Below are 56,368 nucleotides of genomic sequence, written 5' to 3'. Positions count from 1 at the left end.
CGGTCGCGGGCACGGCGACCGCGGCCGATCCGCCGGTGCTCGGCGGTGGCTCGGGCATCGTCGTCGGCAATCTGGCCGAGTGCACGCTCACCGCCATCGGGCACGACCGCGCCGGACGGCTGGTCGGCCTCACCGCCGGGCACTGCGGTGAGGCGGGTGCGTCGGTGCTGGCCGAATCCGAGCCCAACTACGGCGTCGTCGGCCGGTTCGCCCACTCCGACCCCGTCCTGGACTACGCGATCATCGAGTTCGCCGCCGAGCGCGTCACGCCGGTACGGCAGCTGGGTGATATCGCGATCACCGGTCTCGGTGCGCCCGCTCAGTTCCCGACGGTCGTCTGCAAGAAGGGCCGCACCACCGGAACCACCTGCGGCGTCACATGGGGCGCCCTCGGCGCGGCGACCGACACCTGGACCCAGCTGTGCGTGCTGGAAGGCGACTCCGGCGCACCGGTGCTGGTCGGCTCCACCCTCGTCGGCATGGTGAACGCCTATCTCGGGGTGGGTTGCTTCGGCCCGGAAGTGGGTACCGACATTCGTGCGGTGGTGGCCGACCTGGATGCGCGCGGAGAGGTGGGCGCGGGTTTCCAGCCGATCTGATCGGTCCGGACCGCTGCGGCGAACCGGCGGGTGCTCGACCGTTGCCCGGCGGCGACGCGAGACGATCGGATAGCAACCGGAGCCGCCGGGTTTGGGGTTGGTCACAATGACCAGATCCTCGGCCGGGGGTGTTTGCCGAATTCGCGCCACCGTATCGCTTCCGGTGGTTGCCGGTCGATACCGTGGGGGCACATCGGGAGGAAGCGGAATCCACATGGGCCCCAACGACGCCGAGGACGACGGCACGCCGGCTCCGGTGCGGGATTTCGGCACGGCGATCCGCATGGGCCTGGATCTCGCCCTGGCATTGGTGGAAGACGCCGACACGTCGCTGGACGGCATGCTGCGCACCCTCGAACGCCACACCACCCTGTGGGCGCTGGACGGCGTGCCGATCGACGAGGTCCAGCACGCGGTCCACGAAGGCGTGAAATCCGGGCTCGCGCAGCTGCGCGACGGTGCGGAGCCGGTACTCGACTGCTCGCTCGTCGTCGATCTGCTCGACATCATGACCTCGGCCGTGTCGCGGGCGTACCTGGCGGCCGACCGCACCCTCCGCGGCACCGCGCTCTAGGTCCGGGACGCGCGGCCATTACCCGCGGGGTAATCGTGCGACGCCCGCCGGATTCGTAGGATCGGCGGGGTGAGTACTCCGACGGCGGGCAATCTGCTGCGGCACTGGCGTCTCGAGCGGCGATTGAGCCAGCTCGAGCTCGCCGGTCGCGCCGAAACCTCCGCCCGCCACCTCAGTTTCATCGAGACCGGTCGCGCCACCCCCAGCCGGGCGATGCTCGCGCATCTGTGCGACCACCTCGACATTCCGCTGCGGGAACGCAACCGCCTTCTGCTGGCCGCCGGCTACGCGCCCGCGTACGCCGAACCGACCATGGACACCCCCGAGATGGACGCCGTGCGGCAGGCGATGCGGCAGATCCTCGTCGGCCACGAGCCCTACCCGGCGCTGGCCATCGACCGGAGCTGGAACATGGTCGACGCCAATGCCGGTGTGGCCGTGATGCTCACCGGCATCGACACACGGCTACTGACCGCGCCGGTGAACGTGCTGCGGCTGAGCCTGCACCCCGGTGGCCTCGCGCCGCGGATCGTCAACCTCGCCGAATGGCGCGGGCACCTGTTCGCCCGGTTGTCCCGGCAGATCGAGGTCACCGGCGCACCGGAACTGATCGCGTTGCGCGAGGAGTTGCGCGCCTACCCGGGCGGCGAAACCGAGGTCGCACTTCCGGAACCGGATCAGGCCGCCGTGCCGCTGCGGTTGCGCCACGAAGGCCAGGAACTGTCGTTGCTGTCCGTCACCACGGTTTTCGGCACACCGATGAACGTCACGGTCGCCGAACTGGCCATCGAATCGTTCTTCCCCGCCGACGCCGAGACCCGAAAACACCTGGCGGCGTTGGCTTCCTGAGGCGCGGGCGCTCCCTCACCCCGACAGCGCCGCGCGAGCGGCGGCGAGAGTCTGTGCCCGGTACCCCGCGCCGAACAGCGCGACGTGCACGAGCAGTGGATGCAGCTGGTGCAGCGGGACACGGGACCGCCAGCCCGCCGCCAACGGGCGGGTCTGCTCGTAGGCAGCCAGGACGCGGTCCAGGTGCGGTGCGCCGAAGAGCGCGAGCATGGCCAGATCGGTCTCCCGGTGCCCACCGTGCGCGGCCGGATCGATCAGCATCACGCGCTCGCCGGTCCAGCGCAGGTTGCCCGACCACAGATCACCGTGAATACGGGCGGGCGGCTCGGGCGGGCCCGCCAGCTCCTCGATCGCATCCATCACCCGCTCCAGCAGCCGCACACCCTCCGCACCCAGCACCTCCGCGGTGCGCGACACGAACGGCCGCAGCCTGCGCTCGGCGTACCAGCGCGCCCACGGCCCCTTGCCCGGTGTGTTGTCCAGCGGAAGCTCCGCGATCCAGCCGGGCCACGGCGCACCGAACACATCCGGCGAATCCGCGTGCAGCAGTGCGAGATCCCGCCCGAAGCGGTCCGCCGCGGCAGGGGAGGGCGCGGCATCCGGCAACCACGGCAGCACCAGCATGCCGTCCTCGGCCGCCAGCACCGGCGGAACCAGCGCGGAATTCCCTGCACCCAGCCAGCGCAGACCCGCCGCCTCCGCCGCGAACACCCCAGCCCGGTCCGCCGCGGCCTTGACGAACACGGCGCGACCGTCGGCCAGCTCCGCGCGGTGCAGCGTCCATCCGTGACCCGACCCGAGATCGGTCACCGCACGGACGGCGACACCCAGCGACTCACCCACCCGCTCCGCGACGCTCACCGCACCACGGTATGCCCCTCAGGACGCGGTGCGCGCGACGACGTGTTCGGCGAACCGGGACAGGTTCGCGATCTTCGTGTCCAGGCTCTCGGTGTCCTGGTCACGGGTGTACGGATTGCGGAAACCCACGATGACATCGGTGACGCCCTTGTCCTCCAAGCGCTTCACGCCGTCGACGGTGAAACCGTCCAGCGAGATGACGTGCACCTCGAAGTCCTTGCGCGTCCCGTACTCGGCACGCAGCTTGTCCAGCTTCGCCAGCAGCCGGTCGAGCTCGGCGGGATCGCCGCCCGCGTGCATCCAGCCGTCGCCGCGCTGGGCGGCACGCCGTAGGGCCGGACCGCTGTGCCCGCCGATCAGGATCGGGATCGGCTCGGTGGGCACCGGATTGATCTTGATCGGCGGCAGGTCGTAGAACTCGCCGTGGTACTCGAAATAGCCGCCCGCGGTGAGCCCGCGCACGATGTCGACGCACTCGTCCATGCGCGCGCCGCGCTTCTCGAACGGCACGTCCATGATCTCGAAGTCGTCCGGCCACGGGCTGATCCCGACGCCGAGGCCGAACCGATTGCCGCTCAGCGCCGCCACCGAGGCCGCCTGCTTGGCCACCAGCACCGGCGGGCGGATCGGCAGCTTCAGCACGAACGGGGTGAACCGCAGCGTGGTCGTCACGGCCGCCATCGCCGCCGACAGCACGAACGCCTCGATGAACGGCTTGTCCTCGAGGAACTCCCGGCTGCCGTCCGGGGTGTAGGGGTAGGTGGCGTCGGAGTCGCGCGGATAGGCGACGCTGTCGGCCACCGCCATCGACGTGTACCCGGCCGCCTCGGCGGCTTGCGCCAAAGGCACGTAGTAGGACGGGTCGGTCATCGTCTCCGCGTAGGTGAACCGCATGGGATCAGCCTTCCTGCTCGGTCGTTGCCGGGCAACGGGTCGTCGGTGGACGCGGCGCGCCCACGGCACACATCTCCCAGCCAATTAATCACTCGTGCTTAACAAGGTCAAGACTCGGGTTCAGTACAGTGGGTGTCCATGCAAGCCGAGGACTCGCGCGCCGCCCTCCTCGCCGCGGGGGAGCGGCTCATCGCCGAACGCGGCGTCGACGTCCCGCTGCGCGACATCGCCGCCGCCGCGGGCCAGCGCAACAACTCCGCCGTGCACTACTACTTCGACTCCCGCAACGGACTCGTCGAAGCCATCGTCGAGCGCAGAATGAACCTGCTCGAACAGCGCCGCATGGAAATGCTCGCCGCCCACGAAGCCGACGGCACCGGCACCGATCCGCACGCACTGGTCGGCATGCTGGTCGGCCCCATGCTCGAACTCGTCGGACAAGACCGCGCCAGCCACTACGGACGATTCCTCGAAGTCATCCGCACCCACCCCGTCATCGCCGACGCCCGCCGCCTCGCGGGCGCCGACCGCGCCGCGGTCCGCATCATCGCCACCCGCCTCGACGCCGCCCTCCCGCAACTGCCGCCCCGCCACCGCCGCCAGCGCATGGAAACCATGACCACCGTGCTGTTCGCCCTGATCGCCGACTACGAACGCGCACTCCAGGACGGCAGCCGCACCCCGCACCTCGACACCGACACCGCCGAGATCGCCGACATGCTCGTCGCGATGCTCACCGTGCCCGCGCGCGACCCGGCCTGACCACTCACCGAGCGAACGTCGCTGGTCGGCGTCCTTGCCCGATCGTTCCGCCACCACGCAGGCGCGTATCGCGACTACGGCGACTCGGGCTCAGGGCAGGAAACGACCCACGCAATCATCGAGCCGCGCCGCCTCGGCGAGGGAACATCCCACCGGGGCATCGGCGCCTCCGACGACGAGCCCGGCCGCACGAAGCGATCTCCGCACACTCGCCCCAGAATCCGCGGCCGCATCATGCACCATCCCCGTGGCCGACAACTGAATCCGACACGACCGGCAGACTCGCCGTCCGCCACCACCCCCGATACCGCTCCATGACAGCCAGGATTACCGACCTTGCACACGGCCGGAAGCGTAGGACTACTCAGCCGAACGGCGAACTCAGCCCTCTCGCGCCCTCCGCGTCAATTCCACTGTCGCCGCACGCAATCCGTCGACACCGTCCAACCGCTCCGCATAACCCACCCGGGTCCGCGCCACCCCACGCGGCGTCTCCACCCGCAAATCCAGCCCGTACCGATCCGCCCGCTCACACAGCGCCGCCGTCGCATCCGGATAACCACCGAGCACCCGCGCCATCGACAACAGCGCGTCGGCGTGATCGTCGTTCAAATGCGCGATCGCCCGCCCCGCCACCGGCGCGACCGGATCCGGCTCCGCCGCCAGATACTCCTCGGCCGTCGCCGAATCCATCCGCCCGTACCCGCCGACCCAGCGCACCCGCCGCACCCGCAACACCCACAGCGAGAAATCGCTGTACTCGACATACATCCGCGCCGCGGGCACCGCGGCCACATGCGCCTCCCGCGCCGCCGCCAACTCCGCGTTCACCGGACGCTCCACCACACCCGCCAGCGTGATCCGCGAACCCGCCAACGGATCCGCGGGGCCCTCCGGCGCCACGATCGACAGACTGGCCCGCGGATCGGCCGCCAGATTCCGGCCGTGCTCGGCCATCCGCGACACACACAACACCGGCGCACCGTCCAGCAACCCGTACGTCACGAACGACGCCCACGGTGAGCCGTCCTCGCTCAGGCTCGCCAACGTCGCGATATTCGTCGCCGCCGCAACCGTTCTCGCTTCCTCCGCCGCAGCAGGCCGCGCCGCGTTCACCACCGCACCGAGCGGACCGGGCACCGACGGCGCGTCACCGGGATCACCGTGATCGAGAGTCATGACCCCCAGCGTGCCACGCCGAAACGCCGCGAGCGGCACAACCAAAGCAACCCAATAGCCGCGCCCCGCCACCCGATACGTGAGGATGTGCCACGTGACCCGATACGCATTCGACGCCGACCGCAACGCAATCGTCGCCATCTGGGCGACCGGACGCGGCGATCAGGCAGAGACGGTAGCCCTGCTGCCGCCGACAACACCCGAGCTGGCAACGGATCTGGCGTCGAATCTGACCACGCTGTCGCGCTTCCACTGGCGCACCTACACCCACCCCGCGGCCGCCGCGGGCGACCCCGACATCCCCGACAGCGAGGCTTGGCGTCGCGCCGAAGAACGCCGAAACTTCACCGAAGTCGACAACGGCCTGCGCAACCCCAACCTGCCCACCGAAGCCGGCCTGCTCGTTTCCTACAGCGGCGTCGTCGAATCCGCCCACCGCGTCGGCCGCTGCCTGCACGGCATCGATACCGCCGAACTCACCGAAACCATCGTCGCCGAGATCCGCCGCGAACAAGCCGCCATCGAAGCCGCCGAACTCGGCGACCTCTCCGGCCGCGCCCGTCAAGCCGTCGAACTCTCCCGCCCTGACGTCTCACCCGCCCAAGTCCACGCTGCCGACACACTGCTGCGCACCGACCCGCTCGGCACACCCGAGCTGTTCACCGACCTCGACCCGGCCTCCGCCTCCGTCGCCGCCGTCCACTGGCTGCACGCGGCCGCCGAGATCGCAGGCGACCTCGCCGACCTCGCCATCACCGACGTCATCGCCGAAGCCGACGACATCGAAGCCATCCCCGTCGAAACCCCCACCCTCGTCCTGGAACGACTCGACAGCGGGGAAACGGCCACCGACATCGTCGTCGACCTCATCGCCGAAGCCGTCGCCGTCTCCGAAGGGCACCTGCCCGCCCCCTGGGCCGTCGTCGCCCGCGTCGCCGAACTCGAAGAGCACGCCCGCCGCTACGAGATCGACAACGCCACCCGCGCCGCCATGCTCGCCGAATTCCGCGTCAGCCGCCTCGACCCAGCCCGCCCCGCCCTCGACCTACTCGAAGACCTGCTCGACGGAATCCGCGGCTGCCTGCTGCTCTACGCAGCCCACCACGACGACGACACCGACATCGAAGACCGGTTCGCCGCCGATGTTCGCCGCGCCGCCGACACCAACTCCGACCGGCTCTTCTGAACCAGCCTCACCCCGCCCGGCCCGGACCCAGGGCCGCGGCGGGCACAACAGCCCGTCGGACCTGTCAGCTCGGCACCCGGGCGACGGCAACGGCCGACTCGGTCAAGCTGCCCAGATACAACGTGCCCTGATGCTCGACGACACCGGTGACCATCGAGAAATCCGTGCCCTCGGTCTGCAGATCGTGCACGACCTTCCCCTCGAAATCGACCGCGACCACCCAGACCGTGCGCGGCGGCTTCGGATGCGCCCAGGCGGGCAACGACCACACCACGCGGCGCAGCACACCGGGCAGGGGGAGCAGGCGATCCAGCAAGGGATCTCGCGGGGCGGGCAGCGTGATCCAGACCAGGCCGTCGCTGCCGAGCGCCATATTGTCCGGGAATCCCGGCAGGTTCTCGACGAGCCGATCGGTGGTGCCGGCCCGTGGGCCGGTCAGCCAATGCCGGGTCACTCGATACGCGCCGGTCTCGGCCACCAGTACGCAGGAGCGATCGGGTGCGAGCACCACGCCGTTGGCGAATTGCAGTCCGTCGACGAGTGTTTCGACCTTGCCCGACGGGTCGCGCCGGAACAGGCGGCCGGTACCGGAATGCTCCAGCAGGTCGCCCATCCACTGGTCGAGCGGGTAGCGGCGCGAGGATGCGGAGAAGTAGATGGCGCCGTCGACATCGCGAACCACATTGCTGGCGAAGGCGAGTCGCTCGCCGTCGACCTCCTCGACCAGCACCTCGAGTGCGCCGTTCTGGTCCAAGCGCAGCAGTCCGCGCGCGAAATCGCAGATCAGCAGGGAGCCGTCGGCATCGGCGTGCAGTCCGAGCGGGCGGCCGCCGGTGTTCGTCATTTCGCGCACCGACCCGTCGGCCGGGTCGATGCTCACGATCGTGCCGTCCGCGAGCCCGGCGACCACTTTCCCTTCGGGTGTGCGTACCACGTCTTCGGGCGCTGCGCCGGGAAGTTCGATCCTCGTCACCGGCGGTAGTGGGGGAGTGCTGTGCTTCTCACGCGCCCGATCCGGGGCCTGCGGGGGAGTCCAGCGGTGCGGTTGCATGGTCGAGCCTGCGAACATGGCGGCCAGCGTATCCGGGCGGGGCTGGAATCGGTGGAGAACCAAGCAGAAGCAACATATTGCTATGTAGATATGCGCATCTAGCCATGAATCCCCAATAGGGAGCCCTTCACGCCCGGCAAGCCGGGCGAAGCAAGGAAGCGGGGGAGGGGAGGCGTCCTCTTGGGGAACTTGCGTGCCATCCCGCCACGGGGATCGGGAATACGTTCGACCAGACCGGATTTCGCCGCCGCCCTCAGCGGGTGGGCGCGGCCTGAGTTACTCGCGGACCTGAGCGTTCATTGGGGGATGGGGATCACTGCTGTCCACGCCCAGGCCCGCGAGCAGGCGCAGCCCGTCCGCGGCGGGACTGCCGGGGGCCGCGGACAGCACCAGCAGCTCCATGCCTGATTCGTCCGGTAGCGCGAAGTTCTCATGGTGCAGTTCCAGCAGTCCGACCAGCGGGTGCCGGTACGCCTTGCGCCCATGTGTGCGGGCGCGCACGTCCGCGCGGGCCCAGAGGCGGCGGAAGCGCTCGCTGCCCATCGATAGTTCACCGATGAGCGAGGCCAGGCGGGGGTCGTCGGGGTATTTGCCCGCGGCCAGGCGCAGGTGCCCGACCACGTCGAGGGTGCAGTTCTCCCAGTCGGCGTAAAGCCCGCGCTCGGTTTCCTCGAGGAAGATGTGGCGGGCGGTGTTCAGACCCGGCATCGGCCGGCCGTAGAGGAGCCCGGCGAGGCGGTTCCCGGCGAGCACGTCCAGGCGGTGGTCCATGATCAGCGCGGGTGCGTCGGCGACCAGGTCGAGGACGCGCAGCAGCTCCGGCCGGACCCGCCCGCCCGGCGCCTTCGCGCGGCGGCGGCGCTGCCGGGCGAGCCGGTAGAGGTGCTCACGTTCGGTCTCGTCGAGACCGAGGACGCGGGCGAGCGCGTCGAGAACCTGTTCGGAGGGCTGGGTCGCGCGGCCCTGCTCCAGGCGTACGTAGTAGTCGATGCTGACTCCGGACAGGTGCGCGACCTCTTCGCGGCGCAGCCCTTCGACCCTGCGGTGCCTGTCGGTGGGGATGCCGACGGCCGCAGGGTCGACCCGGGAACGCCGGGTTCGCAGGAAGCCCGCAAGATCGTCCACGCCCCCCAGTATGGCCTCGACGGCGCCCGTGAAGGTGGTCCTGCCGTTACCAGGAAGTCCCGTCCGATGGAAGAAGCGCCCCTGAACGCCGGGCGCCGCGGCGTCCAGGATCGAAGTCACCCGATCCGAAGGAGTTCTGATGAAGACGCTGATCGTCTACGCCCATCCGGAGCCGAAGTCGCTCAACAGCTCGCTGAAGGACCTGGCGGTGTCCACGCTGGAGGCCGCCGGGCACGAGGTACGGGTGAGCGATCTGTACGCGATGAACTGGAAGGCGGTCGTGGACGCCGCGGACTACGGCCCCCACGCCTCGAGTCCGCTGAAGGTCATCCTGGACTCGGGCCGGGCCTTCGACGCCGGGACGCTCACCCCGGACGTCCGCGCCGAGCAGGAGAAACTGCTGTGGGCCGACACGATCATCTTCCAGTTCCCGCTGTGGTGGTACGCGATGCCCGCGATCCTGAAAGGCTGGGTGGACCGGGTGTTCACCTACAACTTCGCCTACGGCGTCGGCGAGCACAGCGACACCAGGTACGGCGAGCGCTTCGGCGAAGGCACCCTCGCGGGCAGGAAGGCTCTGCTGTCGGTGACCGTCGGCGGCCCGGAGTCGCATTACGCCGCGCGTGGGATCAACGGCCCCATCGACGATCTGCTGTTCCCGATCCACCACGGCATCCTCTATTACCCCGGCATCGAGGTGCTGCCCCCGTTCGTGCTCTACGGCACCGACCGGATGACCGGCGAGGACTACACGGACGTCGCCAAGGCATGGGAACAGCGCCTGCTCGCCCTGGAGTCGACCGAGCCGATCGCGTTCCGGCGGCAGAACTTCGGTGACTACGAGATCCCCTCACTACACCTGAAGCCGGGACTGGAGCCCGCGGGCCGCACGGGTTTCGGGCTGCACGTGCGCGGCTGACCGCGGGGAGCTGGTTCACAGGGGGAGTGCGTACGAGCTCGAGACGGGGGATCGGCCTGAGAGAGCGGTCCGCTGCCGACGCGGCGGATTTCTGGAGCGCTACAACGTCGATGTCGAGCGAATCGACCGGAGATCTGGGGCCGTGAGTTCGAAGTATAGATACTGCTATCTAGATATGCATATTGATCTATGTAGCAAACCATCTACTAGCCAACCTCTTTCACGACCTCTCGACCCCAAAGACAGCACTGACGAGGGGAGGGGTGGGCCACCGTGGCGACCCACCCCTCTGTTACGGACTCGTGGTGAAGACGTACCACAGGACGCCGAGCGTGGCGACGGCGAACAGCGGTGTGAGCACCCAGGTTTCGAGTTTGTTCCCGGTTCGTTCGATGATCGGCACGCGGGTGCGCACTTTCAACGGCCAGAAGAGCCGGCAGCCGCGGTCGGTGAGGCAGTCGCCGATGAGGTGGGCGAAAGCGCCGAGGCCCACGCAGAACGGCAACCAGGCGGGTCGGTCGCTGATCCAGTTGTCCATGGCGAAGGTGCCCGCGGTCGCGAGAACGACGATGGTGCCCCATGAGCGGATCCCGTCGCCCGGCGGGTACAGGTGCAGGGCCCGCACCGCGAGGGCGAGCAGGAAGAAGACGAGTGCGAGGGTGAATCCGCGCCCGATCCAATGCATTCCGGCCCAGGTGCCGAACGCGGCCGCGATCACGAACGCGAACGAGTGGGTGGCCTGCCGGTGTCCACCTGCGATGGTCGATATGACCTTGCAGAGGAAGTAGGAGAGGGGGCCGAGCACACGCGCGATCGTTCCCTTGGGGTGGTCGGCATCGGGGAGCAGCGCCGCGCCGGCGGTCAAGAAGACGCCGAGGAGGACGTCGACCGGGCCCAGGCGGGCCTCGCTGTCCTGTAATACCGGGTAGGTCAACGCCGCAAGAGGCAGCGTCGCCGCCGCCACCGACCAGGCGAGCGCGCCGCTGGTCGCATGTGAATGTCCAAGCACTGCTTGGAGATTAGTTGAACCGGGGACAATCCGACATAATCCGCGCGCGGCAGATTATGTCAACCACAGCGTGCGGCGCTCGAATGGCCCTGGGGGAGTTGATGTCTGGAGGGGAGTGCCGTTGGTTACACGTCCTGGTGAAGGCGCTCCGCGAACCGGTTACGGTTCGCGGAGCGCCTTTGTATCAGGCCAGGTCGAACCGGTCGAGGTTCATGACCTTGACCCAGGCGGTGACGAAGTCCTCGACGAACTTCTGCTTCGCGTCGTCGGTCGCGTAGACCTCGGCGATGGCGCGCAGCTGCGAGTTCGACCCGAAGACGAGATCGACGCGGCTGCCGGTCCACTTGGTCGCGCCGGTGGCGCGGTCCTTGCCCTCGTAGGTTCCGTCGTCGGCTTGCGACGGCTCCCACGCCGTGCCCATGTCGAGCAGGTTCACGAAGAAGTCGTTGGTCAACGACCCAGGGGTGTCGGTGAATACGCCCAGCGGCGACTGCTTGTGGTTCGCGCCGAGGACGCGCAGACCGCCGACGAGGACCGTCATCTGCGGTGCGCTGAGGGTGAGCAGGTTCGCCTTGTCCAGCAGCAGGGCCTCGGCGGGAATCCTGGCGCCCTTACCGAGGTAGTTGCGGAAGCCGTCGGCGTTCGGCTCGAGTGCGGAGAAGGACTCCACATCGGTCCGGTCCTGGGTGGCGTCCGTGCGTCCCGGCGAGAACGGCACCTCGATGTCGTATCCGGCGTTCTTGGCGGCCTGCTCGACGGCCGCGGATCCCGCGAGGACGACGAGGTCGGCGAACGAGACGCGCGTATTGCCGGTCTGGGCGGCGTTGAACGACTCCTGGATGCCCTCCAGGGTGCGCACCACCTGGGCGAGCTCGTCGGGTTCGTTGACTTCCCATCCGCTCTGCGGTTCGAGACGGATGCGTCCGCCGTTGGCGCCGCCGCGCTTGTCGCTGCCGCGGAACGACGACGCCGCGGCCCACGCGGTGGAGACAAGCTGGGCTGCGGTGAGTCCCGAGTCCAGAATGCGGCCCTTGAGGGTGGCGATGTCGGCCGGTCCGATGAGATCGTGCGTCACCGAGGGGACGGGATCCTGCCACAGCAGCGTCTCCTGCGGTACCAGCGGTCCGAGGTAACGGGCGATGGGGCCCATGTCGCGGTGGGTCAGCTTGTACCAGGCCTTGGCGAACTCGTCGGCGAGCTCTTCGGGGTGGTCGAGCCAGCGGCGGGTGATCTGCTCGTAGATCGGGTCGATCCGCAGCGAGAGGTCCGTCGTCAGCATCACCGGGGTGTGCGTCTTCGACGGGTCGTGGGCGTCGGCGACGGTGCCTTGGCCCGCGCCGTCCTTGGGGATGTACTGCCACGCGCCCGCGGGACTCTTGGTCTTCTCCCACTCGTAGCCGTACAGGGTTTCGAGGAAGCTGTTGTCCCACTTGGTCGGAGTGGGGGTCCAGGTGCCTTCGAGACCGCTGGTGATCGCGTCCTTGCCGACGCCGGTGTTGAAGGAGCTCCTCCAGCCGAGGCCCTGTTCCTCGAGCGGTGCGGCCTCGGGCTCGGGGCCGACGAGGTCGGCAGGGCCCGCGCCGTGGGTCTTGCCGAAGGTGTGGCCGCCGACGATGAGCGCCGCCGTCTCGACGTCGTTCATGGCCATGCGGTGGAAGGTCTCGCGGATGTCGGTGGCCGCGGCGAGGGGATCGGGGTTGCCGTTGGGCCCTTCCGGATTGACGTAGATCAGGCCCATCTGGACCGCGGCGAGCGGCCTTTCGAGGTCGCGCTGTCCGGTGTAGCGATCGTCGCCGAGCCAGGTCTGTTCGGGGCCCCAGTAGACGTCTTCCTCGGGCTCCCACTGATCGACGCGGCCGCCGCCGAAGCCGAAGGTCTCGAAGCCCATCGACTCGAGTGCGACGTTGCCCGCGTAGACGATCAGGTCGGCCCAGGAGAGTTTCTTGCCGTACTTCTGCTTGACCGGCCACAGCAGGCGGCGGGCCTTGTCGAGGCTGGCGTTGTCGGGCCAGCTGTTGAGCGGTGCGAAGCGCTGCATGCCCGCACCGGCGCCGCCACGGCCGTCGTTGATGCGGTAGGTGCCCGCGGCATGCCAGGCCATGCGGATGAACAGCGGTCCGTAGTGGCCGTAGTCGGCGGGCCACCAGTCCTGCGAGGTCGTCATGACCTCTTCGATGTCGCGTTTCACCGCGGCCAGATCGAGGGTCTGGAATTCCGCGGCATAGTCGAAGTCCTCGCCCATGGGGTTGGCCACGGCGGGGTTCTTCTGGAGGATCTTCAGGTTGAGCTGGTTCGGCCACCAGTCACGGTTACCGCCTCCGCCCTCGGCCGGATACTTGAACCGGCCGGACGCGACGGGGCAACCACTTTCCGCAGGTTCCGTGTTCGCCTCTGCGATGGGCGGATGTTCCTGTGGCACGACGATTTCCTTTCGGATCGAGTGTGAATCGGGCTGTGATCACGGGTGTGTCTGTTGTGCGCATTCGGGGCACAGGCCCCAGTAGATGACCTCGGCTTCGTCGAGGACGAAACCGTTGTCGTTCGACGCGGTCAGGCAGGGCGCCGCGCCGACGGAGCAGTCGACGTCGACGATGGCGGCGCAGGACCGGCAGACGAGGTGGTGGTGGTTGTCGCCGACTCGGGTTTCGTAGCGGGCCACGGAACCCATCGGCTGGATTCGCCGGATCAGTCCGGCGGCGGTCAGCGCCCGGAGCACGTCGTAGACGGCTTGGTGGGAGACCGCGCCGAGTGTTTGGCGCACTCGGCCGAGGATCGAATCCGTATCGGAGTGGGGATGATCGTGCACCGCCGCTAGCACCGCGACTCGCGGTGCGGTCACACGTAGCGCGGCGCTGCGAAGCATGCGCTCGTAGTCCGAGGTGGTGGACACATTCTGAAGTATGACCCATTCAAGTCTTTGTCATGGGTGGTTTGGGGGAAGTGATCCTCGAACGTTACTTAACATAATGTCGATTATCGGCGCGGGAAGGGTCGGCGAAAGGGGTCGGGTTCGCGTGGAAATATCGCCGGTTCGCCGCCGCTGTCACGTCTCGCCGCCCGCCGCCCAGCACCCGCCGATACCCGCGCGGCGTGGTTCCTGCGTGCAGTGGACACGGTCCCCGTGACGCACATTTCGGCTACCGTAAATTTTCCGGTGACCATCAAAGATTGTTCTAATATCTTGGAAATAGCCAAGATACGACTGAAGGCCACTACCCCAGCCTCTCCCCCTTTCCATCCTAAATTTCGTCACGTGATGAAAAATCGGGGAATGCGCGGGGGGCCCCGTCCCATCTAGGTCGGGCCGCGAGATGGAGTTCACAGGGCCTCTTGCTGTTCGGGAACAGCAAGAGGCCGCGGTAGTTGGTCTCAGACCACGAACATCCACACCAGATCGCCCGCCGCGCGCGCAGGACGGCAGCCTCGAGCACCGAGGCGGGCAATCGGGCGCCGGTCGGTCCGACGGCCTGTTCGATCGCCTCGCAGAGCTGGTGGCACCATCGACGACGCCGTAGGCAGGAGACGCACTCGGTGCGGATCAGCGAGCGATCGAGATCGCGAAGGGCGCGAATCCGCTGGATCGGATCACGTGCGGTACGAACAAGATCGCGGCCTCGGCAGCCCGCGCGGTCTCGATCCCGCCGAGGTCCGTGATCCACTCCTGGTGCCAGCCGAGGTCCGCGAGAAGCCCTCGGACGACCTGCTTGGCCTCCGGGTCCTTGCCGGAGAGGAACGCGGTTGGCGTCTGGGTGAGCGCGGCGGGCGCGGTCATCACCGAGTGAAGCATCGTGTTGAGCGTCTTGACGACGTGCGTCTCGGGGAGCGCCTTCTGGAGTTGCTCCGCGAGGCTCGAGCCGGGGTAGAGCAGGTCGGCGGGCAGTCCGTCCGGTCCGTCGACGGTGGCGTTGGAGACGTCTACGAGGATCTTGCCGCGCAGTTCCTCGCGCAGCGCGGCGAGCCGCTCCAGCGAGCCTGCGCCCGGCGTGGCGTTGATGACGATCTGCGCTGTCCGGGCAGTGGCGGCGGCAGCGCCGGGCGAGCGGTCCGCCACGGTCACTCCGTGCCCGGCCCGGGTGAGGGCGGTGGCCAGGCCGCCGCCGACGCGGCCGCCGCCGAGGATGGTGATCTTGCTCATGGTGAACTGGTCCTCCTGGGTTTTCTGTTCTGTTCGGTGGTCAGCGGGAGAGCGTGGCGACCGCATCGGCGTGCACGCCGGGCGCCGCTGCCAGGAAGCTGTCGCTCCCCGGGGTCCAGGGGCGGCCCTCGGCGGTGGAGATCCGTCCGCCGGCCTCGGCGACGAGCAGCGCCCCGGGAAGCAAGTCCGCGCGGGCTCCGGCGAACTGCCAGAAGGCGTCGATCCGGCCGGCGGCCACGTTCAGCAGGTGCAGGGTGGCGGGCACGGCTGTCCGCACCACGAGCGCGTCGATGAGCATCTCGGTGATCGAGGAGCCGACGCGCCGCACGACCTTCTCGTCCTCGTCCGGCCTGGCCTGGCTCGTGGCCACGATGCTCAGCCCGAGGTCCGTGGTCCCCGACACGTGCAGCGGCCGGCCGTCTAGGTGGGCGCCGGCGCCGGCGAGCGCGGTGTAGGTCTCGCCGGTCAGCGGCAGGTGGACCGCAGTGAGCACCGGCTGGTTGTCGTGCACCAGTGTGGCGGTCACCGCCCACTCCGGCAGGGCGTGCAGGTGGTTGACGTTGCCTTCGACCGGATCCACGACCCACCATTCGCCGGCCGGCAGAGCGCCGCCGTCCAGCTCCTCCTCCACCCAGCGGGCGTCCGGGCGCAGGACTTCGAGGCGGGGGCGCAGGATGTCGAGAACCGTGTCGTCGTTGGCGGCGAGCGCGCCCATCAGCTCTTCGCGGGTCTGGAACTGGATCACGTCGCCGAAGCGCTCCCGCAGTGCCGAACTCGCCGTGCGTACGGCGATCGCGGTCTGTGCGAGCAGGTCGGCGTCGGAGGCGGAGCCGGCGGCTGTGGCAACACCGGTGTTCCGAATCGACTCGGGCATGGTGGGTGCTCCTCTCTGAGCAGGGGGTGATGAGGTCAGCCGGGCGAGAACCGTGGTCTTTTGCGCCCGCATCTCGAAGGTAGGAGGGGCGATCGTTAACTTCAAGTGCATGTAAAGCACGAATAGAATGACTCTCATGCAATTGGATTTGAATCTGCTCGCCGCGCTCGACGCTCTCCTGGAGGAAGGCAGCGTGGCCGGTGCGGCCGACCGCCTGCACGTCACCGCCCCCGCGATGAGCCGAAGCCTCGGCCGGATCCGGCGCACGACGGGGGATCAGATCCTGGTACGCACAGGGCGCACGATGACCCCGACGCCCTACGCGCTCGCCGTCCGGGAACAGGTGCACGACCTGCTGCGGCAGGTCCAGGGCGTGCTGGCGCCAAGCCGTGAACTCGACCTCGCGACGCTCGAGCGCACCTTCACGCTCCGCTGGCACGACGCACTGGTCGCCCTCAGCGGTCCCGCCCTTCTCGCTTCCGTGCGCGAGCAGGCGCCGGGCGTGCGTCTGCGCTTCATCGCGGAATCGAGCATCGACACCCCCGAGTTGCGGCGCGGCGAGGTCGACCTCGCCGCGAACGCGGACCGCCCGACCGCACCCGAGATTCGCGCCGATCGGGTGGCCGAGACCCCGCACGTCATCGTCGTACGGCGGGGGCACCCGCTCACCCATGTCGAGACCGTCACCGCCGCGCGGTATGCCGCGGCCGAGCACATCACCGTCTCGCGGCGCGGAAGGCTCGGCAACATCCTCGACGACGCTCTCGCGCGGCTCGACCTCACCCGACGTGTGGTGGCGACCGCGCCCACCGAAAGCGCCGCGTTCGAGTTCGTGCGAGGCTCCGACCTCCTCGTCACAGCCCCCGAATCCACGGCGCGTTCGGCCGCCGCAGATCTCGGCCTGGTCCTGCTCCCGCTCCCGTTCGACCTGCCGCCGGCCCCGGCGTACCTGTCATGGCATCAGCGCTATGACACCGACCCCGCACACATCTGGCTACGCGATCTGGCACGGACCGCGTTGACCAATGCGATGGGAGGACAGGGTCAGACGGCGCGTTGACACCTGCTGACGCAGAGAACCAGTCCGTCATGGGGAACATGACCGCTCCTGACGAATCCCTCGATCGTCACGCCTGGCGCGAACGAGAACGCGACAACCGTTGAGCATCGGGTTTTCGATGACAGAGGCGTCCAGGGTCGGTCCGAGGATGTCGATTCCGGCGCAGTTGACCGCCACCCGCAGGCGGCCCCAGCTGCGTAGCAGCATCCAGGGCCGAAGCGACGGCGCGTTCATCGCAGACGTCCGTGGGAACATCCGTCGCGCGTTCTGCGGGCCGAACTCGGCTCAGCGCAATTCGTGGTCCAGGAAGTCGAGAACTGCTTCGGTGTATGTCTTCGGATCGGCCTTCAGTCCCGACAAATGCTCCGCGTGCGGCAGCACAAGGGTCCGGAAGCGGGGATACCGAGCCGCAAAGGTCTCCACCGAAACCGCCGAGATGATTCGATCGCGCCCACCGACGATCAACAGCGCAGGCACGGACTCGTAGTCGGCGTTCAGCGGCGGGGGCCAATCGGCGCCCAGCATGGCCAGCGCGGTGGTGCTCATCGCCGCCCCTACCGCGGTTCGGGCGGGTCTCCCGGCGAGGAGGCCGGGAACCGGTAGGCCGCCCGAGGCCAGAAAGCTCTCGAAAACGTCACGCGCGTCGTCCCCCGGTCCGCTGTCGCAAACGATCGCGTCCACCGTGAACCCGTCGCGGGTCAGCGAGTAGACCGACGGATAGGTCGAGAACGAAAATCCATACAGTGCAACCTTTGCCGATCGATAGGTCGCCGTTTCGCGCAGCATCGACACGACAGCGACGATGTCGGTCGTGAGATGCTCACTGAGCTTGCGCAACCGGCGATCCGTTCCGCTGGCTCCGTGATTGCGGTGGTCGAACAGGCACACGGTGTATCCGGCGGCGTGCAGGAACTTCGCGTGCGCAAGTGACGCCGACTTGCTCATCCCGATCCCGTGTCCGAGCACCACGACCCGGTCGGGCGACCCCGGGCACAACCAGACGTGGATGTGTTTGCCTGGCTCGTACTCGACGGTCGAATCTGTTGCGGCCAAGCCGAAATCCTCCGGCCGACGATGATGCTTGCGCCGCGGCGGGTGGTACAGCCGGAATGCCAGCGCGGCACCGTATACAGCGCCCAGCGGTACCGCCGCCACGGAAAGCGCGGTGCGGCCGAATGATGTCTTCGGGGGCTTGCTCCTGGGGCTCACAATCGGCGTCTCGGCATTGTCCACGGCAGGCTGCACTGATCACCTTTCATCGGCCGACATCGGAGGGAACGCTGTCGAAGATGTCAGGCGTTCCATCACCGAACCTATGTCAACCAACATATGGCTAGCTGAATGGCTAGTCAACTGTCGGCGGTCCTAGAGAAGCCCGCAACTGCCCCTTGGTGAGCGGCTGATCGCTGGAGACTCGGCATCGCCTCCCGCGCCGAACTCGCTGCGCGTCAGCGCCTCTGTCAGACGGCGCGTTGACACCTGCTGACACAGAGAACCAGTCCGTCATGGGGAACATCAGCGGTTACCGGCGAGGAGGATCGTGGCCGGTGCCCGGCATCGTCGTGGTGCGTGGACCCGCAGGTTCCCCGGCGTGGAGGGCGGCGAAGTCGGCGGGCGCCTGTTCAAGGGCTTTGTAGTGTGTTTGCACTGCTCCGCGCTGCCGCTCGTCCGGCGGTGAACCAGGCCCAGGATTCGCCGGCTGTCTTGGGCACTCGCTGGGCTGGACGGCCGAAAGGCAGCATGATCACCGGCGAACGACGTCGAAGACGAATCCCTCGATCGTCACGCCTGGCGCGAACGAGAACGCGACACCCGTAGAGATCGCCTTGTTCGCTCTTGCCTCACGGGCGATCCGCTCGAGCACGAAGATCAGCGAGACGCTCGACATGTTTCCGTACTCACTGAGGACATCCCAGCTCGTCGACGCGGCTTCCGGCGGGAGGCCGAGCGATCGCGCGGATTCGAGCAGGATCTTCGGCCCGCCCGGGTGAATTGCCCACACATCGATGTCCGGCTGCCGCAATCCATTGCGGCGCAGTACGTCTCCGACGACGGGAGCAACGCCGTTGTAGATGTACTGAGGTACGTTCTCGGACAGCCCACAGGTGATGCCGTCGTGGTTGACGCCGACCGCGATGCCGTCTTCGGTTCCCTCGAACAGGTGGGTGAATGCGTCCCGGATGACGATCGTCCCGGCTTTGGCCTGCTCCGTCCCTCGCTGTGCCCCGATGACGACCGCGCCGCACCCGTCTCCGAACAGGCTGTGAGTCACCGCGTCGTTGACGTCTTCGACGGGGACGGCATGCACCGAATTCAGCTCGATACACAGGACCATCGCCTTCTTGTCCGGGTTGGCCCGCACGAAGTCCGAGGCGGTGCGAATCCCGTTCATGGCTGCCGCGCAGCCCATGAAGTTGACCACCAGGCGAGCGACCGACCGAGGCAGTCCGAGATCTTCGACGACCGCGACATCCACGCCGGGCGCGATAACACCGGTGCTCGTGGCGAACACCAAAAGCCCGAGGTCAGCCGGGTCGACACCATCGAGCGCGCGCCGCGCCACATCGATCGCCAGCGGAACGGCGTGGCGGTAGAACAGGTGCATGCGATCCTGGATCTTCCTTGTTTCGCCACCAGGCGCGTGAAGTCGAGGATCCAGCGGGTCGACCGCGAATCGCCGGGTGTCGATCATGGTCTTGCCGAAGATTCGCCTGATCCGGGTTTGCTGCTCCGGATCGGTGAATTGTCCCGCCATCCAGTCCGCTGCGGCGGATTGGTCGAGGACCAGGCTGGGCGCACCGGTCGCAATCGCTTCGATGACAGGTACGGTCGGCGGCGCCGACCGAGTCGTGTGCTTGCGCGCTCGCGCAGCCGTGCGGGTGAGAAGTGCCTGATCGAGAACAATTGACATAGAGTCGGTTCTTCCTCGCTCGAGCGATTGGGGGATGCGTATTCCCATCGTCGACGAGCAAATGTTCCGCAAATAGACACCCAAGGGGTTGCGGACCCCCACCCAGGGGGCCGGTGTTGCTCAGAGCGCGTCGGTGCGGTCAGGCCTGGCTGATGCTGTGGCCAAGGAGCTGGCCGACCCGGAGGGGAACGAATTCTGCCTGCTCCGGCGAAGGGTCGAGGCGGTCGAGAGCCAATCGGCAGCATGCCCAGCGGCGTAGGCGAGGGTTTTGTCAGCGCTGACGGATCACCACGATCGGGCACTCGACGACGTGCAACAGTGCGTTGCTGGTCGATCCGAGCAGCATGCCGGAGAAACCGCCTCGGCCGTGGCTGCCGACGACCACCAGCTGTGCGTCGGTCGAGGCCTCGAGCAGCGCGCGAACCGGTCGGTCCGACACCACGATTCGGCGCACGGTCACATCGGGGTAGCGTTCGGCGAAACCTGCCAGCCGCTCGGCCAGCAATGCCCGCTCCGACTCCCGGATCGAATCCCAGTCCGCCACAGAAAGATCGATGCTGCTGCTGTCGCGCCATGCGTGCAGGGCGACCAGCTCGACCTTGCGGCGTGCGGCCTGGTCGAACGCGTATTCCACGGCGGCCACGCTGTTCTCGCTACCGTCGACGCCGACGAGGACAGGCTTGGTCAGTGTGACCGCGTCGGTTGCGGAACGGTCGTGGACGACCGTCACCGGGCAGTGCGCGTGTCTGGCCACCGCCGTGCTGACCGAACCGAGCAGGCCGCGCTGGAATGCTCCGAGACCGCGGCTGCCGACCACCAGTGTGCGCAGGGTTTTCGATCGTTCGATGAGGCTGGGAATCGGCAGGTCGAAGGTGACCTCGGTGGTGAGGTCGAGTTCGGCGTCCTGGACCGCTTCTCGTGCGATGCGCGCCGCTTCGGTCACGATTCGCTGACCGTCGGTGCGCAACCACGTCATCTCCGCTTCGGGCAAGCTCATCGCCGGTCCGAGGCCACCGATCAACGCCACCGATGTCAGTACATGGAGCCGGGCACCGTGTGTCGCCGCGTCCACGGCGGCCCACGCGGCGGCTTGGTAGGAGCTCGCCGAGCCGTCGACTGCGACGAGGACCGGCCGGTCGCCGGCATCGGCGCGGAAGGTGTTCTCGGTCATTGGCATTGCCTTTCCCGGGCGGTGAAAAGTGTTGCCTGGTTGGGCAACCTACCCACAGCTTCGCGATCCTGAGCGCCGATCGCCAGGGACGAACGTCCTGCGATCGTTGGGACTACTGGCACCGTTCGGCGCGAACCCGATCCGGGCGACCGGGCTCGAGCCGAACGAGTTCTGCGGCGACCGGCGGGCGCTCGAACGCGGCCCGCCGGTCGCCTCGCACCGAGGTGCGGGAGTCGCGGCTCAGGCCGGGGCGGCCGCCCAGCTGTCCGGACCGAAGACCTCGTAGTGGATGTTCTGTGCCGCAACGCCCTTGTCCAGGAGTGCCTCGCGCATGCCGAGCATGAAAGGCAGTGGCCCGCACAGGTAGACGCGAGTGCCGTCGGCGATGGTGATCTCGCCTAGGTCGGCGCGGCCTTCCCGGAGCCGGTCTTCGGGGCTGCGGGCGCCGAGATCCTCGTACCAGCGATGCATGACCGCGAACGGCAAACGGTCGACGAGTTCGGCCAGTTCGGCGCGGTGGGCGTGGCTGCTCGGCGCGCGATCGGCGTGAATCACCGAGATCGCGCGGCGGTCGGCGGTGTCGGCGAGGTGGCTGAGCATTCCCATCATCGGCGTGCATCCGATGCCCGCGGAGACCAGCAGCAGCGGCGCGTCGTCGTCCTGGAGGACCAGATCGCCGAACGGGGTGGTCACGTCGAGCACGTCGCCTTCGAAGACGTTGCAGTACAGGAAATTCGACACCTCGCCAGCCGGTGCGATCGAACCGTCCGGCAGGGTGTGTGCGCCGACCCGCTTGACGGTGATGCGCCAGTCGCCGCTCGACGGCGCCGAGGACAGGCTGTACTGGCGGATCTGACGCGCACCGTCTTCGAGATGGACGCCCACCGACAGATACTGCCCCGGCGAGAAGGACGGCAAGGGTGCGCCGTCGAGGGAGGTGAGCACGAAGGAGACAGCGTCGGCCGACTCGTGGCGCCGCTCGCGCACGCGCACCTGCCGCCACACCTCACCGTCGGCGACACCGGCCGCCCGGTAGAGGCCCGCCTCCATCGCGATCAGTGTCTCGGCCATCAGCCAGTACACCTCGTCCCACGCCGCGGCGACCTCGGCGGTGACGGCGTCGCCTAGGACTTCGACGATGGCCTGGAAGAGATACTTGTGCACGATCTGGTACTGAGCGGGCTGGATTCCCAAGGAAGCGTGCTTGTTCGCGATCCGCGACAGGATGAGATCGACTCGGGCCTGGTCGGGTTCGAGTTGCAGTGCCGCGAAGGCGGCGATGGCGCCGGCGAGCGCTTTCTGCTGACCGCCCTGCTTCTGGTTGCCGCGATTGAACAGGTCGCGTTCGAGTTCGGGGTGGGCGGTGAACATCTTGCGGTAGAACAGCGTCGTGATGTCGTCGATGGCCGCACCTACCGCAGGTAGGGTGGCGCGGATCGTCTCCTTCGCGGTGGCCGAGAGCATGTCATTCTCCATTCGTTGCAGAAATCTGGGAGTCCGTGCCGCCTACCCGAGGTAGGGCGAGAAGGACTGTGCGTGTGGGGGTTCGGGTGAGGTCTTCGATGGTGAGGGTGTCCAGGGACTCGAAGAAGGCTTCCTGGGCGTGGCGCAGTGCCGAGCGCAGCAGACACCCCGCCCGCAGTGGGCACGGCTGGGCGCCGTCGCATTCGACTACTTCGCCCTCACCCTCGAGGCGGCGGGCCAGCCAGCCGACCGAGGCTGTGCGGCCGAGTTCGGTGATGGCAAGCCCGCCGCTGCGTCCGCGGCGCGCGTCCACGACGCCGAGCTCGCCCAGTCGGGTGATCACTTTCGCCACGTGGGCGTAGGACACCGACAGCTCTTCGGCGATTTCACGGCTTCCCGGGCGAATGTCCTCCCCCGCGACGGCCAATCGCATGACGACTCGCAGTCCGAGGTCGGTGAACCGGGTGAGTTGCATGCCCCGAATCTACGATAATTCTCATCTGAGATACCAATTTTGTGAGCGGGATAACCAGCGGATCTACGTGGCGCGAGCCGCTGGGTGGTCGCGGATGGTGAGGATCTCGGTGACCGGGCGCCGGGGTGTCGGCGAGGGCACGGTGGTGTCGGCGGGTGCGGCGCCGACGCGGAGGACGACCTGCGGTACGCCCGCGCGAGTGAGCACACCGTGGATCGACTCGCGGGCCGCGGGCAGTTCGGTGATATGGGTCAGGGCGCAGGTCGCCAACCCCGCCGAAGTGCATTCCAGCAGCACCGCGGAGAGCGCTTCGCCGACGTGGAGCCAATCGGAGACGGTGTGGCCGGGCGAGCTGAGCACCAGCAGCGCGGCTTGGTCTTCCAGGTCACCGCGGCGTTCCGAGTGCGGCGCGGAGGGGAACTTGCGGGCGATCGGCACGCGGGCAGCTTCGGCGTCGGATACCAGGGCCGTGTCGGGCACCCCTTCCGTGCCGCCGGAATGACCCGTCCACCAATGCAATTCGGTGTGGTAGTCCATGTCGTAGTGGCGGTTGGCGGTGGCGTGCTCGGAGGCCGCCGCCAGCACGGAGCGGGCGCTGTCGTCGAGGACGTCGAGCTCGACGTCGTGCGGGCTGACCAGCATCCGCGCGGTGTGCACCAGCGCGCCCAGCGCGGGCGGCGGAGACAGCGGCAGCCGATCGGTGCGGCGATGCTCGATGGCCCGCGCGCGGGTCAGGACCCCCTCTGGCGGGTCGGGCCATGGCCGGAAGGTGATGGTCGCCAGCAGATCCGGCCGGGCCGGCACGGGGACGCGGTGGATGTCGGTGTGCCAGCCGCCGGCGGCCAGGGCGGTGCGCAGGTGGTGCAGCATCGCGCCGCAGCTGATGACCAGCTGGCGTCCGTGCGGGTCGGCGGTGGTCAGTTGCCGGTCGTCGTCGCGAAGGAGGTCGAGCCGGGTGCCGTCGAACTCCCAGCGCCACGGCTGGGTGTTGTGCACCGAGGGGGCGCGGCTTGCCAGCTGCAGCGCCGCCAGCAGGGTGGGCGTATCCGGCACCGGGGATGCGGGAAGTGCGGTGCTGTCGGTCATGATTCCAGTCTCGGCGCCGCGCGGGCCTCCCGAGACGGCCATTGTGCCGCTCCTCGGGGGCCGATCGTCACATTCCCAGCTACCGGGGTGCGTGCGGTGAGGAACTGGTCGAGCCGGCTGCGGCGGTGCACCGGCCCGACGGAGTTGTGATCCGTCGCCGGTCGCGCGCGTGCGTGTCGATGGTCCCCCTCGTCGGCGACCTTGGACCCTAACGGGGATTCGGGTGAGCTGGTGGCATGAAACGACCAGCACCCGCCGAGGTGATCACACGCGCGAACGGATGGGGCATCACGTGGGACCTTCCGAACCGGCCGTCACGGTGGGATTCGTCCGCTGCCTACGGCGTTCTCGCCCGATCGGCCGCGGTAGCGCCGGACGAGGCGCACGACGGTGACCGGCCTACCCGCCGCAGGCCGGACCGACCGCAGCGTCGTCGAACTGGATCGCGAGCAGGCCCTGTCGCTGCTCGCGCAAGCTCCGTTCGGGCGAGTCGTCTACACCCGTGACGCGCTGCCCGCGATTCGCCCGGTCAATCATCTGGTCGACGACGAGTGTGTCATCGTGCGCACCCGGCTCGGATCGCAGTTCTCCACCGCCGTGCAGAAGCGAGCGGGCATCGTGGTGGCCTACGAAGCCGACGACATCGATATCGAACGTCGTACCGGATGGTCGGTCGTGGTCACCGGAATCGCGCGCCAGGTCACCGACGCCACCCGGCTCGCCCGCTACCAGCAGCTGCTCCGGCCGTGGATCGACTCGCCGATGGACGGCGTGATCGAGATCGAGGCCACGATCGTCTCCGGAATCAGGCTCGCCGACACCCACCACCCACCGACTGCCGACGGCCACTGACCGGGCCGCGGGCTTGCGCCCCGCCCGACTGTGACGGAGCAGCGGACGTGCGCCCTCGAAGCCGGCGACTACGGCGCAAGGCGCTGCGGACCGCCTGCGGGCTCCGCAGGCAAGGGACCCGCCGAGCGCGATCAGCTGCACGACTCGGCGGATCCGACGGCTCAGGCTCGGGCCCGCTCTCGCGCGAGGGCGCGCTCACGTTGTTCCTCGAATCGCGGGACCCGCACGTGCGCCATGTCGTCGAGGAAGGCCGCGAGGCGTTCCCTGACGATTTCACCGCGGGGCCCGAAGTCGGTGCGCTCGAAGATGTTCCACTGCCGCAGCACCGGCTCGAGTACTTCCTGCAGATGCTGGCGCAGATCGTAGACGCCGTGTTTGGCCATGAGCACGCCGTTGCGCCGGAAATCGGGCATGCCCGCCCCCGGCATCGTGAAGTTCTCCACGATGGTGTCGATGGCCTCGATGGCCTGATCGGGCACCAGGTCCAGCGCGGCCCCGCAGACGGTGCGGTAGAAGATCATGTGCAGGTTCTCGTCGGCGGCGATGCGTTGCAGCATGCGGTCGGCGACTGGGTCGTGGCAGACCTTGCCGGTGTTGCGGTGGGTGACGCGGGTCGCGAGTTCCTGGAAGCTGACGTAGGCGACCGAATGCAGGAACCCGGCGCCGCTGTCGACCTCGGTGCGCCCGATGCCGGGGTCGAAACCGTTGGTCATGTGCACCATCCTGGCCTGTTCCAGCGCGACCGGGTCCACGCCCCTGGTCACCACCAGGTAGTCGCGAATCACTGTGCTGTGGCGCATCTCCTCGGCCGTCCATCGACCCACCCAGGTTCCCCAGGCGCCGTCGCGAGAGAAGTTCTCGGCGATTTCGCGATGGTAGGAGGGCAGGTTGTCCTCGGTCAGCAGGTTGGTCACCATCGCTGCCTTGGCGACCTCGCTGAGCGTGGATTGGCCCGGCTCCCAATCGGTTCCGCCGAGGGCGGCGAAGTTGCGGCCCTGATCCCAAGGCACGTAATCGTGTGGCTGCCAGTCCTTGGCCAGCGACAGGTGCCGGTTCACGCAGATCTCGGCGACCGGTTCGAGCTCGGTGAGAATTTCACGCTGTGTCAGATCGCGTGCCATCGTCGTCTTTCACCTTCCGGAATCGGTGGGTCGCGGCGCCACGACGATCAGCGCACCGTCGTGGCCTCGGGAGAGCAATCTGCCCCGCCCGTCGCGAGGGTCGTTGAAGAACAGAAACGGCAAGCCGAACCGGCACAGCCGTTCCACCGCCTCGGATTCCTCCAAGTACGGCGTCGAGCGCGCGTCGACGATCAGTGCGGGCGTCTGTGTGTCGGTGGGCAATCCCCTGCGATGCTGGCGTGCCAAGCGCATACCGTAGGGGCCGCCCCGATACAGGACCGCGTCCATCCCGGTCTCGATGTCGGTGAACAGCAACACATCCCAGCCGCGGGCGTCCATGGCGGCCGCGGCCTGGGTGACCGAACCCGCCAGCAGCACGCGGTGTTCGTGTCGAACAACCCGTCGTTGCGCGGCCTCTGCCGTGTCATGGATCTCGCCGATCGCTATGTCGGAAACCACCGAATCCCGCCTCCTCGCTCTCACAATGCGCCGCACCCATGCCACCAGCGCGGCGCCGCCGAACCCAGGGGCGAAGGTCACCGCGCGCGGGGACCGAGGGCCCGCAGTGTCGTCGAAGGGACTGCGGCAAGGCGTAAGCCGGAATCAGGTCGAGCACGACTCCAGCCGGCGTAACCCGGCGGCGACTCGGGTCATCGTGGCCGAGTCGTTGCGGTACAGGCTGCGGTAGGCCGGGTCGGCGTAGGACACCTGCGCTGCCTGCCGTCCGCCCGAGGTGGACATCCACCGCCCGGGCCTGCGGTTCGGCAGATCCACCATCCCCGTCGGCTCGAGGGAGTGACCGGACACGGTCTCGTCCAGTGTGCCGGCGCCGGGGGTGGTTTCGAGCTGCCACAGCAACCGGCGCACCTGTGCCACCTGATCAGGGCGAGTTCGACGGCGCAGGAGCCGCGGCGCTTCCTCGCCCAGCGACGACCGTGCGATCAGGTCGCGGACCCGTGCCGCTAGTGCCTCTGTTTCGACTCTGGTGTTGTCGTGTCGGTTCATCGTCATCGGTTCCTCACGAAGAGTTTTCGCAGCCGGTACAGACGGCGTTCGATGGCCTTCGGTGTCACGTCGGAGAACAGGTGCGCGATCTCGGCGTGTGAGTAGCCGACCGCGTGTGCCCACAGCAACGTGCGGTCGTCCGCGCGCAGTGTGGCGAGGTGTTCGAGGAGAACGATCCGGTTGGTCACGATGTCGGCGGGATCGCGTCCGAGGCCGGAGGCCCACAACGCGCCGCGGCCGGACTCGATCAGTTCGTCGGCGTCGCTGTCTTCGATCGGCGCGGTGTGCGTGCCCGACCACCGTTGTTCCTTCTGATACACGTACACGAACTCGTGCAGGCAGCCGTTGAGGAAATAGCTCCGCAGCGTCAAGCCCTTGCCCGGGTCCCACCCGGTGTCCGTGCGCAGCGCTTTTCCCAGCTTGTACAGCGCCCTGCTGATGGTGTGGGCGATGACCTCTTCCCGATGGACCTGGTCGTTGGCCAGCCGCTCCCTGGCGAGAGTCCCGACCTCGAGGCCGACGAACATCCGCGACAACACCGGATAGATCCCGCGGCGATGGATCCACGGATCGAGCACCTGCCACGCATACTCGGCCAGCGCCTCGACCAGGTGCTCCCACACCGGACCGGTCCCGCCGTGCTCGGCGGCCAACTCGTACAGCGCGCGATCGGCCTGCGCTCGTTCGAGCGCATCCACGGCCTCCCCGACGAGATCGGCGACCGAGCCGTCCGGCTCACCGAATGGGTCCGCGGCGCCCGGCGGAGGTGCCGTCGCGTCGATGGGGTCGAGATCGGACGACAGTCTGTCGGGTGGGACAGCATCGGTGTCCGATGTACCCATTGAGTTCCTCCTCCACGCGCATGCGCCGCGCATCATGCGCGCGGTCATCGGCTCTATAGGCACGACAGGACGAAATCCCCCTCCCGCTACCGAAATTCGACGATAGGAGTTTTCGACCGGTCAGGGCGGGGGATTTCCCGGCTTCATGCCTATGAGCAGGTGGGAGCACAGGCCAGGCGGGTCGAGTCGGCAACACCCGTTGACCAGCTGACGAACTCGTGCTCCGCCGACCCTGCCCGCTGCCGCCACGTCCGGGCGCGCGGCATCCCGACGACACCACCGAGGAGGACGCATGTTCGCCATTCCACCCTCTGAGCCCACCGCCGACCGGTCCGCGGGTGACCCACCTCCCCCGCCGCCGATCTCACCGCAGGTCTTGCTCGTCCTCGGAGCCTTCGGCGGGTGGGCACTGACCACGCTGACCGACCCGGCGGCCGCGATCGATCTGCTCACCGCACTGATCGCGATCATTCCCGCCGATCGAGTACGTTAGGCCGGGGCCGTGTCAGGACCAGGAACCTTGCCAGCCCGCGTATTCCATCCACCTGATGATGTAAGCGGGGGGTTTGTCGGTGGTCCGGGGTGATCCGTCGGTGTCCTCGGGTGCGAAGATCGGGCCCGGCAGGGTGGGGATGTCGAAGGCTTGCACCATGGTCGGCAGGTGGTCGGCGAGTTCGGTGTAGCGGTGGCGCAGCTGTGCGGCGACTTCGGCGGCGCGGGTCGGCGACAGTGTGTGGTGGGCGGTGTGCCAGGCGGCGTGGGTGTCGATGCAGCCCAGCGCGTAGGCCGCGGCGGTAGATTCGACGAGTCGCCGGGCGAGCGCGTCGCCGGTCCGGGTGGCGGCGATGACCAGTGCGGTCGCCGCGAGCCGCTCTTGCGTTGCCGTGGCGAGCTCGATCGCGGCCGAGTCCCGGCCCAGCACAACGCCGGTCGACTCGTAGTCGCCGTTGTCCAGTGCGGCGGCGAGGGCGCGTTCGCGGGTGACGAGCATGTCGAGGTACCACGGCAGGTGCATCGGGGTGCCGGGTAGTCGCAGGCCGGTGAGTCCACCGGCGCGTCCAGCGAGGACCAGCATGATCTGGTTCTCGCCCTCGGCGGTGATGATCGCCTCCAGGTTGCCGATCCAGTCCTCCAAGTGGTTGAGGCGCAGAGCTCCCTGCGCGGCCGCGCGGCGACGGCACATCGTCAGCACTTGCGCGGCGGTGTTGGAGAGCAGCGGCTTGGCCAGCGCCGACCACAATCTTTGCTCGGGATCGGTGGCCGGGGCGGCCGCGCGCATGTCCCGGATCTGTTGGCCCAGTGTGCTGGTCGCGTACACCGCCGCCAGAGCCGACGCGAACTCCAGCTGGACCGGGTCGCGGTCGGCCATGGTCTTGCGGGACTGGCCGGTCATGGCTTGGTTGGATCCGGGACGTCGCTGGCGGCTGTAGTTCACCAGCCCGGCCAGTCCAGCGCGGGCGCTGGCGATGGCCGCGGTTGCCAGGTCCAGCCGACCGTTGTCGAGAACGGCGATCGCATGATGGAAACGCTGTCGCCGCGGCAGCGCGCACTCGAACCTGCCGTCCTCATCGATCCGCGCCCACGCACCGCCGAGCAGCGCCTCACGCGGCAACCACACCCGATCGAACTTGATCATCGCGTGGTCCATCGGCGCGGACACCTTGTGCAGCGGCGCCACTTCCACGCCCACGGCGAGCCCGGCCGATGTGCGCAGCCGCAGCAGGAAAGGCAAAACTCCCTCGTCGCGGCCGTTGACCACCAGGCGTGCGGTCACCACCACGGTCTTCGGGAATCCCGCGCTCGCGACGTTCGGCATGAACTTGACGGCTTCCGGTGACGGCGTGGTCAGCCAGAAGCCGCCGGTGCCGGGATCCCACTCGGCAAGGGTTTGCTGATCCGCTCCGTTCGTGCCGCCCAGTTCGGTCAGTGCCAGCACCCCGACTGCGGCGCCGCTGTCCAGTTCGGCCAAGCACTCCTGCTGGTAGAGCGAGCCGTCGCCGTGGGCGAGGATCGCGCCGATCGCGAGGTCGAAGTGGCCGGTCAGGACCAGCAGCAGGCGGGGTGCGGTGACCTGCGCCCAGTCGCACAGCGCGCCGCGCAGCTGGGTGTCGGCGGCGATCTCCCGCGCGGGGCGGCCCAGCCCTGCGATGGCCGCACGCAGCAGGCCCGGCGCGGCCTCTGCTTCCTGGGCGTAGGTCAGTCCGGATCGCGGAAGATCGCCGAGTCCGGCGACGAGGTCGCGCACCCGGGTGTGCAGGTCGGTGTGCGCGCCGAAGATCACCTCCCGCAGCGCGTGGACGATGGAACCCGCATCGTCGAGTCGAAGTACGGAGGTTTCGTGGACGGGAAGATCTGCTGTTGTCATTGCACTCACCTTGCTCGAGCCGACCGTCCGCGGTGGTCCACGAGGTCGAGCGCAGACACATGGCCGCGGCGGAAATCCTGCGGAAACTCTCGCCCGGTCGAGGGGCGCGTCCCTCGACCGGGTTGTCGTGTGGTCAGCCTCAGTTCATGGGCGTCACCCGATGTTCAGTGGAGGAGTTTTCGGGAAGACGACAGGCAACACGGCCAGCGCACGATGGAACGCGCCTGGGCGCCACTCCAATTCGTGCGCCGGTACCGCCAGGCGTATCTCCGGCAGCACGTCCATCAGCTGTTCGATGGCATCTTGGGAGATCTGGAAAGCGGCCGCCTGTGCCTGCTGGGGGCACTGGTGCGGGCCCGCGCCCCAGCCCAGGCTCCATGCCGCGCCGTGGCCGGAGTACCGTCCGTTGTTCATCGCCGGATCGTTGCTGCAGGCCGCCATGCTGATGACGACGGGCTCGTTCGCGGGCAGTGTGGCGCCGTCGATCACGATGGGGTGCGGCGGGTAGGTGATGCAGTAGTTGGCCAGCGGAGGGTCGGTCGCCAGGATCTCCTCCAAGGCCGGGCGCGGCAGCGGGGCGGTGGGGAGGTTGCTGGCGTGCCACCGTTCGTCGGTCAGCATCAGCCGCAACGTGTTGACGATCAGATTCGTTTGCGGCTCGATGCCTGCCGCATAACAGGTGACGAGCTGATTGATCAGCTCGACATCGTCGAGTTCGGTCGAATGCTGTACCAACCGGGTGGCGACGTCGTTGCCGGGATGGGCTCGTTTGAGGTTGATCAGCTCGAGCAACGCGTCATCGAGCATCGCGTTGACCGTCGCGGTGTCGACTCCTTCGAACATGGCCGCCGATGCCTCGGCGACTCGTGCGCCGATCTCGGGCGGGCACCCGAGGATGTGGTTGAGCACCGAAAACACCAGCGGCTGCACGTACTGGCTGATGAGGTCGGCCTCGCCCGCGCGGCAGAACGAATTGATCAGCGGGATCGCGGTCCGCTCCACCACCGCATGCAGGGAGTGCAGGTCGACACCGGCCAAGGCGTCGTTGGTGACCGTGCGGTAGCGAACGCGAACCTCACCGGTGGATCGCAGGGCGTTGGGTCGCCACTCCACCATCGGCAGGATCGGCGAATTCGGGTCGATGGTTTTCTGCCAGTTGCGTGGGTCGGCGGGGAAATGCGTTTCGTCGCCGAGGATTCGCACCGCGGTCGAGTAGCCGATGACCAGGGTCGCCGGAATCCCCGGATGGATTTCGACGGGCACCAGTGGTCCGTAGTCGCGGCGCATCGTGTTGTACACCGCGTGCGGATCGAGGGCGAACTCGGGACTGTAGAGGGGAATCCGCGGTCCGATCCTTTCGATAGGGCGTGGTTCGTCGATCTCGCGGAGGGGCGCCTGCTGGGGGTGCAAGGGGTTCTCCTTACAGGTTCAGGGGTGGGGTTCGGGGGAAGGTCACCGGTAGGGCCATCAACGCGCGATGGAAGCCGCCGCGCCGCCATTGCGGCGGCTCGGCGAGCTCGATCTCCGGTAGGACGTCGAGCAGTTGCTCGACTGAGTCGGTGGCGATCACCATGGCCACCGACTGAGCCTTGTCCGGGCACGCGTGCGCACCCGCCCCCCACGCGAGATGCGACCGGTTGCCGGTGCGATCACCGCCACTGGTCGTCGGATCGTTGTTGGATGCCGCCATGCTGGTGATCACCGGCTGATTCGGCGGGAGCATCGTGGCACCGATGATCTGCGGCTGGCGTGGATAGCTGACGCAGCCGTTGGGCACCGGCGGGTCACCGAACAGCACATCGTCGATCGCATCCCTGGTCGATAGGGACCCGCCGAGCAGGACGTCGCGGAACGATACGTCGTTGGTCATTTCGAGCAACGTGTTGGCGATCAGGTTCCACGTGGGCTCGGTGCCGCCTTCGTACATCATGCCGACGATCTGGGTGATCTCCCCGTCGCCGAACCTGCCGGGGTGGGTGAGCAGTGCCGACATCACATCTGTGCCAGGCCGGGATCGTTTGTCGGCCAGCACCGCTCGGATCACCGCGGTCAACCGCTCGAAACCCGCCTCGGCCGACGCCGCGTCGTCGGCGTCGCGCACTTGTGTCAAGGCGTCGAACGCAGCGTCGTCGGCCTCCGGCGGGAAACCCAGCACACCGTTCATCACTCGCACGGTGAGCGGGATCGCATACTCGTTGAGCAGGTCCGCGGAGCCTTCGCTACAGAACGCGTTGATCAGCGGTACCGCGTTCGCGATGACGTCTGTGCGCAGCGCATGGAGATCTACCTGCGCCAGGCAGTCGTGGTAGGCATGCCGGTAGCGAGTGTGATCCTCGCCCCTGGTTGCGCTGGGCCGCCACTGCGACAGCGGAAGTGTCGGGCATCGCGCGGAGGAGGGCCGCTCCGTCGGATCGGCCGGGAAACGCGCCGGATCGCCGAGGATCTGTAGCGCCTCACGGTATCCCAGCACCAACGTCGCGGGCACGCCGTCCGCCAGCTCCACGGGCGCCAACGGGCCGTGCGCTTGCCGGAGAGCAGAATACGCGCGATGTGGATCAGCGGCAAACTCCTCCGAGTCCAGTCTCATTCGCCATCGGCCCATGCCTCGAAACGCGCGAACCGATACAAGGTCGAACTCGTCAGTGGCACAGTCAAAGAAAACCCCCTGATTCGTGTATACCGATGAAAGTCGCTGCACAGCACAGGAGTTCATCAGTGATCAGTAGAAGCGGCCCCTGTCGAACGCGGGCCGCGGACGTCGAAGCGACGGTCTGTCTGTCACCTGGTCACAGGATGTGACGGAATCTCAGCCGATGCGTAGACCGGCGGCTCCGAGTTCGGTCCAATGCCAGGTGTGCCGGGCGAAAACGCCGGGACATTCCAAAAGTGTTTGACCAAAACGTATTTCGATCACGTCGGGAGATGATACCTACCGGAACCATGTTGCGCAGTTCGAACGTTCCGGGGCGGCCCCTTGCGCGCGGAGAGGTGGCGATCGCCGGCGCGGCAGTTCGGCGCCGGGGTTCACTCCCGGCTACCGGGAGCAGGCGACGCGGTCGTGCAGGTCGGGCCGTCGGTCGGTCGTCAGCGCACCCGTTGCGGGACAGGATCTCGAAAATGTCTGTCCGAGGGTCGATATCGGATTCGGCCTTGTTGCGCCCGGCGTAGTGTGGCGAGAATCATGACGACAGTGGAGAACGCGAACACCGAACTCGTGCGGGCCGTCTTCGACCGAATGGCTCGCGGCGACATGCGCGCGCTCGGCGAGGCCATGGCCGACGATTTCGCGTGGATCTTTCCCGGCGATTGGTCCTGGGCGGGTACCTGGGCACCGAAATCCGTTGTCCTGCACGAGCTGTTGCGGCCGCTGATGGCGCAGTTCGTCAGCTATCGGCTGGCGGCGGACAGTGTTCTCGGCGACGGTGATCGCGTCGTCGTGCAGGCTCGCGGCCATGGCGTCACCACGCGCGGCGAGGCTTACGAGCAGACGTACTGCATGATCTTCCGAGTCGCCGAGGGGCGGCTCGCCGAGGTCGTGGAGTACTGCAACACCGCGTTGGTGGAGCGAGTGCTCGATCCGATCGGTCCCCCGCCGGGCGCCTCGCGGGGCGAGTGAGCCAGTGCCGGGTGCCACGCGTGAAAACAGGTGGGGCTCCGCGTGCGCGCGGTGATTCGTCTGTCGGCCCGAGCTATTGTCCGATGATTCGATGCTTCTGGTTTCGAAACAGCCGCCGCAACAAGGCCGAAGATTGTTATGCCACCCGATAAGGGACCGTCGGTATCTTTTTTTGGATAGTGTCCCCCTCGGCGGCTTCGCGATGTGGCGGCAAGCCTTGTCCCCGCCACCGCTGCGGCGGACGATCGAAGAGAGTCACGGTATCTCTCAACAAAGGATTATGGAAATGCTCGCCAAGGCTGCTGCGGCACTCGCCGCGATTGTGATCCCGTTGTCCGTCTGTACCATTGCCGCGCCCACCGCGTCGGCCGTGCCGGAACCCCAGACGACCCCCGCGTTAGTGGCGATCTGCTTGAACATTCCCCTCGGGTCGGTGTCCATCAGCTTCTGCCTCTGAGATCCCCGAAACCAGAGACCTGGCTACATCGATAGCCAGGTCTCGATTTGTGTACGGGGCGGCCGGTGAAAGGACCCGCGATGTCAGCGGGTGGCGATGATGGCCGAGCCGTGGCCGAAGAGGCCCTGGTTCACCGCGATACCCGCGCGGGCGTTGTCCACCTGGCGGCCGTCGGCCTGGCCGCGCAGCTGCCACGTGAGCTCGCAGATCTGGGCGATGGCCTGTGCGGGGATCGCCTCACCGAAACAGGCCAGGCCGCCGCTGGGGTTCACCGGTACGCGTCCACCCAATGTTGTTGCGCCGCTGCGCAACAGTTCCTCCGCGCCGCCCGTCTCGCAGAGCCCGATGTCCTCGTACCAGTCCAGCTCCAGCGCGGTGGACAGGTCGTAGACCTCCGCGAGGGACAGGTCGGCGGGACCGAGCCCGGCCTCCTCGTACGCGGCGTGCGCGAGGGCGGAACGGAACGCGCGGGGCGGGGCCTCGACGGCGACAGCGGAGTCCGTCGCGAAATCCGGCAGGTCGAGAACGGTTTTCGGGAACGTCGGCGTGACCGTCGACAGCGCCCGGATGCGGACCGGGTCGGCGACGCCGTGCCGGCGCGCGTACTCCATCGACGTCAACACCAGTGCGGCCCCGCCGTCGCTGGTCGCGCAGATGTCGAGCAGCCGCAACGGGTCCGAGACGATCGCCGAGGCGGCGACCTCCTCGACCGAAACCTCCTTGCGATAGCGGGCATACGGGTTGTTCAGGCCGTGCCTGGCGTTCTTCACCTTGACCGCGGCGAAATCGTCGAGCGTGGCACCGTGCAGCGCCATCCGGCGGCGGGCATACAGCGCGAAATAGATGGGATTGGTAGCGCCGAGCAGGTGGAAACGCAACCAGTCCGGATCATCGCGTCGCTCACCGCCCACCGGCTGGAAGAAGCCCTTCGGGGCGGCGTCCGCGCCCACCACCAGCGCGACGTCGCACAACCCCGCCAGGATCTGGGCGCGTGCGTTGGCGATGGCCTGCGCGCCGGAGGCGCAGGCGGCATAGCTGCTCGAGATCTGCGCACCCGACCAACCCAGCGCCTGAGCGAAAGTCGCGCCCGAGACGAAACCGGGGTATCCATTGCGGATGGTGTCCGCGCCGGCGATATAGCCGACGTCGAGGTGGTTCACCCCGGCATCGGCCAGCGCCGCGCGGGCGGCGACCAGCCCGTATTCGACGAAATTGCGCCCCCACTTGCCCCACTGGTGCATGCCCGCGCCGAGGACGGCGATGTCGCGATCATTCGTGTCAGTCATTGACCGGCCTCCACATCCACACCGTGTGCTCCGCTTCCTCGTCGGCGTACAACGTGCCGAGTGTCAGTTCGACCGGCATGCCGACGGCCAGGTCGTCCACCGTGAGGCCACGCACGACCTGCCCGAGAATCACCATCTGCTCGACGTCGAGCTCCACTGCCGCAACGACATACGGCTCGAACGGATCGGGCGACACATAGGGCGCAGGAGGTTTGTACCGGGCGTCCGCATACGACCAGATCCGCCCACGTCTGGAAAACAGATGCTCGACGAGCTCGGAGCCATCCCTCGGACCCGAACACTGCGGATTCCGACAGGCCAGCGTGTTCCGCGGGAAATACGGTGTGCCGCAATCCTTGCAGCGACTTCCCTTCAGACGCACCACACCGTCGTCCGCAGTGAACCAGTCTGCCACGGCGGGCCGTTGTTCTTTCTGCACAGCCCGACCGTATAGGAACACGTTCTACTTTGGGGCCGAATTCCGCTCCAGCGCTCCGCGGGCGGAGGTACGGTGAGTCTGGATCGAGGACGTCCCGGCACCTCGAGTCGATCTGGAGTACCGCAACACGATGGGCGCCAAAGCCATTGATCCACAGACAATCCGCAACGTCACAATCATCGGCGACCCCGACGAGACCACCCGAGTGGTCCACCTCCTCCGCCGCCACTCCGGCCGGCCCGGCTCCGGCGCCCGGGCCACGATCGATTGGACGACGGGCCGCGTCGAGCACACGATTCGTATCGCCGAGCTGACGAGCCACGCGCCCATCGCGGACCTGGAGCGGTCCATCCGGGTAGCCGACGGTGTGATCGCGGTCGTGAACGCCGCCGCGAACCCCACCCCGCGCCTCGAGACGATGTTGCGGGTCGCCGACGACTACCAGGTCGCCCGCCTGTGCCTGATCAACGGACTCGACCACCCCGCCGCGGATTTCGACCGCTGCGTCCGCACGATCGCCGACACCCGCGGCGGGGTCCCGCTGATGCTGCAGATCCCCATCGGCGCCGGCCCCACGTTCGAAGGCGTCATCGACCTGCTCCCGCTGTGGGCACTCGAACCGCTGGCCGCCGAACTCTACGGCAGCCATTGGGAAGTCGCCGAGCGGTGGTACGGCAACCTCGTGAAAACGGTCATGGAACAAGCGCCCTCGGATCCACACGCCTCCCCCGCCCCGTGCGACATCCCGCTCGACCAGTTGCATCGCCGCATCCGCTACCTCACCCGCATCGGTGACGTCGTACCCGTCCTCTGCGGTGCAGCGCCCACGAGCGATGACATCGCCACGCTCCTGGACGCCATCGCCCGCTATCTGCCTTCCCCCATGGATGTCTGCCAACCGGAACACGCCCTCGACTATTGAGGCACTCGCGCGGAACAGCATGACGAGTGACGCTTCACCCGCGCTGCGTCCCAGGCGGATCGGGGCGTATTCGGACCGGATCGTGTCGCCATGCGAGTATTGGCCGTGTACCTGACCGGAAGGAACTGATCTGCTGTGAACATGGGCATGGTGTTGGGCGACCGCTGCTCCCGCGCTTCGGCACGGGAGCAAGCCGTGCTGCCTTCTTCATGATCAGCGGGTAGCACGACCTGCTCCCCTTCGAAGCGTCGTCGGCGAGTGACACCTTCGACCTTCACGGGAGCATCACATGTCCACGGTCAGTTGGACCGAGAACGGAACACGACGAAACGCCCTCTGGCACTCTGAGAACGGGACTGCGGCGCCAGCCCGCATCGTTGTCGTCGACGATCGTATGTCCGCGAACGCGGCCCTGCGGCTCGCCCAGTCAGGCTCGAGTCTGCTGTGGCGAGGTGACTTCCACAACGCCCGGCAACTACTGCGTGCCATAGACCGCCGCCTCCCGGAGAAATCGAGTCCAGCACCTGAACGTGGTGATCTCGGCTTCTCTTTCCATGCACACAGGCAGGCCCGCTCGGAACGCGCGGCGTTACTCGGGAGGATTGTGATCGTGCTGGAGCACGATCACTCGATCCGGCTACGCCGGGCACCTGACGTACGTGCAGCGTGCAAGCACGCGTACGGGAAGCCGACGAATGAGTCAGGCGACGTCTCCAGCGGGATGATGCTTGTCTCGCTTCCTGAACTTCTCGGAGTCATCGGCGCCTTTCAGTGGCACCGCAAGGGGATCGACATCGCCGCTTTGGGCGCCCGGATCCACCCCGGATACGGCGTCTTCGCTCCCACTCGCGACGAGTACATCGATCTCGTTGCCCGTGCACCCTTGCCGCACGGCATCGATCACCCCGTCGTGTTCGACATCGGCACCGGAACAGGGGTGCTCGCTGCCGTTCTCGCCCAGCGCGGCGCCCGAGAAGTGCTAGCGACCGACATCAACCCACGCGCGGTGCAGTGCGCGCGCGAGAACATGCAACAACTCGGTCTTACCGGCCGGGTTCGAGTTGTCGAGGCCGATCTCTGGCCTGGCAATCAACAGCGCGCGGACCTGATCGTATGCAACCCGCCCTGGCTACCCGGATGCCCGACCTCGGCTTTGGAACTCGGGATCTACGACCCTGCGTCCGACGTGCTGAACCGCTTCCTCGGCAATCTTGCGGACCATCTCACCCCGCACGGCGAAGGGTGGCTGATCTTGTCGGACCTGGCCGAACACCTCGGCCTGCGGACCCGCGACGAACTTCTCGCACGCATCGCCGACGCCGGTCTCGAGGTCACCGCCAGACACGAAACAACTCCTCGCCACGCCCGCATCGCCGACAGCACCGACCCGCTTCATGCTGCCCGAGCGCGCGAGCGAACCGTTCTCTGGCGACTGACCCCACGGATTCCGTAGATCCGGGCCACAAGCCGCACCGACCACTCGTTCCACCCCGCCCATCGGACGGCCAATCCACCAGGCGTCCGGCTGGGAGGGACCCCTCGGTCTGTGGTGCGCGTCCGCTATCACACCGCAGTCCGATTCCATGTCATACCAAGGGGTTACATCGAACGAGAATCCGGCCGATAGCTTCGAATCGTCACCTCCGCTCCGGCACACTGAGCAGTTACCGCTGAAATCGAATCTCCGATCGACATCGACCGGCCGGCATCGAGGTCGGGCGCAGGTGGCATCTCCGACCCCAGCTCTCAGGAAGATCTATGACGACACCTGCCTTGGTTCCCGAGTCATTTCCACGATCATCGCGGCGCGGCGGCGCCGACGGTGATTACGCCCGTCTGTTGCGCCGGATCTCCGCGGCGGGACTGATGAACCGGCGCCCCCTCTACTACGCGGTCCGGCTCAGCCTCGTCGGGATCGCGTTCGCGGCCGGCTGGGCGGCGTTCGTCCTCGTCGGCGACTCGTGGTGGACGCTGCTGGTCGCGGCGTTCATGGCCGTGACGTGCGCTCAAATCGCCCTCGTCATGCACGATGTCGCCCACCGCCAAGTCTTCCGGCTACGGCGGCCGACGGAGCTTGTGGGCCGACTCGTCGGCAACGTCGGCATCGGCCTGGGCTACGGCTGGTGGCAGGACAAGCACACCCGGCATCACGCCAACCCGAACCACGAGAAACTCGACCCCGATGTCGCGCCCGACATTCTGGTCTGGTCACAACAGCAGGCACGGTCCAGCCGCGGCCTGCCTCGTCTCATCGGGAGGGCCCAGGCATTCCTGTTCTTCCCCCTCCTGTTGCTGGAGGGCCTGAACCTCCATGCGGCCGGCGTACGTGCGCTCAGAAATCGATCGATCAAACACCGCGTATTGGAGGGCACACTGCTCTTCGGCCACTTCGCCGCCTATCTGGCCGCACTGTTCGCGGTTCTGCCCGCCGACAAAGCCCTCGCGTTCCTCGCTGTCCACCAGGGACTCTTCGGCCTGTACATGGGCTGCATCTTCGCCCCGAACCACAAGGGCATGCCAACCTTGACCGGCGACGAACGCCCCGACTACCTCCGTCGCCAGGTGCTGACCTCCCGCAACGTGCGGGGTGGTGTGTTGACCGACCTCGCCCTCGGCGGGCTCAACTACCAGATCGAGCACCACTTGTTCCCGAGCATGCCCACACCGAACCTGCGTCACGCCCAAGTGATCGTCCGCGACTACTGCACCGAAATCGGTGTGCCCTACCACGAAACCGGCCTGATCTCCTCTTACCGCGAGGCGCTGAAGCACCTGCACCACGTCGGCGCGCCCCTCCGCACCACCGACCGACACCAGGATGCCGGATGAACCCTTCCCCGGCCGGGCTGCGGTGACACAAGGGCGCCGGGACCGAGAGTTGAGTGCGGACAAGGCCGCTCGCGGATACTCGAGATAGGGGTCGACGCCTTGGCCGGTATCGCCCTCGATGTCGTTGCCGCGGCGCTCGCGGAGTCCGCACCGAGCGTGTGAGGGCGAAGCGTCGACTGCGAATCGAAAAGGACTACACTGAAACAACATTCACGATCAGAAGTGAGGCGGCGCGGACTCGCGTGACAGCCGCACGCTGCACATACACGTCGCCCATGGATGCCCACCGGGCATGATCCGTGCCTATCATCTCGACGGGCAGTCCGAACAGGCATGGTGCCCGAAAGCGAGTACACGAGTGGACATCGCACCCGACATCCGCACGGCCGCCGGAGTCGTCCGCGGCAGGTGGGAGAACCAGGTCGCGGTCTTCCGAGGTATCCCCTACGCCGAGCCACCGTTCGGCGCACGACGGTTCGGGGCTCCCGTTCCGGTCCAGCGAGGGGACGGTATCCGTGACGCGGTGCAGTTCGGTCCGCCGGTTCCCCAAGCGCGCCATGCCGGTTCGGTGATGTCGTCGGCGTCCGGCCGCACTGACGACGGTTCCGACAACTGCCTGTCCCTCAACATCTGGTCACCCGACCTCGGTGCCGCGAGACTGCCGGTGATGGTGTGGATCCAGGGCGGCACATACCTGGAGAACAACACCGCCAACCCGCACTACGACGGCGCGACTCTCGCCGGATCCGGTGTGGTCGTGGTGAGCATGAACTATCGCGTCGGCGTGGAAGGCTTCGCCCACATCGCCGGAGCACCGGACAACCGCGGCATCCTCGACCAGATCGCCGCGCTGCGGTGGGTCCAGGACAATATCGCCGCGTTCGGCGGCGATCCGGGCAATGTCACCGTCTTCGGCCAGTCCGCCGGTGGAGCGGGCATCGCCGCGCTGCTCGTCATGCCGATGGCAGCCGGACTCTTTCGCCGCGCGATCAGTCAGAGCATGCCGGGCACATACTTCTCCGAACGCCTCGCCGCGACGATCTCCACGACGATCGCCGCGGAACTCGGTGCGCGGGCCACCGTTGGTGAGCTGGCCCGTCTTTCGCCGCGCGCACTGGTCGACGCGACGGACGCGGTGATCCGGACGATGCCCGAATTCGTCGAATCCTGGGGACCGATGGCGCTCACACCCACGCCGTTCTCACCCGTCGTCGACGGCGTGTCGCTCCCGGACGCACCGTGGCGTGCGCTCGCCCGCGGCGCCGCGCGCGACATCGACCTGCTCATTGGGCACACCCGTGACGAATACCGGCTGTACACCTCGCGGCCCGACGGCGAGCCGCCCGATGCGCTGATGACCGCCGCATTCGACCACCTCACGCCCAACAGCAACGGCGACTACCGCGTCGCCTACCCGGACGCCACTCCCGCAGAACTGTACGAAATCCTCAACACCGACTGGCTGTTTCGGATGCCGAGCCTGCACCTCGCCGACGCCGCGCACGACGGCGGCGGACCCGTATGGCTCTACGAACTCTGCTGGAGCTTCAACCGGGAACAAGGCGCCTCGCACTGCCTCGACTTCCTGCTCGTCTTCGGCACACTCGGCGCCGACGAGGTGCGCGCCCACCGCTCCGCCCACCCGAACGCGGCGCACGAACTCACCCCCATCGCCCACCACATGCGCACCGAATGGGTGAGCTTCGCGGCCACCGGCAAACCCGGCTGGGCGCCCTACGATCCGCACACCCGGACCACCCGCGTCTACAACGCCGAGCCGACCACCGAGCCCTACCCCGAGGAGCGCTCGCGCCGCATCTGGTGTGCACACCGGTTCGACACCCTGGACCTGGCGACCTGAGCGACCGGCGTATTCGAGTATCGGCACATGACCGAACCCGCCGCCGAACGGCACGACGCACGGGATCGGCCCGAGCGGTAGCTGACTGGTGAGTTCGCGTATTCAAGTGTCGCGGGTTGTCAGTCCGGAACCCTGTCCCTGATGGATGGCACGATCGGACCATGAATCACCTGACCAGCCGGTTCGCGGGGCACCTCGATTTCGGCGACGACTCGATGGCCGGTGGCGTACTACCTGCTGGAATAGACGGATTCGGAGCGGGTGCCTGGTATTGGATTCACGGTGGTGAGACTCTGAACCAGAGCGAACTCGACACGGCCGAGGCCGCTCTCCTCGATGTGAAGGCTCTGGTCGCCGCGGCCTTCGTCGCTTTCGCCGCTGAGCTGACCGATCCCTGGTCGACGACTTCATTGTTTCGCGACGTTCATCTCGAGGAGATCCCCGAAGAGATGGCGTGCGACTTGTTCGACGTGGACACCTGCGCGGATGTCACCGACCAGGTCTTCCTCGACCATCTACTCCTCGTCGGCATTGCGATCAGCCCTGCGGCGACGGAACGTGTTCTCGCACTCGACTTCGCAATCGGCGCCGACAAGCCCACCGACCAGCTGCTTGTCGCCGTGTGGGATCGGAACAACACCGTTACCGTCCTCCACGAAAGTTGAGCCCGGCGCATCACCCGTCAGCAGGCGATACGCCATACCCGTTGTTCTTCGGCGATTACTACCGAAGGCGGCCATCGCGGAGACGGCCCGGTAGTTGATCGACCACCCGCCTTGACTGGGGCAGCGGTGTGCGGCAGTCGTGAACGGCGTTCAGTCAGCGGGTTCGATGCGGGCCGGGACGTGTTTGTGCCAGGGTGTGCCCGCGATGGCGTCGCGGAGGGTGACGTCGGTGAGTTCGTTGAGTGCGACGCCGGTTCGGGCGCTCTCGGGCAGGTCGAGGCCGAAACCGTTGGGCAGGGACGCGTGGCCGGGTTGCATGCGGTCGGTGAGTTCGATGGTGGTGACGGCGCTGCCGCGGCGGGTGGTGACGCGGGCGCGGTCGCCGGTGGCCAGGCCGAGGCGGGCGGCATCCTCGGGGTTCATGCGCAGGGCGCCGTCGGGGTCGCGGCGGCGCCAGCTGTCGTCGCGGAAGATGGTGTTGGCGGTGAAGGAGCGCCGCTCGCCCGCGGCCAGCACGAACGGAAAGTCGGCGCTGGTGTGGGTGGCCGGGGTGGTGTCGAGTTCGCGCAGGGCGTTCAGCAGTTCCGGGATGGCGAGCGGAATGCGCTTACCGGGGTGCGGCACATAGTCCCAGGCATCGGCGTAGTCGTCGACGGTGAAGGTGACGCCGGAGCGTCCGGCGAGAATGGCGTCGAACAGGGCGTCGGCGTCGCGATGCCCAGCGCGGCGCATGGCGGCGGGGTGGGTGCGGGCGACGCGCTGGGCCAGCGCCCACAGCACGGCGGCGGCGCGGGCGCCCTCGGGCAGCGTGGGGCCGAGGGTTTCGTAGAGCAGGTACGGTGCCAGGCCCGCGGTGTTCTTGTCGGCGGCGAGCAGTGCCGCGAAAGCGAGCGCGTAAGGGCGGCGGCCGAGGCGGGCGGCGGTGCGCAGCAGTGCGAGCCGGGCGCGGGAGACGGCGCCGAGTTCGCGCAACAGGCGGGCGTAGATCTCCGGTTCGGGCAGGGTGCCAGGCAGCGGATCGAGCAGCGGCGCGCGCAAATGGAAGGTGTTGTGCGGGAATTCGAGCGTGAAGAAGGTGGCTTCCCACTTCTCGAATTGGCTGGCGGCGGGAAGCACGTAGTCGGCGTGGCGGGCGGTCTCGGTGAAGGCGACATCGATGACGACCACCAGGTCCAGCGCGTCCAGGGCGGCGCGGAAGGAGGTCGAATCGGCCAGGGAGTGCGCGGGATTGGCGGATTCGACGATCATCGCGCGGAACCGGTCGGGATGGTCGGTGAGGATTTCCTCGGCGATGGAGTTGCAGGGCAGCATGCCGCCGAGGACGGGTGCGCCGGTGACGGGGCTGCGGCGGATGTCGCGGGTGTAGCTGGCGAGCGGGACCAGCCAGGAGTGCGGTTGCATGGCGCCTTGCGCGGCGAAATTGCCGGTGAGCAGCCACAGCAGTTTGTTCAGGTAGGAGATGAGGGTGCTGTTCGGGCTTTGCTGGACGCCCAGGTCTTCGTAGGTGGCGACGCTGGTGGCGGTGCCGATGCGGTGGGCGGCCGTGCGCAGCAGGTCGACGGGGACGCCGCAACGGTCGGCGTAGCCTGCGATGTCGATGTCGCGCAGTGCGGCGGTGATGTCCTCGGCCTGGGTGGTGTGGGCGGTGAGGAAGGCGTGGTCGAGCAGGTCGTCGCGGACCAGGATCGCCAGCAGCGCGGCCAGGCACCAGGCGTCGGTGCCGGGACGGACCTGGAGGTGGATGTCGGCGAGATCGGCGGTTTCGGTGCGCACCGGGTCGATGACGATCATGGTGCGGTCGGGGTCTTTGGCGATCTGCTGCAGGATGGTGCGGGCGCGGGGCACGCCGTGGGACTGCCAGGGGTTCTTGCCGAGGAACACCGACACTTCGGCGTGCTCGAAGTCGCCGGTGGTGTGGCCGCCGGTGAGGTGGGCGTCGACCCACCCTTCGCCGGTCTTCTCCTGGGCGAGCGCGGTGGAGCGGTAGCGGCTGCCCAGGGCGCGCCGCAGCGCGCCGCTGTAGGCGCCGCCGAGATGGTTGCCCTGTCCGCCGCCGCCGTAATAGAAGATCTTGTCGCCGCCGTGCTGGTCGCGTACCTGCGCGAGTCGCGCGGCGACCTCGGAAATCGCGGTGTCCCAGTCGATTTCGGTGAAGGTGCCGTCTGGTTCGCGGCGCAGCGGGCTGGTCAGGCGGGCGCCGCCGTTCTGGTAGTGATCCAGGCGCAGCGCCTTGTTGCAGGTGTAGCCGGCGGAGGCGACGTGCTCTTTGTCGCCGCGGATCTTGGCGAAACGGCGGCCGTCGAGCTGGATGAGCAGACCGCAGTTGTTCTCGCACAGGATGCAGGCGGTCTTGTGCCACTGCGCTGGATCGTGGGCCGGAGCCGTGTCACCGGCGGGAGCTGCGCCATGGGTGGGGGCGTTCATCGGCTCACCTGGTCGACGCGGGTGCCGTTGAGCCACGGTTTCGGGTCGGCGAGGAAGGGGGTGTCACCGAGGCGGGCGAGGTCGTCGAAGAAGGCGCGGGTGGTGCGTGCCGCGGCGGCGGTGGTGCCGACGGAGACGAATCCGGCCTGTTCGCGGTCGAGGCCGCGGGCGAGGCGGGTGTCGGTGCCGAAATAGATCGCGCGTTTGAGTTCGGCGACGACCACCGGGTTGCGCGCGGCCAATCGGGTTGCAGTGGCTTGGGTTTCGGCCAGCAGCTGATCCTCGGGGACGACGCGATGCAGCAGACCGAGGCGGTGGGCTTCGGACACCGGCAGGGGTGCGCCCTCGAGGGTGATCTCGAGGGCGGCGGCCGCGCCGAGCAGCCTGGTGAGGCGTTGGGTTCCGCCGCCACCGGGAATGAGGTTGGCCATGGTTTCGATCTGGCCGAGCTTGACGTGCTCGGCGTCGGCGGCGTAGCGCAGGTCGCAGGCCAGCGCGATCTCGTGGCCGCCGCCGAGCGCGGGTCCGTTGATGGCCGCCAGGTACACCGCGCGGGAGCGGTTCATGCGCAAGGTGGTTCGTTTCCAGCGGTGTCCCCACACCAGCCCCACGCCGAGCCCGCCACCGAAGCGCTCCGCCACCGACGTCGCTCCCGGGACGCGCAGTGCCGCGCTTGCGGCGCGCAGTAGCGGTGCGGCGACGCGGGCGGGCACGAACGGGTGCGGCAGCTCGATCATGCCGGTCAGCGCGGAGGGGTCGGCGTGGGTGAGGAAGCGTCCCGGTAGTCCGCCGGTGAGGACGACCGCGCCGACGCTGTCGTCGGTGTCGACGGTGGCGGTGAGGCGGTCGAGGTCACGGACGAACTCGGTGGTCACGAAGTTCAACGGTGGTGCGACGGCGCGGGCGGTGAGCACCCGCCCGTCCTGGGCGAGGTCGATCGTTTCCAACCGGAGGTCGGCTGCGCGAGACATCGGCGGCTCCTAACGGCGCGCAACGGCGGCGGTGCGGTGCCGACCCTGCCGGGCCGTACCCACCGGTAACTACTATGGCATAGACCATAATCCTGATGTCAAGGGTCGGCTCCCGCATCGCGCGGTTCACCGACTGGGAAATGGCGTGGCCCCGCCGCGCAGAGCTGCCTTATCGTCGGGTCCGTGACCTCCGCTCTGCTGCGACCGGCCGTGGCCGCCGACGAACCCTTCCTCTGGGAAATGCTGTACGAGGCATCGCATGCCGCCGACCAAGGCCTGACCGTCGTCGACCTCGAGACCATTCCCGCGCTCTCGCGCTACGTCGAGGGCTGGGGCGTCGAGAGCGATCTCGGTGTCATCGGCGGCCCGGCCGAATCCCCGTGTGGCGCAGCCTGGTTGCGCCTGCTCACCGGCGCGGACGCCGCCTACGGCTACGTCGACGACGCCACCCCGGAACTCGCGATCGCCGTCGCACCGCGAGCGCGCGGCACCGGACTCGGCACGGCCATGCTCGAACGGCTCGTCGCCGACGCCGCCGGACGCTACCCGGCGATGAGTCTCAGTGTGCGCGAGGACAATCCGGCGCGCCGCCTGTACCAGCACGTGGGCTTCGTCGACGTCCCCCGTTCACAGATCGTCAACCGGGCGGGCACGACCAGCATCACCATGGTGTTGCGGCTGCGCTGAGATCGAGCGGTACCCCGGGCGGCCCATCGACGAGCAGATCACCCAAGCGTTCGAAGGTCTCCCCAGGCTCGCATCCGCCGCCGGATACCAGAACGCGGCCGTCCGCGTCGGCGCTGGAGAACAGCAGCAACCGCTCGCGCTGGTCGAGCAGGAGCACCCGGCCGCTGCGGCGCGGCATCGGTGCCGGTCCGACATCCGTGTCGCGCTTACCGTTTGGCGCGCTGCGCGTCGGACACTGTCGCCGCGATCTTGTCCGCGCCTGCGAGCCGCTGCACCCGAGCGGCCAGGCCCGGCGCGATGCCCGCCAGCAACACACCGAAGCGCGTCTGGGGCGTGGCGACATCGATCTCGCCGACGTTGTGTTCCACGCCGCGGCACACCGCCTCGGCGACCTGCTCGGGCGAGGAGGTGCCCATACCGAACGCGGCGGGGACGCCCGCGTCGGCGAACATGCCCGCGTCGCGGACGAAGCCTGGGAAGATCGTCGACACGCCGACGCCGTGCGGGGCGAGATCCTGGCGCAGCGCCTGGGCGAACCCGCGCAGCCCGAACTTGGTGGCGTTGTAGAGGGAGGCCCGGGGTGAGGCGAGCTTGCCCGAGATGGAGGAGACGAACACCAAGTGGCCGCGTCCCTGGGCGATGAGGGGTTCGGCGAGCAGGCGGGCGGTCAGGATCGGGGCGCGCAGGTTCACGTCGAGTGCGCGGTCGATCTGTTCGATCGAGTAGTCGGTGAGCAGCCCGCTGGCGGGCAAAGCCGCGTTGGCAACGACGATGTCGACCGGGCCCGCGGCCGCGAGCAACGCCGTGACGCCATCGCTGTCGGCCAGGTCGGCGGGCACGGCGCGGGCGCCGGTCTGCTCGGCCAGCGGGGCGAGCACCTCGACGCGGCGGCCCGTCAACACCAGTTCGGCGCCGCGGTCGGCGAAGGCGTGGGCGATGGCGTGCCCGATGCCGCCGGTGGCGCCCGTGATCAGGACTCGTGAACCTCGGATCTGCATCGGCTGTACCGTCCCCTCCTGCCCGACCGCGGTGCCGCGGTGCTGGAACGCGGGTTTGTCCCGCCTGGAAAGCACGGTAGCGAGCCGCCGCGGCCCACGCATCCGCGTGCGGTCGGATCTGCGGCTCCGACCCTGGTAGGGCCCGCTCAGTGCGCGGTGGTCGTGTAGAGCGCCCGCAGTTCGGTCACCGCATCGTCGAGGGGGGCGATGCTGTGCTGGACGCGGCACAGGGCAATCGCGCCCTCGAAGGAGGCGACGGTGAGGACCGCCAGGCGCTTGGCTCGATCGGCGGGGACCTCGTGCCGGGTGAGGACTTCGGTCAGCGCGGTGTGCCAGCGGTCGAAGACGGCGGCCGCGGCGCGCGCGAATTCCGGTGCGTCGTCGTTGGTTTCGACGGCGACCGCGAAGATCGGGCAGCCCGCACGGAACTCGCTGTCGCGCAGCGTGGTACGCCACATGTCGGCGAACTTCTCCAGCGCGTCGACCGGGTCGCTGTCGCGGGTGAGGCGCTCGATGTAGGCGGACATGATGTCGCCCGCGGTGGTCACCGCGTCGTTGATGAGCTGGGTGCGTCCGCCGGGGAAATGGTGGTACACGGAGCCGCGCGGCGCGCCGGTGCTGGCCAGCACCCGGTCGACGCTGGTCGCACTGGCCCCGTGTACACGCAGCGAGTCGATGGCACCCTCGATCATCCGCCGTCGCGCGTCGGGCAGGCGGGTGCGAGGAGAACTCTCGGTGCTGGATCGGCGTGCCACATCCCCATTCTATGGGGATGCCCATAGTGCGGGGTGTTTGCGCGGTCCGCGCCGCTACTACCCGACCCGGGTGCGGTGGAACTCGAGGAACGCCTCCAGGGTCCGCTCCGGCGCCTCGACCTGCGGGTAGTGGCCGATGTCGGGGAGCTCCACCACGTCGGGTCGCTCGATCAGTTCGCGGTAGCGCTTCACCATGTGCGCGCCTGAGACCGGGTCGCGCAGGCCGTTGATCAACCGCACCGGCACCTCGGCCCGCTGCAGCGCGCCGACCCAGCGTTCCCGGTTCTTACGACGTTCGGCCATGTACCGGATCAGCTTGTGCCCGTTGCGTTTACCGTGCTTGCTCGACCACAGCAACCAGAACTGGTGCAGTTCGATGGGGCTGGGGCGGGTGTCGGGCCCGAAGACCGCCGCCAGGCTGCGGCCGAAGGTGGCCTCGCCGCCGAGGACGCCGACCAACGGTCCCAGCGGTCCGGCCAGCAGCCGCTGCACCGGGCGCGCGTGGTGGGTTTCGGGGAACAGTCCCCCGTTGAGCAGGCAGACCGATTCGATGATCAGCGAGTGGTCTCCGGACGCGCGGCGTTCGGCGTCGCGGGCGAGCATCTCCTGGGCGACGGTGTCGCCGTAGTCGTGGGCCAGCAGGTGGAAACGCTGGACGCCCTGTTCGCGCAGCAGCTGTTCCTGCAGGTCGGCTTGGTCGGTGATGCTGTAGTCGTAGGTGCGCGGTTTGGCCGACCAGCCGAAGCCGATCATGTCGGCGGCCAGGACCCGCGCGAACTGCTCGCACAGGCCGGGCCACACGGCATGCCAGTCCCAGGACGCGGTCGGGAAGCCGTGGACGCACAACAGGACCCCGTCGGGACCGCCGCCGCCCTCGGTCCAGAAGATCTGGTGCCCGCGATGGGTGAAGCGATGTCCGTTGGCCCGCCAGTTCGCAAACTCTTCCTCCATATCGGATAAGCATTCCGCGTGCGCGGCGCCGAGGCAGCCATTCCAGAGAATCGGCGTGGCGAGCGCGTCGTCCACCGCGCGACCGACACGGCGGCGGCGTTTTGGGAGAATGCGTTCGTGCATGTCGCGATCGGCCTGGTGGTTCTCGTCGCGTCGGCGGCCGCGCTGGCGGCCCTGGCGCGCCGTTTCGGCGTCTCCGAACCCTTGGTGCTGACGCTGGCCGGAGTGGCGGCCTCTTATCTGCCGTTCGTGCCCGCCGTGCACCTCGAGCCGGAGGTGGTGCTGCTCGGCTTGCTGCCGCCGCTGCTGTACACCGCGGCGATCCGGACCTCGCTGGTGGACTTCCGCGCCAACATCGGCACCATCGCGTCGCTGTCGGTGGGTTTGGTGCTGTTCAGCACCTTCGCGGTGGCGGCGGTGGTGTGGTGGCTGCTGCCGGTGCCCTTCGCGGTGGCGGTGGCTCTCGGCGCGGTGGTCGCCCCACCCGACGCGGTGGCCGCGACGGCGGTGGCGCGCCGGATCGGGATGCCGCGGCGCATCGTCACCATCCTCGAGGACGAATCGCTGTTCAACGATGCGACCGCGCTGGTGGCGTTGCGAACCGCGATCGCAGCCTCGGCGGGCGCGGTGTCGGTGTGGCAGGCGGGCGGCGATTTCCTGCTCGCCGCGGGCGGCGGCGCGCTGGTCGGCGTCGCCGTCGCCGCGGTGCTCGCGCTGCTGCGGCGCCACATCAGCGACCCGGTGCTGGACACCACGCTGTCGTTCCTCGCGCCGTTCGCCGCCTACCTGCCCGCCGAAGGGATACACGCCTCCGGCGTGATCGCGGTCGTGACCTGCGGGATGATCCTCGGGCACGGGGCGCCGGTGTGGCAGTCGGCGGCCTCGCGCATCGCCGAACGCACCAACTGGCGCACCATCCAGTTCATCCTGGAAAGTTCGGTGTTCCTGATCATCGGCCTGCAGGTGCGCGCGATCGTCGAAGGCGCGTGGAGTAGCGGCCTGGACCACACCACCCTGGTCGTGTCCGCGATCGCGGTGCTGCTCACGGTGATGGTGGCGCGGCCATTGTGGATCTTCCCGTGGTCGCTGCTGTTCCAACGGCTCGGGCGTTCGACGACGCCGCTGAGCTACCCAACGGTGGTGTCGTGGGCGGGCATGCGTGGCGTGGTGACGCTGGCGGCCGTGCTGCTGTTACCCGAGGACACCCCGCAGCTGCCGGTGCTCAAGCTGCTCGCGCTGGTCGTGGTGGCCGGAACGCTGCTCCTGCAAGGCACCTCGCTGCCCTGGTTGGTCCGCCGCCTGCACCTGCGCGGCCCGAGCCGCTCCGAGGATGCACTGCAGAAAGCCGATCTGCTCACGCAGGCGGCCACCGCCGGGCTGGCGGCGCTGGACGCGGCCGCCGGACCCGACACCCCGCCGCAAGTCGTGCAATCGCTGCGGGAACGGCTGACCTGGCGGACCAACGCCGCCTGGGAACGGCTGGGCCGCGCGGAATCCGAACAGCGCACCCCCACCGCCGAATACCGCAGGCTGCGGCTGGAGATGTTGCACGCCGAACGCGAAACCGTGCTGCGGGTGCGGGATTCGGGCGGCATGGACTACGAGATCCTGCAGCATGTGCTGGCCAGGCTGGATCTCGAGGAATCCATGATCGACCGCTTCGACGAAACCGAGGAAGAACACCGCGAACCCCTCGCCGCGCCCGCCGCGGCCGCCGACTGCGCCCACCTGCGGGCGGCGCCGCTGCTGCGCGAACCCACCGAACCCGACGAGTGCGCCGAATGCGTCGCCGAGGGGCAGCCCTGGGTGCACCTGCGAATGTGCCTGTCCTGCGGGCACATCGCCTGCTGCGACTCCTCGCCGGGCAATCACGCCACCAGGCACTACACCGCGACCGCGCACCCGGTGATGCGCAGCGTGGAACCGGGCGAGGCGTGGCGGTGGTGCTACGTGGACGAGCTGCTCGGCTGAGCGCCCACCGACACGGGGCGGCGGGCATGCGAATAGATCAGCCGGGCGTATTCGTTGAGCAGCCGCTGCAATGACACGTCACCACCGCCCGCGGAGATCTGCTGGTATCCGATCAACATCGCCATCCCGAGCGAGGTGACGACACCGGCGGTCTCGTCGTCGCCGACCACGCCGTTGATCACCTTGTGCACGGTGCGGCGGCGGGACTCGTCGACCCGCTTGACCGCCAGGTTCACCGATTCGTCGTTGGCGGCCCACGCGCGGATCGCGGCCTCGGCCGCGTGATGCAAGCCTGCCGCGAGATCGGACATGGCGCGCACGTCGTCGTCGGGATCGCCCTGGTTGAACTTCAAGGTGCGCAGGATGAGCACCTGCCGGTTCTCCCAATGCTCGAGCAGCGCGTCGACGAAACCCTGCCAGCTGCCGAAGTGGTGATAGAACGAGCCGCTGGTGACCCCGAGCCGACGGCACAGCAGCCCGATATTGAGGCCCTTGAACCCGAGCTCTGCCAGCACCTCCAACGCGCTGTCGAAGTACTGCTCCTTGGTGACCACTCGTGACATTGCGGATGCCGTTCTGCTCGTGCGGGCAAGGGGGAGGGCCCGAACAGTACCGCATCGGTTCGGGCGCGCGTGCGAGCACAACCGAATCCGTTGGACGACTCGAAGTAGCTGTTACCTCACGAAATATGTAGTGCGCGTGTGGAACCCGCTTGCATGAACGTACGCTTGCATTACAGAGCATTTGCTCTGTTATAGTCGACGGCATGCCACGCCCCCGCACCCACGACCCCGACGCCGTGCTCGACGCCGCGGAGTCGCTGGCGGTTCGCGGCGGTCCCGCCACGGTCACCATCCGCGCCGTCGCCACGGCCACCGGGATGTCGAACGGCGCGCTGTATCACACCTTCGGGTCGCGGTCCGGGGTGCTGGGGCGTGCCTGGTTGCGTGCGGCGCGGCGATTCGTTGCGGTGCAGAACGAGTTGGTCGACGCGCGATCGAACTCCGAAGACGGTGCGGGCGAGGACGCCACCGAGGCGATCGTGGCCGCCGCCGAGGCGCCGAGCGTGTTCTCCGAACGCTTCCCCGACTCCTCCCGGCTGCTGCTCACCGTCTCGCGCGAGCAACTGCTCGGGGAGGACCTGCCCGACGAAGTCGCCGCCGAGGTGCGCACCGCCGAGCGGGCGCTGATCGACCTCATGGCGCGGCTCGCGCAGCGGCACTGGGGCCGCCGCGACCGGCGCGCGATCGAAGTGCTCACCACCTGCCTCGTCGACTTGCCGACCGCCATCCTGATTCGCCGCGACCGGATATCCGAACCCCTTGCCCGCGAACAACTTCGGGCCGCCGTCCGCGCCGTGCTCGCGGTCGGTCCCCCCGACTGACTCCCGACCCCGACCGTCCCCGACACGAGGAAACCGCTATGCCCACCCTGGAATACCACGACAAGATCGCCGTCCTCGACCTCGGCGGCGACGAGAACCGCTTCTCCCCCGACTTCCTCGACGAAGTCGACGCCCACCTGGACACCGCGCTCGCCGAGGGCGCGCAGGGGCTGATCACCACCGCGAGCGGCAAGTTCTACTCCAACGGCCTCGACCTGGACTGGCTCGGCGCCAACACCGACCGCGGCCAGTGGTACGTCGCCCGCGTGCAGGCCCTGCTCGCGCGGGTGCTCACCCTGCCCGTGCCGACCGCGGCCGCGCTGCCCGGACACGCGTTCGGCGCGGGCGCCATGCTCGCCATCGCCCACGACTACCGCGTGATGCGCGCCGACCGCGGGTACTTCTGCTTCCCCGAAGTCGATATCCGCATCCCCTTCACCCCCGGCATGGCCGCCCTCATCCAGGCCAAGCTGACCCCGAAGGCCGCGGTCGCCTCGATGACCACCGGCCGCCGCTACGGCGGCGAGGCTGCCGCCGAGGCCGACATCGTCGACGTCGCGACCGCCGAAGATCGAGTACTCGCGGGCGCTCTGGAAATACTGATCCCGTTGGGCGGCAAAGACTCCGGCACGCTCGGGGCGATCAAGAACACCATGTTCGCACCGGCCGTCGCCGCGCTCACCGCGCCGTAGGACAAGCGAGTACCGGACACATTCGGCGACCAGGCCTCCCTCGGGACGCCTGGTCGCCGATGTGTTCACTCAGGGTCGTCGGCGAGATCCACCGTCGTGGAGGCCGCACTCGGCTACCGACCGTGTGGGCGCCTTCCGCTCCGACGATCATCGGCGGGTGAAGTCAGCTGATTCGCAAGTTCAGTCGATCGACGACCTCGCCGTCGAGGAGTCGCAGCGGCGTGAAGACGAGTAGCCGACGAGGAACACCTGAACTGCCCGCTGCACCACCGCGCCGATCTCTTCATCGGTGACGGTTTCCCCGAGCAGGACCTTCTCGCGGACTCCGCCGTAGGCCAACATCCCGAACTGGCGGGCGGCTGCCTCGGGATCGGGAATGCTCAGATTGCCCAGCGCGCACTGTTCGCGCAGGTACGAGGCCAGAGTGGCGCCGAAGCGTTCCATGACATCGCGGTAGACGGCCGCCAATTGCGGAAAGCGGATCGCCTCGGCGACGATCAACCGATAGAGCCCGACCTCCGCGGGAGATGTCCAGCCGCGAGCGATTTGTGTCCCGAAGGCAGTCAGCGCGCGCTCGGGGTCGCCGCCGGACGTGGCCATCGCGGCGGTGATCGCCTCGTGTGAGCGTGCGGCCAGATCGCCTGCCGCCGCGATGAGCAACTCGTCCTTGCTCGGATAACGGGCGTAGATCGTCTTCTTCGATACCCCCGCCTCGCGCGCGATGCGAGCGATGTTCGCCTCGGCGTAGCCGTGGGTCACGAACTCCTCCGCCGCGACCGCGATGATGTGACGCCAGCGCGCGGCCAGCGTGGACGCCGGAGGGCGGCCGGGACTCACTGCTCGCGGCGGGGACTGCTCCGACGACGCACTCCTTCCTGCTGTCACGCTCACGACCATCGCACACCCTCCTGTCTTCGGCCAACCAACCATTGACAAATGGAACTCATGAGTTCCTATACTATAAAGGAACTTGCTGGTTCCGTTATTGCGCGGCCAGTGCGGAGCACGCCGCGAACATGAGGTGACTCCGCGACTGTGCTCGACGCTTCGAAAAGTTCCCCGGATATCGAGCTGATCGGTCGTTCGCCGACCGTGTGGAAGGACCCTGTCATGCCCATCGACCAGATTTCGGCGACACGTGCCGAAGTGACGAGTTGGTTTTTCGAGGACTATCTACCGCGGTGGGTCGGTGTCGCCTCCGGAACCTCTTCGGAAGGACCGGAATTCATCCTCGAGTATTGGGGAACACCGATGCACGTCACCGCATCCGACCAGTCGTTCTGGTGCCTCGATCACGCAAGCGTCCTCGCATTTCTGCAGCTCAACCTCGCGCCGCTGCGCGAATCGGGCTACAGCCACACCGTGGTGCCCGATCGCCGCGTCACCGTCTACAACGCGCTCGGCGCCGCGATCGAGGTGATCTGGTCCCGTCGTCGCGCGGACGAGAGCGAAATCCAGCGCTGGGCTGTCCATTTCCAAGTCGCCAAGTCCATCGCCGGATGGCGGGTGATCGCTGTCCAAGCCCTCGACACCGCCAAGGACGAGCTCGAGGAGATCTGGTCCTGGGAATCGTCGACCGAGGTGGTCGATCATGGCTGAGCAGACGTATCCGCCGCTGGTCATGCCCGAGGGCGTCCTCCGGGAAACGACCACGATCTGGAGTAACGGCATCCCGCTCGACGCGGACGTGTACCGCCCGGCGACGATCGATCCCGGTGCCGCGCTGCCCGCGGTGGTGCTGTGTCACGGCTGGGCGGGCAGCAAGCACACCGCCGAACGCTATGCCGCGTTGTTCGCCTCCGCGGGCATGATCGCTCTCACCTTCACCCAGAGCAGCTGGTTCGGCTCTGGATCACCGCTGCAACTGGTCGGCGCCGCCCCCGAGCGTGACGACAACAACGAGGCACTCACCCGAGTGCGGTTCCTCCGGGATCTGGTCGACCCGTTCGCGTGGACCGCGAATCTTCATGCCGCCCTGGACTACATCGAAGGTGAGCCCAACGTCGACACCGCGCGTATCGGAATCTGGGGAACCAGCTACGGCGGCGGCGTTGCCGTCTACACCGCCGCACACGACCACCGCGTCAAGACCCTAGTTGTCCAGGTGCCTGCCATCTCGCTAGGGCAGGGACCGGTCGCCGAACTCGCCCGCAGGCATGCGATCGACGCCGCTCGCGGCAAAGCCGACGCCATCCCGCAGGGCATAGACCGATTCCCGACTCCGGAGGGAACCCCGCACCTGGCCACCATGGCACACTTCGATCCACTCACCCAAGTCGAGCGGTTGCAGATGCCGACCTTGATCATCGATGCCGGCCGGGAGGAGTTGTTCCCCACTCCCGACAACGGGCACCGTGCCGCCGAGATCCTCAGGGCCGCAGGGACTGTCGTCGAATACCAGGTCATCCCCGACATCACCCACTATGGCATCTATTTCGACGGCTACCAGCCCGGCAGCCGTGCCGCTCTCGACTGGTTCGAGCGTTACCTATGACACCGTCGCGCGCCCGCGGTCTTATGGTGCCCACCGCAATCGGCGGGCTTCATGTTCACTACGCCGGGCCGGAACACGGACCAGCAGCATTGCTGTGGCCGAGTTTGTTCACCGACGGTCAGACCGGCTGGGGAGCGCAACTCGCCGTCCTGCACAAGCTCGGGTGGCGAACCCTGCTGGTCGATCCCTACGGTACCGGCGAAAGCCCCTCGCCCCCACGGCTGTTCACCATGGAGGAATGCGCCGACGCGGCGGTGCAGGCACTGGACGCAGCCAGCATCGACCGCGCCGCCATCCTCGGGCTGTCCTGGGGCGGCTTCGTCGCATTGCGGGTCGCGCTCGCCGCACCCGAGCGTGTCATCGCGCTGGTTCTGTCGAATTCCAGCGCGCGCCGCATGTCCCCGCTCGAACGTCAGCGCGATCGTGTGCTGTCGCTGCTCGTGCGGATCGGAATTCCAAGCCGCCCAGGCAAGTCGGTGGTGGCCCAGTTGCTGGGCGAGTACACCCGCCAGCACGACCCCCAATTCGCCGCTCAGCTCGCCGATTCCATCGATCGCCTCGACAACGTTGGACTGGCCAGAGCGATGCGCTCAGTGC

At 68.0% G+C, this 56,368-nt stretch carries 56 protein-coding genes (1 of these 56 cut by a window edge); 23 read left to right on the top strand and 33 right to left on the bottom strand.

What is annotated here, in order from left to right:
- From NL1_RS03970 to NL1_RS03960, 3 genes are all read left to right on the top strand, one after another.
- Nucleotides 1-599: the 3' portion of a chymotrypsin family serine protease gene (locus NL1_RS03970; protein ID WP_067834386.1), read on the top strand. 100 nt of this gene lie to the left of the window's left edge; the window shows 599 of its 699 coding nt (coding positions 101-699); its start codon lies beyond the left edge, outside the window; its stop codon occupies nt 597-599.
- A 214-nt stretch (nt 600-813) separates the two neighbouring features.
- Nucleotides 814-1,173 carry an RsbRD N-terminal domain-containing protein gene (locus NL1_RS03965; RefSeq protein ID WP_067834384.1) on the top strand — a complete coding sequence of 120 codons (360 nt, stop codon included), beginning with the start codon at nt 814-816 and terminating at the stop codon, nt 1,171-1,173.
- Between the two features lie 69 nt (nt 1,174-1,242).
- Nucleotides 1,243-2,022, top strand: coding sequence for a helix-turn-helix domain-containing protein (locus tag NL1_RS03960; protein ID WP_067834382.1), 780 nt, complete (start codon nt 1,243-1,245; stop codon nt 2,020-2,022).
- A gap of 15 nt (nt 2,023-2,037) precedes the next feature.
- Here NL1_RS03960 and NL1_RS03955 read toward each other — a convergent pair whose 3' ends face one another.
- Both NL1_RS03955 and NL1_RS03950 read right to left on the bottom strand, forming a co-directional pair.
- A complete protein-coding gene (locus tag NL1_RS03955) occupies nt 2,038-2,883 on the bottom strand; it encodes a fructosamine kinase family protein (protein WP_067834381.1) in 846 nt (281 codons plus the stop codon).
- A gap of 18 nt (nt 2,884-2,901) precedes the next feature.
- On the bottom strand, nt 2,902-3,777 hold the full coding sequence (locus tag NL1_RS03950) for a TIGR03619 family F420-dependent LLM class oxidoreductase (protein WP_067834379.1): 876 nt from the start codon (nt 3,775-3,777) through the stop codon (nt 2,902-2,904).
- 138 nt (nt 3,778-3,915) lie between these two features.
- Here NL1_RS03950 and NL1_RS03945 point away from each other — a divergent pair, with 138 nt between their 5' ends.
- Nucleotides 3,916-4,539: a TetR/AcrR family transcriptional regulator gene (locus NL1_RS03945; RefSeq protein WP_067834378.1), complete on the top strand. Its 624-nt coding sequence runs from the start codon at nt 3,916-3,918 to the stop codon at nt 4,537-4,539.
- A 381-nt stretch (nt 4,540-4,920) separates the two neighbouring features.
- Here NL1_RS03945 and NL1_RS03940 read toward each other — a convergent pair whose 3' ends face one another.
- Nucleotides 4,921-5,718, bottom strand: a complete 798-nt coding sequence (locus NL1_RS03940; protein WP_067834377.1) for a HugZ family pyridoxamine 5'-phosphate oxidase — start codon at nt 5,716-5,718, stop codon at nt 4,921-4,923.
- 94 nt (nt 5,719-5,812) lie between these two features.
- On the opposite strand from NL1_RS03940, the gene NL1_RS03935 reads away from it, so the two are divergent.
- The gene (locus NL1_RS03935; protein WP_218024350.1) at nt 5,813-6,904 is read left to right on the top strand and encodes a hypothetical protein; all 1,092 of its coding nucleotides are present in this window, start codon (nt 5,813-5,815) and stop codon (nt 6,902-6,904) included.
- A gap of 64 nt (nt 6,905-6,968) precedes the next feature.
- Here the strand turns inward: NL1_RS03935 and NL1_RS03930 are convergent, their stop codons facing one another.
- Complete coding sequence (locus NL1_RS03930) at nt 6,969-7,973, bottom strand: SMP-30/gluconolactonase/LRE family protein (protein ID WP_245673078.1); 1,005 nt, start codon at nt 7,971-7,973, stop codon at nt 6,969-6,971.
- A gap of 258 nt (nt 7,974-8,231) precedes the next feature.
- Nucleotides 8,232-9,080 (bottom strand): helix-turn-helix transcriptional regulator, encoded by an 849-nt coding sequence (locus NL1_RS03925; protein WP_067834428.1) that lies wholly within the window; start codon nt 9,078-9,080, stop codon nt 8,232-8,234.
- 139 nt (nt 9,081-9,219) lie between these two features.
- Between NL1_RS03925 and NL1_RS03920 the strand changes: the two genes are divergently transcribed.
- A complete protein-coding gene (locus NL1_RS03920) occupies nt 9,220-9,999 on the top strand; it encodes an NAD(P)H-dependent oxidoreductase (protein WP_067834375.1) in 780 nt (259 codons plus the stop codon).
- A 292-nt stretch (nt 10,000-10,291) separates the two neighbouring features.
- On the opposite strand, the gene NL1_RS03915 is transcribed toward NL1_RS03920, so the two are convergent.
- The 5 genes from NL1_RS03915 to NL1_RS03895 form a co-directional block, all read right to left on the bottom strand.
- On the bottom strand, nt 10,292-11,008 hold the full coding sequence (locus tag NL1_RS03915; RefSeq protein ID WP_067834372.1) for a metal-dependent hydrolase: 717 nt from the start codon (nt 11,006-11,008) through the stop codon (nt 10,292-10,294).
- Nucleotides 11,009-11,192: 184 nt separating this feature from the next.
- On the bottom strand, nt 11,193-13,427 hold the full coding sequence (gene katG, locus NL1_RS03910) for a catalase/peroxidase HPI (protein ID WP_067834371.1): 2,235 nt from the start codon (nt 13,425-13,427) through the stop codon (nt 11,193-11,195).
- A 39-nt stretch (nt 13,428-13,466) separates the two neighbouring features.
- Entirely contained in the window at nt 13,467-13,898 is a 432-nt protein-coding gene (locus NL1_RS03905; RefSeq protein ID WP_067834370.1) for a Fur family transcriptional regulator, read from the bottom strand.
- A gap of 648 nt (nt 13,899-14,546) precedes the next feature.
- Nucleotides 14,547-15,143 carry an NADPH-dependent F420 reductase gene (locus NL1_RS03900; RefSeq protein ID WP_067834369.1) on the bottom strand — a complete coding sequence of 199 codons (597 nt, stop codon included), beginning with the start codon at nt 15,141-15,143 and terminating at the stop codon, nt 14,547-14,549.
- A 40-nt stretch (nt 15,144-15,183) separates the two neighbouring features.
- Nucleotides 15,184-16,017, bottom strand: a complete 834-nt coding sequence (locus NL1_RS03895) for an inositol monophosphatase family protein (RefSeq protein ID WP_067834368.1) — start codon at nt 16,015-16,017, stop codon at nt 15,184-15,186.
- Nucleotides 16,018-16,153: 136 nt separating this feature from the next.
- Between NL1_RS03895 and NL1_RS03890 the strand changes: the two genes are divergently transcribed.
- Nucleotides 16,154-17,077 (top strand): LysR family transcriptional regulator, encoded by a 924-nt coding sequence (locus NL1_RS03890; protein ID WP_067834427.1) that lies wholly within the window; start codon nt 16,154-16,156, stop codon nt 17,075-17,077.
- A gap of 285 nt (nt 17,078-17,362) precedes the next feature.
- Here the strand turns inward: NL1_RS03890 and NL1_RS03885 are convergent, their stop codons facing one another.
- The 6 genes from NL1_RS03885 to NL1_RS03855 form a co-directional block, all read right to left on the bottom strand.
- A complete protein-coding gene (locus NL1_RS03885) occupies nt 17,363-18,130 on the bottom strand; it encodes an alpha/beta hydrolase (protein WP_218024349.1) in 768 nt (255 codons plus the stop codon).
- A 691-nt stretch (nt 18,131-18,821) separates the two neighbouring features.
- Complete coding sequence (locus NL1_RS03880; RefSeq protein WP_084510283.1) at nt 18,822-19,988, bottom strand: type III polyketide synthase; 1,167 nt, start codon at nt 19,986-19,988, stop codon at nt 18,822-18,824.
- 271 nt (nt 19,989-20,259) lie between these two features.
- The gene (locus tag NL1_RS03875; protein WP_067834367.1) at nt 20,260-21,159 is read right to left on the bottom strand and encodes a universal stress protein; all 900 of its coding nucleotides are present in this window, start codon (nt 21,157-21,159) and stop codon (nt 20,260-20,262) included.
- Between the two features lie 240 nt (nt 21,160-21,399).
- Entirely contained in the window at nt 21,400-22,623 is a 1,224-nt protein-coding gene (locus NL1_RS03865; RefSeq protein WP_067834363.1) for a globin domain-containing protein, read from the bottom strand.
- 1 nt (nt 22,624) lies between these two features.
- Nucleotides 22,625-23,098 (bottom strand): RrF2 family transcriptional regulator, encoded by a 474-nt coding sequence (locus NL1_RS03860; RefSeq protein ID WP_067834356.1) that lies wholly within the window; start codon nt 23,096-23,098, stop codon nt 22,625-22,627.
- Between the two features lie 63 nt (nt 23,099-23,161).
- Nucleotides 23,162-24,184 carry an Acg family FMN-binding oxidoreductase gene (locus tag NL1_RS03855; RefSeq protein ID WP_067834421.1) on the bottom strand — a complete coding sequence of 341 codons (1,023 nt, stop codon included), beginning with the start codon at nt 24,182-24,184 and terminating at the stop codon, nt 23,162-23,164.
- A gap of 390 nt (nt 24,185-24,574) precedes the next feature.
- On the opposite strand from NL1_RS03855, the gene NL1_RS03850 reads away from it, so the two are divergent.
- Entirely contained in the window at nt 24,575-25,036 is a 462-nt protein-coding gene (locus NL1_RS03850; protein ID WP_067834355.1) for a pyridoxamine 5'-phosphate oxidase family protein, read from the top strand.
- 161 nt (nt 25,037-25,197) lie between these two features.
- On the opposite strand, the gene NL1_RS03845 is transcribed toward NL1_RS03850, so the two are convergent.
- The 4 genes from NL1_RS03845 to NL1_RS03830 form a co-directional block, all read right to left on the bottom strand.
- Nucleotides 25,198-26,157: an acyl-ACP desaturase gene (locus NL1_RS03845; RefSeq protein ID WP_067834354.1), complete on the bottom strand. Its 960-nt coding sequence runs from the start codon at nt 26,155-26,157 to the stop codon at nt 25,198-25,200.
- Nucleotides 26,158-26,166: 9 nt separating this feature from the next.
- Nucleotides 26,167-26,616 carry a sigma 54 modulation/S30EA ribosomal C-terminal domain-containing protein gene (locus NL1_RS03840; RefSeq protein ID WP_162272682.1) on the bottom strand — a complete coding sequence of 150 codons (450 nt, stop codon included), beginning with the start codon at nt 26,614-26,616 and terminating at the stop codon, nt 26,167-26,169.
- Nucleotides 26,617-26,760: 144 nt separating this feature from the next.
- The gene (locus tag NL1_RS03835) at nt 26,761-27,168 is read right to left on the bottom strand and encodes a hypothetical protein (RefSeq protein ID WP_156094641.1); all 408 of its coding nucleotides are present in this window, start codon (nt 27,166-27,168) and stop codon (nt 26,761-26,763) included.
- Nucleotides 27,165-28,004: a sigma-70 RNA polymerase sigma factor region 4 domain-containing protein gene (locus tag NL1_RS03830; RefSeq protein WP_067834348.1), complete on the bottom strand. Its 840-nt coding sequence runs from the start codon at nt 28,002-28,004 to the stop codon at nt 27,165-27,167. Before NL1_RS03830 ends, NL1_RS03835 begins: the two co-directional genes overlap by 4 nt.
- A gap of 292 nt (nt 28,005-28,296) precedes the next feature.
- Between NL1_RS03830 and NL1_RS03825 the strand changes: the two genes are divergently transcribed.
- Entirely contained in the window at nt 28,297-28,497 is a 201-nt protein-coding gene (locus tag NL1_RS03825; RefSeq protein WP_067834347.1) for a hypothetical protein, read from the top strand.
- A gap of 12 nt (nt 28,498-28,509) precedes the next feature.
- On the opposite strand, the gene NL1_RS03820 is transcribed toward NL1_RS03825, so the two are convergent.
- The 3 genes from NL1_RS03820 to NL1_RS03810 form a co-directional block, all read right to left on the bottom strand.
- Nucleotides 28,510-30,369, bottom strand: coding sequence for an acyl-CoA dehydrogenase family protein (locus tag NL1_RS03820; protein ID WP_067834346.1), 1,860 nt, complete (start codon nt 30,367-30,369; stop codon nt 28,510-28,512).
- A 153-nt stretch (nt 30,370-30,522) separates the two neighbouring features.
- Nucleotides 30,523-31,779, bottom strand: a complete 1,257-nt coding sequence (locus NL1_RS03815; protein ID WP_067834342.1) for a cytochrome P450 family protein — start codon at nt 31,777-31,779, stop codon at nt 30,523-30,525.
- Between the two features lie 10 nt (nt 31,780-31,789).
- On the bottom strand, nt 31,790-32,872 hold the full coding sequence (locus NL1_RS03810) for a cytochrome P450 family protein (RefSeq protein ID WP_245673077.1): 1,083 nt from the start codon (nt 32,870-32,872) through the stop codon (nt 31,790-31,792).
- 678 nt (nt 32,873-33,550) lie between these two features.
- On the opposite strand from NL1_RS03810, the gene NL1_RS03805 reads away from it, so the two are divergent.
- Entirely contained in the window at nt 33,551-33,985 is a 435-nt protein-coding gene (locus NL1_RS03805; RefSeq protein WP_067834338.1) for a nuclear transport factor 2 family protein, read from the top strand.
- 286 nt (nt 33,986-34,271) lie between these two features.
- Nucleotides 34,272-34,442 (top strand): hypothetical protein, encoded by a 171-nt coding sequence (locus NL1_RS38510; RefSeq protein ID WP_169813573.1) that lies wholly within the window; start codon nt 34,272-34,274, stop codon nt 34,440-34,442.
- An 83-nt stretch (nt 34,443-34,525) separates the two neighbouring features.
- Here NL1_RS38510 and NL1_RS03800 read toward each other — a convergent pair whose 3' ends face one another.
- Together NL1_RS03800 and NL1_RS03795 are read right to left on the bottom strand one after the other, a co-directional pair.
- Complete coding sequence (locus NL1_RS03800) at nt 34,526-35,728, bottom strand: lipid-transfer protein (protein ID WP_067834336.1); 1,203 nt, start codon at nt 35,726-35,728, stop codon at nt 34,526-34,528.
- Nucleotides 35,721-36,167: a Zn-ribbon domain-containing OB-fold protein gene (locus tag NL1_RS03795; RefSeq protein ID WP_373862520.1), complete on the bottom strand. Its 447-nt coding sequence runs from the start codon at nt 36,165-36,167 to the stop codon at nt 35,721-35,723. Before NL1_RS03795 ends, NL1_RS03800 begins: the two co-directional genes overlap by 8 nt.
- Nucleotides 36,168-36,297: 130 nt before the next feature.
- Between NL1_RS03795 and NL1_RS03790 the strand changes: the two genes are divergently transcribed.
- The 5 genes from NL1_RS03790 to NL1_RS03770 all read left to right on the top strand — a co-directional run bounded on the left by NL1_RS03790 (nt 36,298) and on the right by NL1_RS03770 (nt 42,444).
- On the top strand, nt 36,298-37,089 hold the full coding sequence (locus NL1_RS03790; protein WP_067834335.1) for a GTP-binding protein: 792 nt from the start codon (nt 36,298-36,300) through the stop codon (nt 37,087-37,089).
- 289 nt (nt 37,090-37,378) lie between these two features.
- Entirely contained in the window at nt 37,379-38,542 is a 1,164-nt protein-coding gene (locus NL1_RS03785) for a methyltransferase (protein WP_067834334.1), read from the top strand.
- 305 nt (nt 38,543-38,847) lie between these two features.
- On the top strand, nt 38,848-39,918 hold the full coding sequence (locus tag NL1_RS03780) for a fatty acid desaturase family protein (protein ID WP_067834333.1): 1,071 nt from the start codon (nt 38,848-38,850) through the stop codon (nt 39,916-39,918).
- Nucleotides 39,919-40,276: 358 nt separating this feature from the next.
- Complete coding sequence (locus NL1_RS03775) at nt 40,277-41,779, top strand: carboxylesterase/lipase family protein (protein WP_218024348.1); 1,503 nt, start codon at nt 40,277-40,279, stop codon at nt 41,777-41,779.
- 161 nt (nt 41,780-41,940) lie between these two features.
- Nucleotides 41,941-42,444 (top strand): DUF2004 domain-containing protein, encoded by a 504-nt coding sequence (locus NL1_RS03770; RefSeq protein WP_067834332.1) that lies wholly within the window; start codon nt 41,941-41,943, stop codon nt 42,442-42,444.
- 150 nt (nt 42,445-42,594) lie between these two features.
- Here NL1_RS03770 and NL1_RS03765 read toward each other — a convergent pair whose 3' ends face one another.
- The gene (locus tag NL1_RS03765; RefSeq protein WP_084510281.1) at nt 42,595-44,868 is read right to left on the bottom strand and encodes a molybdopterin-dependent oxidoreductase; all 2,274 of its coding nucleotides are present in this window, start codon (nt 44,866-44,868) and stop codon (nt 42,595-42,597) included.
- Nucleotides 44,865-45,839 carry an enoyl-CoA hydratase/isomerase family protein gene (locus tag NL1_RS39870; protein ID WP_067834331.1) on the bottom strand — a complete coding sequence of 325 codons (975 nt, stop codon included), beginning with the start codon at nt 45,837-45,839 and terminating at the stop codon, nt 44,865-44,867. Before NL1_RS39870 ends, NL1_RS03765 begins: the two co-directional genes overlap by 4 nt.
- Nucleotides 45,840-46,022: 183 nt before the next feature.
- On the opposite strand from NL1_RS39870, the gene NL1_RS03755 reads away from it, so the two are divergent.
- Nucleotides 46,023-46,526 (top strand): GNAT family N-acetyltransferase, encoded by a 504-nt coding sequence (locus tag NL1_RS03755; protein WP_067834330.1) that lies wholly within the window; start codon nt 46,023-46,025, stop codon nt 46,524-46,526.
- Here the strand turns inward: NL1_RS03755 and NL1_RS03750 are convergent.
- The 4 genes from NL1_RS03750 to NL1_RS03735 form a co-directional block, all read right to left on the bottom strand.
- Nucleotides 46,501-46,704, bottom strand: a complete 204-nt coding sequence (locus NL1_RS03750) for an NUDIX hydrolase (RefSeq protein ID WP_067834327.1) — start codon at nt 46,702-46,704, stop codon at nt 46,501-46,503. The two genes, NL1_RS03755 and NL1_RS03750, sit on opposite strands and share 26 nt — an antisense overlap.
- A gap of 28 nt (nt 46,705-46,732) precedes the next feature.
- On the bottom strand, nt 46,733-47,524 hold the full coding sequence (locus NL1_RS03745; RefSeq protein WP_067834416.1) for an SDR family NAD(P)-dependent oxidoreductase: 792 nt from the start codon (nt 47,522-47,524) through the stop codon (nt 46,733-46,735).
- A 146-nt stretch (nt 47,525-47,670) separates the two neighbouring features.
- Complete coding sequence (locus tag NL1_RS03740; protein ID WP_245673076.1) at nt 47,671-48,279, bottom strand: TetR/AcrR family transcriptional regulator; 609 nt, start codon at nt 48,277-48,279, stop codon at nt 47,671-47,673.
- Nucleotides 48,280-48,336: 57 nt separating this feature from the next.
- Nucleotides 48,337-49,230, bottom strand: a complete 894-nt coding sequence (locus NL1_RS03735; protein WP_067834323.1) for an alpha/beta fold hydrolase — start codon at nt 49,228-49,230, stop codon at nt 48,337-48,339.
- A gap of 117 nt (nt 49,231-49,347) precedes the next feature.
- Between NL1_RS03735 and NL1_RS03730 the strand changes: the two genes are divergently transcribed.
- Entirely contained in the window at nt 49,348-51,201 is a 1,854-nt protein-coding gene (locus NL1_RS03730) for a Na+/H+ antiporter (protein ID WP_067834414.1), read from the top strand.
- Here NL1_RS03730 and NL1_RS03725 read toward each other — a convergent pair.
- On the bottom strand, nt 51,177-51,764 hold the full coding sequence (locus NL1_RS03725) for a TetR/AcrR family transcriptional regulator (RefSeq protein ID WP_067834315.1): 588 nt from the start codon (nt 51,762-51,764) through the stop codon (nt 51,177-51,179). The two genes, NL1_RS03730 and NL1_RS03725, sit on opposite strands and share 25 nt — an antisense overlap.
- Nucleotides 51,765-51,967: 203 nt before the next feature.
- Between NL1_RS03725 and NL1_RS03720 the strand changes: the two genes are divergently transcribed.
- Nucleotides 51,968-52,585 (top strand): TetR family transcriptional regulator, encoded by a 618-nt coding sequence (locus tag NL1_RS03720; RefSeq protein WP_067834314.1) that lies wholly within the window; start codon nt 51,968-51,970, stop codon nt 52,583-52,585.
- Between the two features lie 38 nt (nt 52,586-52,623).
- Nucleotides 52,624-53,277, top strand: coding sequence for an enoyl-CoA hydratase-related protein (locus NL1_RS03715; RefSeq protein ID WP_067834313.1), 654 nt, complete (start codon nt 52,624-52,626; stop codon nt 53,275-53,277).
- A 180-nt stretch (nt 53,278-53,457) separates the two neighbouring features.
- On the opposite strand, the gene NL1_RS03710 is transcribed toward NL1_RS03715, so the two are convergent.
- Entirely contained in the window at nt 53,458-54,162 is a 705-nt protein-coding gene (locus tag NL1_RS03710; protein WP_162272681.1) for a TetR/AcrR family transcriptional regulator, read from the bottom strand.
- A 225-nt stretch (nt 54,163-54,387) separates the two neighbouring features.
- Between NL1_RS03710 and NL1_RS03705 the strand changes: the two genes are divergently transcribed.
- From NL1_RS03705 to NL1_RS03695, 3 genes are all read left to right on the top strand, one after another.
- Complete coding sequence (locus NL1_RS03705; protein WP_067834412.1) at nt 54,388-54,876, top strand: DUF6841 family protein; 489 nt, start codon at nt 54,388-54,390, stop codon at nt 54,874-54,876.
- Nucleotides 54,869-55,771: an alpha/beta hydrolase gene (locus NL1_RS03700; protein ID WP_067834309.1), complete on the top strand. Its 903-nt coding sequence runs from the start codon at nt 54,869-54,871 to the stop codon at nt 55,769-55,771. Before NL1_RS03705 ends, NL1_RS03700 begins: the two co-directional genes overlap by 8 nt.
- Before the next feature lie 89 nt (nt 55,772-55,860).
- Nucleotides 55,861-56,368 (top strand): alpha/beta fold hydrolase (locus tag NL1_RS03695; protein WP_162272680.1); only part of this gene is annotated, 508 nt, incomplete at its 3' end.

It is taken from the genome of Nocardia lijiangensis NBRC 108240 (assembly GCF_001613045.1).
GTDB lineage: Bacteria > Actinomycetota > Actinomycetes > Mycobacteriales > Mycobacteriaceae > Nocardia > Nocardia lijiangensis.
The sequence above is the reverse complement of the archived record's forward strand: the minus strand, read 5'-3'. Positions and strand labels throughout refer to the sequence as shown.

Bases quoted from the DNA above. Each gene is read 5' to 3' on its own strand.
- NL1_RS03965 (WP_067834384.1), top strand. From the start codon at position 814: ATGGGCCCCAACGACGCCGAGGACGACGGCACGCCGGCTCCGGTGCGG.
- NL1_RS03950 (WP_067834379.1), bottom strand. From the start codon at position 3,777: ATGCGGTTCACCTACGCGGAGACGATGACCGACCCGTCCTACTACGTG.
- NL1_RS03945 (WP_067834378.1), top strand. From the start codon at position 3,916: ATGCAAGCCGAGGACTCGCGCGCCGCCCTCCTCGCCGCGGGGGAGCGG.
- NL1_RS03940 (WP_067834377.1), bottom strand. From the start codon at position 5,718: ATGACTCTCGATCACGGTGATCCCGGTGACGCGCCGTCGGTGCCCGGT.
- NL1_RS03930 (WP_245673078.1), bottom strand. From the start codon at position 7,973: ATGTTCGCAGGCTCGACCATGCAACCGCACCGCTGGACTCCCCCGCAG.
- NL1_RS03920 (WP_067834375.1), top strand. From the start codon at position 9,220: ATGAAGACGCTGATCGTCTACGCCCATCCGGAGCCGAAGTCGCTCAAC.
- NL1_RS03900 (WP_067834369.1), bottom strand. From the start codon at position 15,143: ATGAGCAAGATCACCATCCTCGGCGGCGGCCGCGTCGGCGGCGGCCTG.
- NL1_RS03895 (WP_067834368.1), bottom strand. From the start codon at position 16,017: ATGCCCGAGTCGATTCGGAACACCGGTGTTGCCACAGCCGCCGGCTCC.
- NL1_RS03890 (WP_067834427.1), top strand. From the start codon at position 16,154: ATGCAATTGGATTTGAATCTGCTCGCCGCGCTCGACGCTCTCCTGGAG.
- NL1_RS03880 (WP_084510283.1), bottom strand. From the start codon at position 19,988: ATGTCAATTGTTCTCGATCAGGCACTTCTCACCCGCACGGCTGCGCGA.
- NL1_RS03875 (WP_067834367.1), bottom strand. From the start codon at position 21,159: ATGACCGAGAACACCTTCCGCGCCGATGCCGGCGACCGGCCGGTCCTC.
- NL1_RS03865 (WP_067834363.1), bottom strand. From the start codon at position 22,623: ATGCTCTCGGCCACCGCGAAGGAGACGATCCGCGCCACCCTACCTGCG.
- NL1_RS03860 (WP_067834356.1), bottom strand. From the start codon at position 23,098: ATGCAACTCACCCGGTTCACCGACCTCGGACTGCGAGTCGTCATGCGA.
- NL1_RS03855 (WP_067834421.1), bottom strand. From the start codon at position 24,184: ATGACCGACAGCACCGCACTTCCCGCATCCCCGGTGCCGGATACGCCC.
- NL1_RS03845 (WP_067834354.1), bottom strand. From the start codon at position 26,157: ATGGCACGCGATCTGACACAGCGTGAAATTCTCACCGAGCTCGAACCG.
- NL1_RS03835 (WP_156094641.1), bottom strand. From the start codon at position 27,168: ATGACGATGAACCGACACGACAACACCAGAGTCGAAACAGAGGCACTA.
- NL1_RS03830 (WP_067834348.1), bottom strand. From the start codon at position 28,004: ATGGGTACATCGGACACCGATGCTGTCCCACCCGACAGACTGTCGTCC.
- NL1_RS03825 (WP_067834347.1), top strand. From the start codon at position 28,297: ATGTTCGCCATTCCACCCTCTGAGCCCACCGCCGACCGGTCCGCGGGT.
- NL1_RS03820 (WP_067834346.1), bottom strand. From the start codon at position 30,369: ATGACAACAGCAGATCTTCCCGTCCACGAAACCTCCGTACTTCGACTC.
- NL1_RS03805 (WP_067834338.1), top strand. From the start codon at position 33,551: ATGACGACAGTGGAGAACGCGAACACCGAACTCGTGCGGGCCGTCTTC.
- NL1_RS38510 (WP_169813573.1), top strand. From the start codon at position 34,272: ATGCTCGCCAAGGCTGCTGCGGCACTCGCCGCGATTGTGATCCCGTTG.
- NL1_RS03800 (WP_067834336.1), bottom strand. From the start codon at position 35,728: ATGACTGACACGAATGATCGCGACATCGCCGTCCTCGGCGCGGGCATG.
- NL1_RS03790 (WP_067834335.1), top strand. From the start codon at position 36,298: ATGGGCGCCAAAGCCATTGATCCACAGACAATCCGCAACGTCACAATC.
- NL1_RS03785 (WP_067834334.1), top strand. From the start codon at position 37,379: ATGTCCACGGTCAGTTGGACCGAGAACGGAACACGACGAAACGCCCTC.
- NL1_RS03780 (WP_067834333.1), top strand. From the start codon at position 38,848: ATGACGACACCTGCCTTGGTTCCCGAGTCATTTCCACGATCATCGCGG.
- NL1_RS03770 (WP_067834332.1), top strand. From the start codon at position 41,941: ATGAATCACCTGACCAGCCGGTTCGCGGGGCACCTCGATTTCGGCGAC.
- NL1_RS03765 (WP_084510281.1), bottom strand. From the start codon at position 44,868: ATGAACGCCCCCACCCATGGCGCAGCTCCCGCCGGTGACACGGCTCCG.
- NL1_RS39870 (WP_067834331.1), bottom strand. From the start codon at position 45,839: ATGTCTCGCGCAGCCGACCTCCGGTTGGAAACGATCGACCTCGCCCAG.
- NL1_RS03750 (WP_067834327.1), bottom strand. From the start codon at position 46,704: ATGCCGCGCCGCAGCGGCCGGGTGCTCCTGCTCGACCAGCGCGAGCGG.
- NL1_RS03745 (WP_067834416.1), bottom strand. From the start codon at position 47,524: ATGCAGATCCGAGGTTCACGAGTCCTGATCACGGGCGCCACCGGCGGC.
- NL1_RS03735 (WP_067834323.1), bottom strand. From the start codon at position 49,230: ATGGAGGAAGAGTTTGCGAACTGGCGGGCCAACGGACATCGCTTCACC.
- NL1_RS03725 (WP_067834315.1), bottom strand. From the start codon at position 51,764: ATGTCACGAGTGGTCACCAAGGAGCAGTACTTCGACAGCGCGTTGGAG.
- NL1_RS03720 (WP_067834314.1), top strand. From the start codon at position 51,968: ATGCCACGCCCCCGCACCCACGACCCCGACGCCGTGCTCGACGCCGCG.
- NL1_RS03715 (WP_067834313.1), top strand. From the start codon at position 52,624: ATGCCCACCCTGGAATACCACGACAAGATCGCCGTCCTCGACCTCGGC.
- NL1_RS03705 (WP_067834412.1), top strand. From the start codon at position 54,388: ATGCCCATCGACCAGATTTCGGCGACACGTGCCGAAGTGACGAGTTGG.
- NL1_RS03700 (WP_067834309.1), top strand. From the start codon at position 54,869: ATGGCTGAGCAGACGTATCCGCCGCTGGTCATGCCCGAGGGCGTCCTC.